Here is a 57,671-nt window from a genome sequence, read left to right on the forward strand (position 1 = left end):
GGGGCTGACCAATGCACGGTCAGCCCCGCATCTCTAATATAAGATGTGTATTCCACTTGAATCCGTAGGAAAGTGCAGGACGGGTAAGCGTGAAACCCCTGGATAAACGATTGCTGACATACGCGGCAGCGGCCAAGAAATACATCATCTTCATCACTATTTTTGGCACGCTCACGGCAGTCCTCGTACTTGCACAGGCAATCTCGATATCCTCGGCCATCTCCCCCGTTATTTCCGAAGGTAAAACCCTTACGGACGTCTTCCCGTGGGTGATTACGTTGCTGGTAATCGTGACCGTGCGAGCCGGCCTGGTCTATCTTCTAAACTCACGTGCACACCGCGCAGCAAATGATGCCATTATTGAACTTCGCGAGCAGGTGCTTGACCACGTCACCAAGCTCGGCCCCCGCTGGCTAGCCCGCAAAGGCACCGACACAATCACGCTCATAACCCGCGGCCTAGATGACCTAGGACCATACTTCGTGTCCTATCTACCGCAGCTACTCATGACAATGACGGTCACTCCCGTGGCTTTAGCCGTCATGCTTTACTACGACTTCCTCTCTGCCCTCATCGCGGTACTCACCATCCCTCTTATCCCTATCTTCATGATCCTGGTCGGCAAACTCACCCAGGAGTATTCCGACCAGAAACTGAAGACCATGGAGCGGCTTGGGTCCCAGCTTCTTGACCTCATCGCCGGCCTCGCCACCCTAAAAGCCCTCGGTCGCGAGAAAGCGCCTAACAAACACGTGCATCAGCTGGGACAAACCCACGCGAAAACCTCCATGCAAACCCTTCGCGTCGCATTCCTCTCTGGCGCAATCTTGGAGTTCATCGCCACCCTGTCCGTCGCACTTGTTGCCGTTGAGGTTGGCATGCGCCTGGTTTACGGCAACATTTCTCTATACGCCGGATTGATCGTAATCATGCTTGCCCCCGAGGTGTACCTACCCCTGCGTGAAGTTGGAAAGCAGTTCCATAACTCGGCAGACGGTGTAGCCGCCGCCAACGCCGCCTTCGAGATTCTCGAAGAGCCCGTCCAAACCGACGGTAGCATCAAGGCACCAAATCTAGCCCAGGACCTCGTTCAGATTGAAGATCTCCACGTCGCCGCACGCGGCGCATGGGCTCCCGCCGGACTTAACGCATCCATCCAAAGAGGGAAGATCACTGCCCTCGTAGGCCCGTCAGGCGCCGGCAAAACCACGACCGTTATGGTTCTTCTAGGGTTGCTCAAACCAACTCGCGGACGCGTGTTAGTGGGCGGAATTGACCTAGCCGAAATCGATCCGTCTTCCTGGTGGCGGCAACACACGTGGGTTCCCCAAGCACCCGCCATACTGCCGGGAACTATCAGAGAAAACATATCCTTCGGCCTTGACGTCTCACAAGACAAACTTGAAGAAGCAGCGCGCGCAACGGGTTTTCTTGAAGTCGTGGAAAAACTCCCGGCCAAATGGGACACCCCGGTTGGGCAAGGAGGCATCGGACTATCGGTTGGGCAACGCCAACGCCTTGCCCTCACTCGCGCCCTTCTTGAACAAACTCCCTGGGTAATACTCGACGAGCCAACCGCGCACCTGGACGCCCTCACCGAATCACAGGTCCTCGACACAATGATTCGCCTTCGCGACATGGGACGAACCGTTATCGTCATCGCGCACCGCAAAGCCGTAGTTGATGCAGCCGACTCCATCGTACAAATCGAATCACGCCCCGCCACCGAACAGGAGATTCTGGACTACCCACAGCTTGCGGAAAAGACTATTGAACAGTTCTTCCTTACCGAACAGCCCCGACTGTTGGAGGAAACCCGATGAGACTCTTCATTACCAAGCCAGAACGCGCCGCACTCAAGCGACTCATGCCCATGCTGCAGGTAAACAAGGCGCAATTTGCCCTCGCTGTACTACTCGGTGCACTCGGACTTGGCGCCACCATCGGCCTGGGAGCCACATCTGCGTGGCTCATCGCTCGCGCTTCACAAATGCCACCCGTCCTCTTCCTCACCGTGGCCACTGTAGGGGTACGCTTCTTTGGCGTATCCAAGGCAGTTTTGCGCTACGTACAACGCCTCGCTTCACATACCGTTGCAATCTATGGCATCGCAGACCTTCGCGAAAATGTCTACCGCACACTTTCCACGCGCAAAACCGATGCCATCACCAAACTGAAACGAGGTGACCTCTTAGAGCGCACCGGAGCCGACGTGGACGCCTTGGGAGACCTGCTTGTAAAGTCGGTACTCCCCGCTTGGATCGCGGCAGTAGCAGGCATCGGTACCGTGATAGGCATTGCGTTCCTGTCACTTCCCGTAGCGCTAGTGTTAGCTGTCTGCCTACTCCTATCAGGTGTAGTTGGTCCCCTCCTCACCGCCCGGTCCGCCAGAATCGCGCAGCTTGCCGAAGAAAAGGCCCGAACCGAATTAGCCAGTGAGGCCCTGACCCTCACCGACCACTACGCTGAACTTGCCGTATCCGGAAAAATGCAAGGCGTTCGCGACGCCATTCGCAAAACCCAAAACGACCTCACCGTGGCCAAAGATCAGGCTGCGCGTCCCGCAGCATTTGCTGCCGCCATCGACGCAATAGCCATGGGCCTCGCCGTGGCCGGAGCTATAGCGCTTGGTATCCCAGAAGTGCACGCCGGTCTCGTCTCCGTCGTTGCACTCGCCGTGCTTGTACTCACGCCGCTATCGTCCTTTGAAGGAACCGCCGAGCTTAGCCCTGCAGCCGTTCAACTTATCCGCTCCGCACGCGCGGCTACCCGCATCGACGAAATCCTCAACACCGACGAGACGCCAAGCCGAGCGGACATTCCGAAAGCAGAAGGCCCAGTGTTGAAGGCGGAAAATCTCTCCGTAGGATGGCCGGGCGGCCCGATTGTTGCAACCGACATAAACCTCGAGCTAAAACCCGGCTCTCGCCTGGCGCTCGTAGGCCCGTCGGGCATTGGGAAATCCACTATTTTATTCACTCTGGCAGGCATGCTTGAACCAAAGGCTGGACGCGTAACCTTAAATGGCGTGGACATCTACGGTGCCGACCGCGCAGAAGTGGGCAAGCGAGTCTCCCTAACCGCTGAGGACGCGCACATCTTCGCAACCTCAGTACTGGAAAACCTACGCGTGGCTAACCCCTCGTTGACCGAAGATGACGCGATCGCGCTCCTAGACCGCTCGGGCCTACACGAATGGAGGACCAATCTACCAGAAGGACTGGAAACCATCCTCGGCTCTGGCGGCACCACCGTTTCTGGAGGTGAAAGGCGACGCCTGCTACTTGCGCGGGCCCTTGCCGCACCAGCTCCCCTCCTGCTTATTGATGAGCCGGGCGAACACGTTGACAACCGGACTGCCGACAGACTCATCCGCGACCTTTTGACCGTAGATGGGGAAAGCCAAGACCTGGGCGTTTTGGTAGTGACACACCGTCTAACTCCTCTAGATCACGCCCAGCAGGCAATGGTTATCTCCGCAAATGAAGGAGAGCCAGTGACCATAACCGCACGCGGCACCCACGCCGAGCTCGTCGCGGGCAACAACGCTTACCGCTGGGCACTTGCGCGCGAAGGCAGTCTGGAAATCTCCAACTAGGACAAGTCGCCATGTTTGATCTTTTCCAAGCGGATTCCCCCGGGGCGGTGGTGAGCGCAAACTCATCCCTTAAAGCCGACCCCGAGCTCAAAGCCACACTCGGAGCACTCGTTCACGAAGTATGCGACCTCACGCAATCTCCCCAGGGACTGTTCGTTATCCAAGACGTGTGGGGAGCTCCCTCACTTCTCATTTCAAATAACGACCGGTTCGAGAACATGGACGTCCCCGCAAAAACCTTTTTGCGACTCATAGCCGCGAACATTCACCCGAACTCCCCCGTTGTTCTCAACGAGATCAGCCCACAAGTTCTCCAGACCGGCATCACTTTTGACATTAAGAGAGCCGTTGGCGTGCCCGTACTACAGCGCGGGCAACTGCTTGGCCGCCTCGTGGTTTTTGACAAATCTGAACCGTACACCGAGTACGACCTGCGCATCGCCACACACTTTGCAAAAATGATCAGCCTTGAAGCAGAAGTTTCTGAACTTTCCAGGCGCGTAAGTCAAGACGAACAGTGGATCGAAACCAGCCAAGGAGTAACTCAAGCCCTCTTCGATGCGACAGACGATGAGGGGCTAGAACCCGTAGTTGGCGCTATCCAAAACGGGTTGCAAGTAGACACCGTATTGATCATCCTCCCATCAGTTGCGGGCACTTGGGCGTGCGAATTTGCCAGTGGATATATGGCCGAGGAGCTGCTGGGCGCCGTCTTCCCAGAAGGAGGGCGCGCCCTCTTTGTGATCTCGGAGAAGGCGGGCATGATCGTTGAGTCGTTCGACTCTGCTCTCAACGTTAAGCTCGCTCCCCTGCGACACTTCGGCCCCGCCCTATACGCACCCCTCATGAACCGCAATGAAGCAGTTGGCGTGCTCATGCTACTTCGCAAAAAAGGCGCTATCCCCTTTGATATGCCCGACCTTCGCTTCGCCGAAAGTGTTGCACTACAAGGGGCATTCGGCCTAGAAGTATTCGAGGCGCGACACATCATCGAAATGACCGCGCTTGCTAACGAGCGTGAACGCATCAGCGCTGACCTGCATGACTTCGCTATTCAGGAGCTTTTTGCCGCCGGCATTCAAATAACTGCCGCTAAGAACGAACTTGAGAAAATCAATGCGCCAGATGACGCCAAACAATACCTAGATGGAGCCCTCGACGCCATCGACAACTCCGTTGTACAGGTTCGGTCAATCGTGCAAAACCTCAAGGATGATGTTGAAGGAACAAACGTCTTTGAGCGAATCTGCCAGGTGACTTCGGCGGCAAGAAGATCGCTCGGCTTCGCCCCCTCTTGCCTTCTGAATATCGACGGCCGCGCGGTAACTGACGTGCAAGATCCAGTCGTAGAACAGGCCCTATCCCTATTCGGCGATGAGCTAGCCAGCGATATTACCGCCTTCGTTCGCGAAGGCCTCTCCAACGTCGCCAGACACGCGCAAGCAGATGTAGTGACCGTTAATATCGACCTAAAAACTCAAGGTGAACCGCAGATCGATATTGAAATCGAGGACGACGGGATTGGGATCGATCCGAACAGGACCCGCAACTCGGGACTCGCCAATCTAGACAAGCGCGTGAAAAAACACGGGGGCACCATGAGCATCGATAAACGCAGCGACAAGGGCACCACCCTAAAATGCGAATTACCGATCGCGTAACGCTGCTGCTCGGCTTCGGTGCTGACAGTGCCTGGAGCTACGACTGACTACGCCACGGAGCTGACTGCTGCCCCGCTGCCCATGCCATCACTTGAGTGCGCCTCTTCAGTCCCATCTTCGAAAGAAGTGACGTGATGTGGTTCTTCACCGTCTTTTCAGAGATTCCTAGTGTCTCAGCGATCTCAGCATTAGACATGCCCTTTGATATGAGTCCCACGATTCGTCGCTCTGCGGGCGTCAAAGCGGCCATCACATCATCCTGGCCGCCTGCCCTACGGGTGATTGTCTTCTCGTCCAACAACACCTTGCCACCATGTACAAGACGGATAACGCGACTTACTTCCGCGCCGTGGACAGTCTTAAGAATGAATGCCTTGGCTCCGGCCTTACATGACTCCGCAAGCGCGTCATCGTCATCAAAGGAAGTAAGAACTATACATTTCGTATCGGGAAGCGATTTCCGCACGTGATTCATGATGTCTATACCCGTGCCATCAGGTAGCTGCAAATCGACCAACATCACATCGGGAGTAGTCAAGTCTGCCCGGGTTATGGCATCCTGCACACTACCGGCTTCCGCAACTACCTCAAATCCTTCGGTACGGCCGACGAGTTCTATAATGCCGTAGCGGACAATCTCATGGTCATCCACAACCATTACGCGAATATTTGAATCAGTACTGGAATTCTTCATAGCCACTGAATGATTATATGCGAAACCCGAGAGCTTCTCAGCGTAGGTTATCCTTCGGACACCCCTCGGTTACGCCGTCCAGAGCGAGGCTGACACACAGGGCAATAATGATGTGAGCGGCCACTAATAGTGACCTTAGCGATCGGTGTACCGCAGTTAATGCAAGCCTGCCCAACGCGTCCATAAACCGCTAAATAGCGGGCGAAATAACCCGGCTCCCCAACCGTATTCACATACAGTTCATCGAAAGAGGTGCCTCCCGCCTCAATCGACCTGCGCATAACAGCCCGGGCTGCCTCTAAAATCTGATGAACCTCGTAGACACGGACGTTCTTACCCATTCGCTGGCCGTGCACGCCAGCTAAAAACAGAGCCTCGTCCGCATAAATATTACCTATGCCAGACACTATCTCTTGATGCAAAAGCAGGTTTTTAACCGCGCTTCTTGACGCGCGGATCTTTTGCACTACCTGGTCAAGATCAAACGCTGGATCCAGTGGGTCACGCGCAATGTGCGCCGCGGACTGCGGAATCGCATCCAAAGTGGCGCCTTGACCAGCGACAGCTCCGTCCAAAGTAGGAACGCAATCACACACCTCAATTCGCCCGAAGGTGCGCTGATCTACAAACGAAAGCACCTGGCCATTGCTCAAAACGATTCTGGCGTGCTCATGGCGAAAACGTGGACGGTCACCATCACTCAGCCGAAGCTGCCCTGACATGCCCAGGTGAAACACGAGTCCACGGCCACTATCTAACTCCGCCCACAAAAACTTGCCTCGGCGCGCCAGAGCCTCCACTCGTCTGCCTCGGATAGCATCTTCTAGCGCCGCGGGCCCGCCCGGCTGGTTACGCGCCGTACGCTCACCCCAAACGGTTACGCCCGTAGCCGTCTGCCCCACGATATGGGGAGCTAAACCCATGCGGATAGTCTCTACCTCGGGAAGTTCAGGCATTGTTCACTCCAGCTATTCTGCGCTTTTCGGGTCGTCCTCACGCAAGTGGAAATAAGCTGCCTTTGCGGCGCTCGAGTTCGCGGTTTTCTTCGACGTGCCTTCCCCCTCGCCCATCACAACGCCGCCAATCGAAACGGTCGCGCTGAAAATACGCGCATGATCTGGGCCACGGCTCGTCGTTTCATACATTGGCTCGCCAAGGCCCGCCTGCGCCGTGTACTCCTGGAGCGTGGTCTTGTAATCAGACGAACGGCCAAGCTCAACCGCATCCTCCAAGAAGGGACGCAAATGTTCCTCAATAACCCTTCGCGTGGGCTCTAGGCCATGCGAAATGTAGGTCGCTCCAATTAAAGCCTCGACCGTGTCACAAAGAATGGAATCACGATCGCGCCCACCTGTTAAGTTCTCGCCCTTTCCAAGCAAAATATAATCTCCCAGGCCGATGCTTCGCCCCACTTTAGCGAGCGTCACCTGCGAAACTATAGCGCCCCTCATCCGCGACAACTGGGCCTCAGTGCACGTGGGGAACTTAATGAAAAGATGCTCCGTCACGATGATCGACAAAACCGAGTCACCAAGAAACTCCAGCCGCTCATTGTGCGGCAAATCGCCCTGCTCATACGCAAACGAACGATGCGTCAAAGCAAGTATTAAAAGTTCAGGATCCAGCTGAATTCGCCAGCGTCCCAAGAGATCTAGAGGATCACCTGCCGGCCCACTGGCGTCTCGTGATTGTTGTTTACTCACTTTTCATCTTGCTCGAGCAACGCCGCAAGCTTAGCGAAACGCGGATCAATCACCTCGTGCATGTGGTCGCTCGGCAAATCCTCCCACTTCTTGCCACACACATCGCAAAGCCCCCTGCAGTCAGGCTTGCACAAAGGCTGGAACGGGAAGCTCGTCACAATCGCATCCCTAAAGATCGGTTCAAGCGCGATCTCGTCGCCTTCCAAAACCTCGAGGTCTTCGACGCCCTCTTCACCATGCTCCTCTCGCATACGCGCGATAGCTTCAGCAGTGAAGAACATTTGCGATACTTCCGTAGTTTCCACGCCCTCAATTGGCTCGAGGCAACGCACGCACTCCGAACGCACCTGCGAATCAGCGCGCCCTTCAAACAGCACGCCTTCAACGAGGGAACGAACCGTAATATCAACGCTCACAACAGAGCCTGGAACCACCTCCATCACAACCGTGCCAAGGTCCTGTGGCGCCACCAGATCAAGGTGAAAGCTACGCTCCTGATTCGGCTCTGCGGGGAGCGTGCGAATATCCAAGATCGCGCCATTAAACTGGCGATCAGCCATCGCTAATCCCTCCAAGAAAAGTATCTACAAATAGCTAGTGCGCCCCTCGCACAGGGCTACGCAGGAAAACATTTTAACGCCCGGCGCGACGGGCCTCTTGACGAGACTCGATTGCATCCTGGCCGGCATGAGTCTGGTGTGCAATACGATCAATCGCAATAGCGAGCGTCTCCAGCGAATCCGCGCAGTACTGATCGGCGTCTTCGGCAAGTTCCATGGCCTTTTGATGCGCAGAGCTAACGATTTCCTCAGCGCGCTCGCGAGCCTGCACAGAGATGTTCTCCTGCGCGATCAACCCCTCGGCCTCCGCGCGAGCCTGCTCGACTATCTGCTGTGCCTGCTCCTTGGCATTTGTAACCAAGCGCTCGGCCTCTGCCGCGGCACGCTCACGAACAGCCTCGGCGTCTTCACGCGAACGCTGCGCCAAATCATCAGCCTTCTTACGAGCGTCCTCAACAATGCCATCAGCCCTGGCATTGGCCTCATTAATAGTGGATTCAGCGGCTGAATCCGCGCGCCCCATAACCGCATCCGCATCTGCAACCACAGCATCCGCCGCAACCAAATCATCGGGCAATGCCTGACGAGCTTGCTCCAACAAGTCAAGCACCTCAGCCTTGTTAACGAGCACCGAAGCACTCATAGGCAGTGCACGCGCAATCTCAACTAGATCCTCAATCTGGTCAAGAGCAGCGATCACCGTGGAAGGGCCGTACACGTCATCAATAGGCTCCCCCGCCTGCGCGCCCTGCAGATCATCCGAGTAAATATCGCTCATGATTTGGCCCCCTTAGCCACGAATCTTAATATCCAATGTTTCTTTCACGCCTGCACTAACCATAGACGAAACATCACCACCGTTAGCCGCAACTTCCTTAACAGTCGTAGAAGAAATGTGAGCAAGCGCCGGGTTAGTAGCGAGCAGAACAGTCTCAATATCGCCTAGCTCGCGGTTAATCGTAGCCTGGGGAAGCTCAAACCCCGCATCAACCGCGGAGCGAAGCCCCTTCACGATCACATCCACGTCATTTTCAACGCACCACTTGGCCAACAGTCCGTCAAGAGCTCTAACCTGCACACCGGGCATCCCCGCCGTGCTTTGTTTAGCAAGCTCCACGCGTTCCTCGATTGAAAACCAGTACTTTTTAGACAGGTTGTCTCCCACTCCAACGATTACTTCGTCAAAGAGGTTCGCGCACCTTTTAACAATGTCGAGGTGACCGTTTGTGAACGGATCAAAGGAGCCTGGAAATACTGCGCGTATCATGCCTCCACGCTACCGGTTTGCCGCGAAAAAGTTAGGAACCACACCATGGTTTCGCCCCATTTCTTGACCGACTCACGCTGGTACGAAGATGGCCACTGCGGTTCGGGGGTGCGGGCTGACAGTTCGACTACTACAAGAGCGTCTTCCTCTAAGAATTTCTCTATATGTTCAAGCACGTTGCGTAGCAGGCCCATATCAATACCGTAAGGAGGGTCTAGGAATGCCAGGCTAAAAGAGTGAATGCTCTCAAACTTCGCTGCGTCAGCTCGAACCACCCGCACATTGGGGAAACCGTTTTTGCTCACGTTGGAGCGCAAAACCTTTAGGGCGCCCGTCGAGTTATCTACCAACGTGGCGCTGGCCGCTCCTCGCGAAAGCGCCTCAAACCCCAGCGCACCCGAACCGGCAAAGAGGTCCAGCACTCTGGCTCCGCGAACCTCTCCCCAACTCTCTAAACGCGAGAATAGAGCCTCTCTTACCCGCTCAGACGTTGGTCGCGTACCGGCTGCAGGCACCTCCAGCCTGCGCCCGCCAAACGTTCCTGAAACAATCCGTGTCATACGTAAAGCCTACGCGATGTCATGAGCGTTCCATCCACTCAGCGGCCCGGTCCATCCGGTTCGCCGACTGCAGCAGCTGCGGGTGGGTGCTTAGGGACATGTCTTCTTCCAACAGCGTTTCCGCGTACTTGCGAGCAGCTTCAATAATCGCCCCGTCGCGCGTGACCCGCAGGGCCTTCAACGAAGTACGCGCACCTGACTGGCTCTCGCCCAGCACGTTACCTTCCCTACGCAGCCTCAAATTTGTCTCCGCTAACGCGAATCCATCCGTAGTGGAAGCAAACGCCTCCAAACGCTTCATCGACTCTGGGGCAAGTCCCGTTCGGTGGTGCGCCATGCAAATCGCTTGCTGACCACCGCGACCAACTCGTCCTCGCAACTGGTGCAACTGAGATAGACCAAACTGTTGCGCATCCAAAATAACCATCATCGAGGCGGCAGAAATATCTACACCTACCTCAATGACCGTTGTTGTTACCAAGATAGGGGTGGTTCCATCATCAAACCGATCGATTGCCTCAGCCTTCTCTTCTGCGCTCATGCGCCCGTGTAGCAACCCAACCTCAATACCCCCTAGCTGGGGAAGACTGGCCAGCATCTCGCGGCTATCGATCACGTTGGCCAACTGCGAATCATCACCATCGGCCGAATCTATTCGAGGAGCCACCACAAACACGCGGCCGCCGGCCACAACTTCTTCTTTGGCTCTCTCCCACATACGCTTGTTCCAAGCGTCATTCGCCGCATCAACGAGGAAAGTTTGAACCTCTTTACGGCCCTTCGGTAGCTCGCGAATAGTGATCGCGTCCAAATCCCCAAAAACCGTCATTGCGATTGTGCGCGGAATAGGCGTAGCCGTCATGGTTAACATGTGCGGAACTATTTGGCCGCCTTCACGAAGTCGATCGCGTTGAGCAACACCGAAGCGATGCTGTTCATCCACCACCACAAGCCCCAGATTAGAAAACTGGAGCGAATCCTGAATCAGCGCATGCGTACCCACGAATATCGCCGGCTGGCCCGAAGATGCGAGTACAGATACATCGCCACGATGTTTGGACTTAGACGAACCCGTAAGGAGCTCCACCGGGACGGGCAGCATTCTTGAAAGTGACACCGCATGCTGAGCTGCAAGCACTTCCGTGGGAGCCAGTAGGGCAGCCTGATACCCCGCATCCACCGCAGCCGTCATTGCGAGTCCAGCCACCACTGTCTTACCCGCACCAACATCGGCCTGCAGTAACTTTTGCATGGGATGCTCACCCGCCATATCTGACAGGATTTGCCCCAAGACCTCTTCCTGGCCGGCCGTCAAGGTGAACGGCAACGCAGCCTTTGCAGTAGCAAATGCTTCCCCCGCTTCTATGCGAGGCGCCGTAGCATCTTTACTGCGGGCACGACGGCGAAGCAAAGCCGTTTGCAAAGTGAGGGCTTCGGCCCATCTAACGGTTAGTTTGGCACGCGCAATTTCCTCATCAGATTGTGGATCATGTAACTGCCTCAGCGCCTCAACGTACGTCATGAGGTCGCGATCTTCGCGCAGTTTTGGCGGAATTGGATCGAGGACATTACCGGGCTTCAACATCGCCGCAATAATCTTCGCGGACTTAGACGTAAGCCAGCTTGGACACTTCGAGTTAGCCGAGTAAATCGGGATCGGACGATCCGCGCGATCCTTCGCATCACCCTGCTCAAACCGCTCAAAATCAGGATGGGTCAACTGCAGGCGACCGCGATAGGAAGATACCTTTCCCGCAAATAAATGCGACGACCCGGGAGTAAGCATCCTCTCATGCACCGACAGCGCGCCCGGATGGCGGGCAAAAAAAGTTGCTTTGATACTCTTGTAGCCGTCCGTAAGTTCAACTGATAGACGCACTCCCCCATTGCGGTTGCGCACCAGCTGCGCAGACTCCACCTGCGCGAGCAACGTCACGTCCTCTCCCTCATGAATCGCTGCGAGAGGAGTTAGCTTGCCCCAATGCCCGTAGCGCCGCGGGAAGAACATGAGCAAATCTGACGCCGTCTCCAGCCCTAGGGAGGCAATCTTCTTAGCCGTGCGCGGCCCGAGCAGACGATCCAACGGCGAATCAAGTAACTGCGGCTTGCTAGGAACGGAAGCACTCATCGATTTACCAACACCACCTGGGTGCGATTATCACGCGCATACTCCACGTACTGCGTGGCTCCGCGATCATCAAGCGCCATCTCAATCGAATGTCGCAGAAGCATGTCCGGTTCAGGCGCGATCATCACAACTCGTTCCAGCCCGTAACCAACCAATTGCTTAAGAGAGAATGACACCGTTTGCGGGTCCGCTTCCTCTAGGACCGCAACGCGTGCCTTCGCAGCCCTCGCCGCCGACTCGAGCAGATCGCGAGTGATCTTGGCCGTTCGATCCCCCACCTGCGGCATGAATATGGGCGCTGCCTTCCCCGCAAGTACGCTTACCGCCACGTCAGAATAAGGCGGCGTATCACTCACCACAAAAACTTCGGCAGATTTTAGAGCAAGCCTTTTCGCGCGCATCGCAACCTCAGCGGCGTCCTCATCACCTGCCACCACAAGGCTTACCCGGGAGGGAGCTGACAGCATGAGCTCAGAAATCAAAACCGCGTCCTGACGAATCGGATTCAAAATCACGTGCGCTCCAGTAGAGGCAACCTCCTCCAAGAAATGCTCATTACGCAACAGAGCAATTACGAGCACAGTTTCGGGGCGCTGCCACGTGGGGCGAGAAAGATACAAAACGCCCGACTCTTCTTCTTGCACGGCCAGTTCGTCATATCCAATCAACTCCCCATAGCGGGCATCCTTAACTACGATATGGCGCGTCCACCCAACCTTGGGTAAAACCGCGGCGGGGTCGGATGCGTCAATGTGGAAACGCCACGTACCCATTCCAAGCTGATCCGCGCTACCCTGCATCGAATACCGATAGCCCCGCTCATCCAGACTCGCCCGGAACTCCGCAAGGTCCTCCGCCATGCAATCTACGTGAAAATCAACGGAGAACTGCGCCCCCTCATGCGGAGCCTCGCTACTTTTTGAGATCTTCGTCGACTGCGCGAGCGAACGCATCATGTCACGCGCTACCTCAAGTGGAGCAAGAGAGTTCTCGTAGACCGAATGCAGCGCCGAAATCATCACTGCGAACACGCACGCACCCGGGTTTATCCACCCGCTAGTAGCCTCTATTAGCGCATCCTGGACCACCATCGATGCGCGGCCAACCATCATGTGCGCCGCGTCAATCGGATCCGGCGTATCCAACGCCACCGCTCGTGCCGCCGTAGCCATCTCCATTAGCTCTGGGGCAGGCGTTGAAAAAGCATCCTCCAGCGCGTTTGGAAGAGACGCGAGGAATGCGCGCATATCAATCGGTCTTACCTCGTTTGCCGAGGTAGCCGATGACAATGCCGCAATAATGCTCGTTATCAGTATGCCCACATGGCCCGCGGACCCCGCCCGTGCATACACCGTTAGTGCCTGTAAGAACGTGGACGCCGAATCTACCTCTTCGCCAGAGCGTTGCATTAACCGTTTTACCGCGGCGAACGAACGAGCCGCGTTAGCTCCCGTATCAAAATCTGACCCGCCCAAAGCATTCAAGTCATCCAAGAATGGGGCGAGCGCATCAAGCGCCTCGCCGCAACGGTCGATAAACTGAACAATGTCTTCCCCGCTCAGTGCGGAACGATACTGGCTGGTCATAGACAAATGGTCTCATAAGACACGGACTAAATGAGGGAGTCTAACTGCCAGCAAAGCCCATACTGTGGTCCACTAGACACAAAAACACGCCCCGATAGTTGGCAAAGGAGCCTTCATTTCGATAGTCTAAACAGGTTGCCTGAGGTGCGCGTACCCGTGTGCCCCAGCAGTGTTCAGAAATGAACAGTTGTATGAGACTTTACTAGGAATCGGAGATAAACCGTGGCTTCTAAGTGCGACGTGTGTGGCAAGGGACCCGGCTTCGGCAAGAGCGTTTCGCACTCCCACGTGCGAACCAACCGTCGTTGGAACCCCAACATTCAGCGTGTGCGTGCAGTCGTTAATGGCACCCCTAAGCGCCTCAACGTATGCACCACCTGCATCAAGAGCGAGCGCGTTACCCGCGCTATCTAAGCTACCGCTCTTACTGTGTTCGCCCTCGAAAGAGGGCGAATTTTTTATACCGCCAGGCCCTGCCCATCTTGAATTCCTTAATAAGACGGGAACATCTTAGCTGTTGACGCAACGGGCTAGTTTGTTATCCTGGCGAATGATGATCCCAAGATTAGGAGGATATTTGGCGCACTAATCGGTCATTTCGCGCGTGCTCCCTCGCGTATTCTCTATGGGAATTAAGGATTATTTATGTCTGACCAGAACTCTAATTCGATGGTCTCCCCTTCCACGTCTATTTCTGAAGCGCGCAAACAAGACCGAAATGTTCGCGCCGACACGTCATTTTTTGGCCATCCTCGTGGATTGGCAGCACTTTTCAATCTGGAGCTGTGGGAACGTTTCTCATATTTAGGTTTCCAAGCTATCTTGGCTCTCTACTTCGCCGACGCTATAGCCTCAGGAGGACTAGGCTACGATCAGCAAACCGCATCTTCTGTGGTAGCAGCATACGGTGCTCTAGTTTATTTGTTGGCCCTCGTCGGTGCTTGGATAGCGGACCGAGTTGTCGGTACGTATCGCTCCGTTCTATGGGGTTCCGTCCTTATTGCCAGCGGACACATTTTTATGGGAATCCCCCGAGAGTTCTCAACCTGGGTCGGTTTAGCTCTAATTATTCTCGGTACGGGTCTATTGAAGCCAAATGTCTCGACAATGGTCGGAGAGCTATACGAGCAAGGCGATAGACGGCGCGACGCAGGGTTTTCAATCTATTATTCCGGAATCAACATCGGCGCTTTCTTGGGCCCGCTCGTTGCTGGTTTTCTTGGTCAAACCTACCACTGGCACCTTGGATTCGCAGCGGCCGCAGTGGGGATGATTATCGGAATATTTTTCTTTATCCGCGGACGTTCCTCGTTTGCTGGGAAGGAAAGATCACAACGAATCCAAAACTCCTTCGAATTTGATGCAAATTTTTGGAAAACTACCGCGGCTGCTACAACAGCAATTGTAATTGGCCTCGTTTTTTTCTTCGCCACCGATGCCACTTTGGGAACGCTGGTGAACCTGGTAACCGGAGTTTCTGCGTTAGTTCCTTTTGTTTTTATTATCTGGATGGGACGTTCGGATTCTGTTACCCCTACGGAAAAACGCAATCTTTTGCCTTTTTCCCTGTTGCTTATCGCCCTTGTGGCATACAACCTCACGTACTTCCAGACAGGCAATACTTTGAATTTCCTGGCCCTGGAACAAACCTCAAACACGATCGGAGGTTTTTCCTACCCATCCACCTGGTACATATCTTTAACTGCGATCGTCGAGATCATAATGGGACCTGTTCTTGCTTGTATCTGGGTAAAACTTGGCAAACGGCAACCTCATGTGGCTTCGAAAGTTGGCATGGGTACGATGCTGGGTGGTGTTGCATTTCTAATGGTCACACTCGGTCAAACCTTAACCCCGCGTGGCGCCCTTATGTCGAGCATTTGGATGGTCTCTTGCTACGTTTTCCTCGGGCTTGGAGATTTGATCTTGCAGACCTCCGGGATGTCCGCAACCACGAAGCTCGCACCGCGCGCATTTGCCTCTCAAACTATGGCACTTTGGTTTGCCGCAATGGCACTAGCGCAGGGTATCCAGGCACAAATCGTTAAATTCTTTACATACGAAAATGCAGCATTTTATTTCGGTATTCAAGGAATCATCATCGTAGTTTACGCAATACTACTTATGGCTCTAACACCGTGGATGCGTAAACGTATGAAGCACGTTGTCTAGGAGGCGACTCAAACATGAAATACATTGAGCAGTTCCCCTTTGAACACGAAGTGATAGAAGAGTGGATCCCTTTATCTGATGGAACAAAACTTTGGATGAAGCGTTGGATGCCACAGACCAATCATCCAGTACCTGCCATTTTGGAATATCTACCATACAGGGCCGGAGACTGGACAGCCCCACGCGATTACGAACGGCACCCTTTCTACGCCGGGCATGGCTATGCTTCGATCCGAGTCGATATTCGAGGCCACGGCAACTCCGAAGGCGTACCGGGAGACGAGTACAGCCCTCAAGAACACGCCGACGGCGTTGAAGTGATCAACTGGATCGCACAACAGGATTGGTGCACAGGCAATGTGGGAATGTTCGGCATTTCCTGGGGCGGCTTCAACTCGCTTCAGCTGGCTGCACTGCACCCAGAACCGTTGAAAGCAATTGTCACCACCTGCTCGACAGACGATCGGTACGACAACGACGTGCACTACCTTGGTGGGTCGATGCTGGGTGTTGACATGCACGCATGGGCTGCCACTATGTTGGCCTTCGAGTCACGCCCCTTAGACAAACGTGTTTGGGGTGAAAAGTGGCGAGAGAAGTGGGAGTATCGACTAAACCGAATGGAGCCATACATCGACACGTGGCTGAGTCACCAAAGAAGAGACTCCTATTGGGAGCACGGCTCCGTATGCGAAGACTACTCCCAAATAAATGCTGCTGTTATGGCTGTAGGTGGCTGGTACGACCCGTATCGCGACACTGTATTGCGTCTTTGCGAACACCTTTCAGCGCTTGACAAAAATGTTAAAGGACTACTCGGGCCTTGGTCTCACCAGTATCCCGATCGTGATCTACGTCCCGGACCACATATAGATTTTCTAAATGAGACCCTGCGCTGGTGGGACCACTGGTTAAAAGAAAAGTCCAATGATGTGGTTAATGAGCCGTTGTTGCGTACTTGGATAACAGATCCGATTCCACCTCGTTCCGTCTACGATGAAATGCCCGGACGTTGGGTTGCTGAAACCAGTTGGCCGTCCCCAAACATCGTGCCAACCACTCTCAACTTCGAAAAAGGCTGTATAAACACGGTAAAAACTAATGCTGGTCATGTTCTCGTTGATTCTCCTCATGATACGGGACAAGCTGCAGGAAGGTATTTCCCCTTTGGAAATGCAGCTGATCTACCTGTAGACCAGCGAGCTGATGATGGCAGATCGGTAACGGTCGACTTCGAAGTAACTGAATCGTTCGAGATCTTGGGAAATGCGAAGTTAAAAATGCGTGTGAAAACCCAAGCTAGCGGCGGGCAACTCTACGCGCGTTTGAACGACGTCTCACCCGCGGGTGAATCAACGCTGGTAACTCGTGGAGCACTTAACCTTAGCTCCCGCGAAGGTCGTGACAAGGCAGTTCCAATGCCCACGGATGAATGGGTGGACGTGGAGTTCGCGATGACTGGAATTGGATATCACTTTGCGGCTGGCCACGTCCTGCGCATTGCAATCTCTAACGCGTACTGGCCGTGGATCTGGCCACAACCCGATTCGGGTATGATCACCCTCGATCTAACCGGTTCTCATATCGAGCTACCTGTCCGGCCGATCCCCGCTGCTGGTAGTGAACGCGCGAAACTTGATGCCGCTATTCATTTCGACGAGGCAGTGCAACCCGTGCCATTGGACGTGAAATATCCGGAAGCTGGACTGGCCGGATCGCGCAGGCCAGAACGGCTTATCTGCACCGATGTAGTTGCAAAAACTACCCTACTGCAAGTAGATCCCGCATATGGCGGTACCCGCATTTATCCTGACGGGTTGCACTTTGACGAGGACTCAGTAGAACGATATTGGATACAGTGGGATGACCCCACCACGGCGCGTACAGAGTCGCAGTGGCGGATCAAGCTAGAACGCCCAGAACTTGACTGGCAAGCGCGGGTGGAAGCCGATACCCGTATTACTTGTGACGACGCCAATTTCTATACTGAATCAGACGTCAAATGTTACGACGGCGACGAAGAGATTTTCGCAAAAGTTTGGAAGCGTACCATTCCAAGAGAAGCTTCCTAACCCCCTACTGGATTTTAAGTTGAATAACCACCTTAGGTGGTTATTCAACTTAAAACGTGAACGTGAAAACACTGGCACTGGCACTTCTGGAACCGACCACCTTACTTGCTCTGCATGATGATCAGGAGTAATTACATCGTCTTTGCAAGTGATCCCATCCACCAGCCGGATACGACTCGTCATCAAGCGTGACCGTTCCTACTTCCCCGCCGGTCACGTCACCGATAATCCTGAACGGGGGCGGCACGTTTATATCCGACGGGAACGTGGCCAGCAGCGCGTGATCCTCTCCGCGGTTGAACAGTCCTATCTTCTCGACCAGTTCCCAAGTATTAAGTTGCCCCACATCCAGCTGTTTTAAAGCAACATCGAGCCACGGCTGGTGTTCATCGACAATATTTTTCAAAAATGACCTAGACAATCGCATTGAAACTTTCGATGCTTTCGCAATCCGCGAGAGGTCAATACCAAGACCATCTGAAACATCGATCATTGCAGTTGCGCCCGCGTTAGCAGCTATAGGTCCCGCCTGGAGCGGAACCTTAGGAACCCGATAGAACGAGAGCGGATAATGATAGAATCCAAGCGCTTCTGCGCTGCGGAGGGCGGGGTTTACCACATGGTTTTGTAGCAACGCCAATCCAACGCCACTAACCCCAATATCGCCCGCGTAAGCGATTACATCACCCGGCTTTGCTTGTGCGCGCGTCACGAGGCGGTCACAATAACCAAATGCAGTGACCGCCAGCGTGAAATCTCTCCCGCTCGTGATATCTCCTCCGATAACTCCTGCACCAGTTTTCGCTACCTCACTACCGAAGCCCGAAACAACCTCGAGGATCCAATCCTCATCGCTTCCAGGAGGGATAACCATTGCGACCACGAGGCCCGAGGCGCGGCCTCCGCACGCTGCGATATCGGCGAGATTTTGGACCGCAGCCCGCGCCCCAATCTCACGAGGAGTAGACCAATCACGTCGAAAATGCTGCCCCTCCACGAGCGCGTCCGTTGTAACGAGAAAACTCCCCTCCGGCGCCTCAACCAATGCGCAATCATCACCTGATCCAAGCATTGTTCGCGTCCCTTCGGGGAGCACTTCGCGCATCCGCGCAATCAGCTGTCCTTCGCTACTCATATCCGCACTCTATGGCGCGCCTTTGCAGTGGCAAACAGACAAATCGCGGCGGCTGCTGAGACGTTCAACGACTCGGCGTGCCCGCCCAGCGGAATTGACACGGAATGATCAAAAACCGATTCATCGAGCTGTGCAAAACCGTGCGCCTCGTTACCAAACACCCAGGCCACGGGCGCGGCAAGATCGAGCGATTCCATGCCATCTTGAGCATCAAACAAGTTCACGCTACCGTGTCCATCCGCGGCCACCAAAGACATCTTGCGGGACTTCACCCACTCCGCGACCTCGTCGAAACCAACGTTCACGATCGAGGGCAAATGAAAAACAGAGCCGGCCGAAGCGCGCACAACTTTTGGAGATGAAACGTCAACCGTTCCTGAACATGCGATCACGGCGTCGGCCCCAGCGGCATCCGCCGCTCGAATGATATTACCCGCATTACCCGGATCTTGAGTCTGCCCCATGATCACAACGAAATCCCAATCAACCTTGGGCAGACCATCGGTGCGGAAATCCTTGACCACAGCGGCAACACCCTGCGCCGAAGGGGACATAGCCTTGGCTACCTGCTCCGTCATCGGGTGAACCCAACGGGTTGCCTTTAACGCGTCACGCAGAAGCTGCGGATCGCGCTGCTCCACCTCTTGTGAAATATAGACATCCACCAGGTCTTTGCCGCAAAACCGCACGGCCTCACGCACCGCTTGCGGCCCTTCTACAAGAACTTCACCACTACGCCTACGTGCCGAACGCCCGGCCAATGCTGCAACCTTACGAATGCGATCAGCATTCGGATTGTCCAGCAAAGCCGGGCGTTTGGAACGTGGCTGAAAATCAGCCGACATGCTTAGTTCTTCGGAGCGTTAACGTCTGCCGGAAGAGCGGCCTTCGCGGTCTCGACGAGGGCGGTGAACGCCTTCGGATCCGAAACAGCCAGGTCAGCAAGCATCTTGCGGTCAACCTCTACGCCAGCCAGGTTAAGACCCTGGATGAAGCGGTTGTACGTCATACCGTTCTCACGGACCGCAGCGTTGATGCGCTGAATCCAGAGGCGACGGAAGTCACGCTTGCGAGCGCGACGGTCGCGATAGGAGTACACCATTGAGTGGGTAACCTGCTCCTTAGCCTTACGGTAAAGGCGGGAACGCTGACCGCGGTAGCCGGATGCGCGCTCAAGAGTAGTGCGACGCTTCTTACGAGCGTTTACAGACCTTTTAACTCGTGCCATGAAAGTCTCCTGTTAAATCTAAAACCGCGGGTTACATACCCAGTAGGCGGCGAACGTTCTTCTCATCTGCTTTTGCAACTACCTGGTCGCGCGATAGGCGACGGGTGCGGGTAGAAGGCTTGTGCTCCAGGAGGTGACGCTTACCGGCCCTCTCACGCATAAGCTTTCCGCTTCCCGTAACGCGGAAACGCTTCTTCGCACCGGAGTGCGTCTTCATCTTCGCCATGTTTCTTCCTTTTTCTACTAGTCAAACGCGGGGGCTCTAGCTGCCAGACTTTGCTGATCTCTCAGCTTGGCGATCCCGCTTTGCTTGGCGCTCAGCTTCACGACGGCGACGCTGTTCGCTCTTTGCCTCAGACTTCTTACGAGTTGGTGCGAGAACCATCGTCATGTTGCGACCATCCTGACGCGGTTTAGACTCCACCACGCCAAGTTCAGCAACATCCTCAGCCAAACGCTCAAGCAAACGAATACCCATTTCCGGGCGAGACTGCTCGCGGCCACGGAACATGATCATGACCTTGACCTTGTCACCACCATTGAGAAACCGCTCAACGTGACCCTTCTTGGTCTCGTAATCGTGATCGTCGATCTTTAGGCGGAAACGGATTTCCTTCAAAACCGTGTTTGCCTGGTTTCGACGAGACTCACGTGCCTTTTGCGCAAGTTCGTACTTGTACTTGCCAAAGTCCATCAGCTTCGCAACCGATGGACGCGCATTCGGGGCAACCTCAACTAGGTCAAGGCCCGCCTCTTCAGCTAACCGGAGGGCGTCAGCCACACGCACGACGCCGACCTGTTCTCCTTCAGGTCCCACGAGGCGTACCTCTGGGACTCGGATTCGGTCATTAACACGAGGCTCGTTGATAAGTTGCTCCTTCAATAGTTCCCTGGTGACACGAAGAGGGCCTTCGCGCCGTCAGCACACGAAGACCCCGAAAATAACGGCTGAACCGCCGTAGTATTTACCCGGTTCCGGTGGCCGTAAGGCTTACCCTCGAAGAGGTTGGAACCCAGGTGGGATTACTCCGCTTGCTGTTGGCATTCATTTGAACGCCTACTGGTTGAGACTCTCGCTCAACAATCAACAGTCAGTTTAACAAATTTGCCGCGCTAATAGCGAACTGCCGGTATGGAGTCCGTCACGCCTGCGCCACGACGGTTGGTACTATTTCCACCAGTTCTGCTGCCGGACGCAACCTGGGCGTGGCCGCAATCTGTTGTAAATCACGAGTCAGACTCTCTTTAGATGCACCCTGCAAGATACCAACTGCGAGGCGCAAGGTGGCACCCGCACTGGGTAGCGGCTTTATAAATGCAATGCGTGGTGTAAGGCGGCCGGCAAGCTCTTCGAGCAGCTCGCCATCCTGCCAGGCAGGAAGCCACCTATCCCCGTGTGCCAAAGCTACCGTTGCCGGCCGCGGAATACGTATGTCAGATCGACCCTTGTCAATCACTAGGCGCCCCGAGGTTTGGGCAACCGCCAGCATAGCTACCCGGCGAGCAGGCATGGGTACCGGTCTAGCGTCCGCATCCCACTCGTTCATAGCGTCAGCGCTGGTAAAAGCAACAACAGCAGGCCCCTGCTTCGTTTGCGTAACCGAGACCTCACCTTCCTCACATGCTCCGCCTTCCACTACCGCGGGCACAAGCAGACGCTCATTTTCTAAAGCCTCTACTAGGGCCACCAGGCGGCCCGCCGAATCTTGAAGCGTCAAAGCAGCCGCTGTTTGCGGAAGGGTTTGGCCGGCCTCGCTGGCATCAACCGACTGGTTTAGCCTTGCCTGCAGGCTCTCGAATGAGTGCTTAGGCACTTGCGACCTCCAGGGCCTGTTCCAAGGTGAAGGCGCCGGAATATATGGCTTTACCAACGATCACGCCCTCCACGCCCTCATCTTGAAGGGGCAAAAGCGCGCGAATGTCATCCAGCTTAGACACGCCGCCCGAAGCGATTACCGCCGCATCGGTATGTGCACACACCTGCTTTAAAAGCTCAATGTTAGGTCCAGTGAGCGTCCCGTCCTTGGCAACGTCAGTAACCACGTAGCGCTCGCAACCAGCACGGTCCAAAAGTTCAATCATCTCGAACAGGTCACCGCCCTGCTTGGTCCACCCGCGAGTTGCAAGAGTAGTACCGCGAACGTCCAAACCCACCGCGATGCGATCGCCATACTCGCCAATAACGCGCTTGGTCCACTCGGTGTTTTCGATAGCTGCGGTGCCGAGATTCACGCGTCTTGCTCCGGCCTGAAGCGCCCGGTTAAGTGACTCATCGTCACGAATACCGCCCGAAAGCTCAATGTTAATATCCACACTTCCGGCGATTTCGTGCGCGAGTTCCGCATTAGACCCGCGGCCAAACGCGGCATCCAAATCAACCATGTGGATCCACTGCGCGCCTTTAGCCGCAAAATCGGCGGCAATCTGTGCTGGCTCACCGTAGAACGTCTCGGTTCCAGCTTCACCTTGATGCAGGCGCACAGCGCGACCGTCTACAATATCGATGGCAGGTAGAACAATCATTTTGCTTCCTAAACTCGTTTGGGAAAACCAAAGCCGCGCCCTTTCGGAACCGGACGTTCCGTAGCATGCACCGCGTCCGGGTAATCTTGCGGGCGAGCCCTACCAAGTAGCAGGTCTTCAGCGCGGATATCGATCGAGTTGATCAATAGGCCAGCAGGGATCGCATCCTCCGGCTTGCCGTTCACATAACGCCTGGCATACACCGATCCGGAAACCAACGAATCTTCCTCCGCGAGCGTAGATACCACAGCTACCGCCCCGAACTTCGAAAGCTTTGAAATAACCTTTGCGAAGCGGTCAACCTCTTCGGGCATGGGGCGTTCTTCACCCAGTAGGCTCTCGAACTCCTCTTCCTCATCATCCGGGTCCAATTCTAGGTAGAGGACGATTTGGTGATCGATTGGCACAATCCACCTGGCGATCTTGTACATGCCGAGCATGCGAGCAACTGCGGAGGCTGGACGCAGGGGCGCGAAGATAAGGCCGATACGTTGCGCGCCTTCCTCCAGGTGCAGACTTTCATCAACCGGCTCGTCCGGATCCGCCTGCTCTACCTGATCATCTTGCCGCGCAGTCGTGTCTGGCTCTGAGGCGCCTTCGTTCGCATCCGGCTCTTCCATACCGGCAATAATGCGTTCGAATTCCTCATCAATATTGCGCTCGCTCACAGTGCGCCCTTTGTGGACGGAATGCCAGAAGCTCGCGGATCCATTTCAACAGCTGCGCGCAATGCCCTCGCCAACGCCTTAAACTGCGCTTCAACAATGTGGTGCGGGTCGCGACCGCGAATCAAGTCCACATGCAGACAGATGCCCGCGTTATATGCCAGGGACTCAAAAACATGCCGGGTCATTGCACCTGTAAAGTGACCGCCAATCAGGTGGTAAACCTGCTCGTGGGGTTCCCCCTCATGCACCACGTACGGGCGGCCCGCAAGGTCTACCACTGCCCGGGCAAGCGCCTCATCGAGTGGTACCGTCGCATCTCCATAACGCCGAATCCCGCTCTTGTCGCCCAGCGCTTGCTTCAGTGCCTGACCGATGCAAATAGCCGTGTCTTCAACCGTGTGGTGAACATCTACCTCAACGTCACCATTTGCCTCAATCGTCAGGTCTATTAGCGAATGCTTACCAAGCGCAGTCAGCATGTGGTCGTAAAAGGGAACGCCCGTATTGATCTGGGTTTTGCCAGTGCCATCCAGGTTCAACTCAACTCGAATCGTGGACTCAAACGTTGAACGCTCCACGACGGCCGTACGCGGATTCGACATTCTCACAAGATCTCCTCTAACGCCGCTCGAAAACGAGCGTCTTCTTCATCAGTACCTACACTAACCCGAAGATACCCTTCCGGGCCCACAACACGAATCAGAACGCCTCGCTCCAAAAGTTGTTCAAAAATGCGCTCGCGATCCGCAAACTTACCAAACAGGACGAAGTTCGCATCAGAATCGGCGACCTCCAGCCCCTTGCCGCGCAACCAGATTACGAGGTCATCACGTGTAGTACGCATGTGCGCCACCTGACTCATCAGCTCTTTCGAGTGTGAAAGTGCCGCGAGCGCCACCGCCTGCGTGGTAGCAGAGAGGTGGTACGGAAGGCGAACCCGCATAACGTGGTTAACTATTTCGCGCGAGGCTGCGAAGTAACCCAGACGCAATCCGGCCATTCCAAATGCTTTCGACATGGTGCGGCTGACAACGACGTGCGGATACTCATCCAGGAGAGTCAGCGCAGAGGGGGTGCCTTCGCGACGAAACTCGGCGTAGGCCTCGTCGATCACCAAAACCGTGTCGGTTTGGGCTCCCCCTATCACGGGACCACTTCCACGGGTTGCTTCGGCAACCAGGCGTACCTCTTCTAAAGTTAGAGCCGTACCCGTCGGGTTATTTGGAGAGGCCAGGACCAACACGGAAGGTTTCGTGCGCGCAATCTGTGCCTCAACCTGTTCGAGATCAAGTTTGAAACCAGCGCCGCGCGTGCCAGCAACCCAGTTTGTACCCGTGTCGCGAGCGTACTCGTGATACATCGAATAGGTAGGGGCAAAAGATAACAGCGTTCTGCCCTGGCCCCCATAGGCCTGCAAAAGGTGCAGCATGACCTCGTTGGAACCGTTCGCAGCCCAAATACGTTCCTTCTCAACCATTACACCCGCTTCCTCATACAGATAGTTAGCTAGTGCGGCGCGAAGTTCCATGAAGTCGCGATCAGGATAGCGATTCATAGTAGGCAGAATCTTAGCTACTCGCTCCAAAATGGAGGCGATCACCGCCAGCGAAGGCGAATACGGATTCTCGTTTACATTTAAGCGCACTGGAACTTCGAGTTGCGGTGCGCCATAGGGCTGTACACTGGCTAGCTCTTCACGCAGAGGTAAAGTCATGGCGTTTACTCCTTCGTTGCAAAGCGTTCGATGGCAGCCTCGCCGTGCGCGGGCAAGTCCTCACTATTGGCGAGCGCAACCAGCGGGTCGGTTAGACCTCGAAGTGCCTGCTCGTTGTACTCAATCTGCTGCACCGATTTCAAGAAAGCATGCACGTTCAATCCCGACGCGAACCGCGCTGTACCGCCGGTAGGTAGAACGTGGTTGGAACCGGCAATGTAATCACCCAGCGGAACCGGCGAGTACGGGCCCACAAAAATGGCGCCCGCATTACGGATCTGCTTGGAATCCTTAAGAGCGTTTTCCGTTTGGATCTCCAAGTGCTCTGCACCAAACGCATTTGCCACAAAAATCGAGTGTGCAACATCCTTGGTGAGTACTATCGCGGACTGGGGACCGCCCAGTGCTGTCTCAATACGCTGTGCGTGCTTCGTCTGTGGAACCATCCGCGCCAGCTCTGCTTGGACCGCCTGCGCGTGCGCCACCGAATCCGTAATCAAAACCGAAGCAGCTGCCGGATCGTGTTCGGCCTGCGAAATCAGATCGCGCGCCACGAAGCGCGGATTCGCCGCCTCGTCGGCAATAATAGCGATCTCTGTCGTACCAGCCTCCGCATCAATACCAACCACCGACTTCACCGCGCGTTTTGCAGCGGCAACAAAAATGTTGCCCGGCCCCGTAACTACATCGACCGGCTCCAAAACACTGTCATCAACCTCGTCGCTGAATCCATACGCGAACGCTGCTATCGCCTGCGCCCCGCCCATGGCATAGACCTCATCGATGCCCAAAAGCTCGCAAGCCGCCAAAATCGTTGGGTGAGGTAGACCGTCGAACTCCCTTTGCGCCGGGCTTGCAATCGCGATCGAATCGACTCCCGCAACCTTTGCGGCAACAACGTTCATGACCACCGAGGATGGGTAAACAGCCAAGCCGCCCGGCACGTACAGGCCGACTCGTCGCACCGGAATCCAGCGCTGCCGCACAAAGCCTCCCGGCACTACCTCAACCACGCGCTCCATGGGGAGCTGCGCCTCATGCCCAATCTGATTGTTGCGAATCGAGATTTCCAAACCCGCGCGAACCTTTGAATCAAGCCCCGCTAACGCATCTTGCAAAGCCGACCTCGGCACGCGAATATGAGTAGGTTCCACTCCATCAAACTGAGCGGTCCACCTGCGAACAGCTTTCGCCCCGTGAGCGCGTACATCCTCAATAATCGGCCTCACTTTTTCTAAAGCGCCTTCAACATCGAGAGAAGCGCGCGGCAGTCTTTCAGAAAGCTCGCTGGCGCTAAGCGAAATCTCACGCAGGTCAAGTATGTTCATCATGCCTTCTACTTTAGGGTTTTTACGCCCCGAATGCGCCGGCGGACAAAAACGTGGAACGCACTTGCGGGCCTTACCTGGCATAATGACCTCATGAGTATGAGGCCGCGTCATGCAAAAGACACACCCGAAATCAACTACTGGTGGGTACTCGTCTTTGCCGTAACTTTCACCGCGCTGTGCTGGATCCTTTATACACCCGCAGACGGCTCTGCCTCCGGAATCCTAACGACCTTGCTAAACCGCGTCAGCGAACTCCTGCCCGCACTGAACCTCACCGACTCAGCCGGATTAGACAAGATTGTTCATTCGAGCGCATTCGCCATGGTCACTGCCGCAGCGCTACTGACCGGATGGCGTAGAGACATTGTCATTGGACTCAGCATTATCCACGCAGGCCTGTCCGAAATCATCCAGGCCTACTTCATCCGCGGGAGGACCGGGCAGGCCCTAGACATCGTGGCAGACGTGGCAGGCATCCTCATCGCGTGGCTAATAGTGGCGCTACTAGTTAAGAAAGAGGAAACACATGAATGAGCGCGAAATCCGAGTCCGCGGCGAAATTCGCCTAGGCCAGCTGCTAAAACTAGCCGGATTAGTGGAAAACGGCGGAGAAGCGCGCGTGGTCATACAGGAAGGCTACGTTAGCGTAGACGGTGAAATAAACACTCGCCGCGGTGCCCGCCTCAAGGACGGTCAAGTCGTATCCATCGACTACGGCGGTGAAATCGAATCAGTCATTGTCCGCGCCGAAAGCGAATAGCCCAGCAACCTGGTGGTGGCTCCCAAAGCCGCCACCATTTTCTATTAGCGCAACACTCCCGCCCCAAGGGCCGCCTTCAAATCCGCAAAAAAAGACGTATTCGAATCGACGTTGAAAGACGGGTCAAACTGCACCAATGTGGGCTTCTCCCCCGGCCTCAAAATCCTTAGTTGCACCGGACACGGCCCCGGATAGCCTGAAATAATACTCTTCAAATCGGTCAGTACCGGCTCCGTGCACCTGTGAACCGGAAGCTCCAAAACCACGGGCGCATTACCGTCCTCACCCAAATCAAGCACGGTCATCGACATGCCATTAATCGTGCGCTCGCGGTCGCGTTCTTTCACCCGTCCCTCCACCTGCACTACAAGATCGGTAGCGAGGATGTGCGGGATCGACTCGTATGAGCGAGGGAAGAACAAGACGTCGATTGATCCGGATAGGTCCTCAACCGTGACTATCGCCCACAGCTCACCCTTGCGGGTAGTCTTTACATCAACTTTTGTAACGAGGCCGGCAACCTTCACATTTTGGTTATCCATGCTGCCTTCGCCGTGGACGATGCCACCAATAGTCATGTCCTGGTATCGAGCAAGCGCGCGGTGAATACCCGAGAGCGGATGGTCCGAGACGTACAGGCCGAGCATGTCGCGCTCATACTGGAGCTTCTCTCGCTTGGACCACTGCGGAATGTCGGGGATCTCCACCTGGAGAACTGACGCGCTTTCACCGCCCATCGCACCGAAGAGGTCGAACTGGCCGATGGACTCGTTGCGCTTCAGTTTAACGGCCGAGTCTACTGCCTCCTCGTGCACTGCCACAACTGCCCTGCGGTTTTCCTCCAGAGTGTCGAACGCACCCGCCTTGATGAGGGACTCGATAGTGCGCTTGTTACACACCCGAACCGGAACCTTGTCCAAGAAGTCAGCGAAAGACGTGTACGCGCCCTTCTCATCACGCGCTTCCTCAATGCCGTCCACCACGTTCGCACCCACGTTACGGATTGCGGCAAGACCAAAACGAATATCACTATCAGCCGGGGTGAAGTTCGCAGCCGACTCATTAACGTCCGGCGGCAAAACCGTAATTCCCATGCGGCGGCACTCAGAAAGATACAGCGCGAGCTTATCCTTCTTATCCCTATTCGAAGTGAGGAGGGCAGCCATGTACTCGGTGGGATAGTTAGCTTTCAGCCAAGCCGTCCAGTAAGACACAAGACCGTATGCGGCCGAGTGAGACTTGTTGAACGCGTAGTTCGAAAACGGAACGAGAATGTCCCACAGGGTCTTCACCGCGTCCTCGGAATATCCGCGTTCAATCATGCCCTGATGGAACGGACCATATTCCTTATCGAGGATTTCCTTCTTCTTCTTGCCCATCGCGCGGCGCAACAAATCTGCTTGTCCAAGCGAGTAGCCGGCAACGCGCTGGGCAATAGCCATAACCTGCTCTTGGTAAACGATGAGGCCATAGGTAGTGCCCAGAATATCCTCAAGAGGCTCCGCCAGCTCGGGGTGAATAGGCACGATCTGTGCGCGCCCATTCTTACGGTCCGCGTACTTATTATGCGAGTCCGCACCCATCGGACCGGGACGGTACAGGGCACCCACAGCTGAAATATCTTCGAAGTTATCCGGATGCATACGCTTAAGTAGCTTTTGCATACCGTCACCATCAAGCTGGAATACACCTAGCGTTTCACCGCGTGAAAGTAGCTCGTACGTCTTTTCATCATCGAGGCCAATATGGTTTAAGTCGGGGCGCTCCTTGCCATTCTTCTCAATATTGTCGAGCGCATCCGAGATCACCGTGAGGTTGGTGAGCCCCAAGAAGTCCATCTTTAGCAGGCCCAGAGTCTCACACGTTGGGTAATCAAACTGGGTGATTATAGCCCCGTCCTGTGGACGCTTCATTAGTGGAATGATCTGTTGCAAAGACTCCGAGGACATGATCACCGCGCAGGCGTGCACGCCCCACTGGCGAGTCAGGCCCTCAATGCCTTTGGCAAGCTGAACCACCTCGTGGGTTTCGGCATTCTCCTGGTGGAATCGGCGGAACTCGGCGGCCTCCTCGTACCGGGGATCTTCCGGGTTGAAAATACCATTTACCGAAATATCCTTACCCATGACCGATGGCGGCAGCGCCTTGGTCAACTGGTCGCCCAAGTTAAACGGCTTGTCCAAAATACGCGCCGAGTCTTTCAGCGCCTGCTTGGTTTTAATCTTGCCGTAGGTAATAACCTGCGCCACGCGATCCGAACCATACTTCTCAGTCACGTAGTCGATGACCTCACCGCGCCTACGCTCATCAAAATCGACGTCGAAGTCAGGCATTGACACACGTTCAGGATTCAAGAAGCGCTCGAACAGGAGGCCGTGGTTCAGCGGGTTCAGATCGGTGATCTGCATCGCGTATGCCACCATCGAGCCTGCACCGGAACCACGACCGGGCCCTACCCTAATGCCTTGTTCTTTTGCCCAGCGAATGAAGTCTGAAACGACGAGGAAGTAACCGGGAAAGCCCATTTGAGTGATGATGCCGACCTCGTACTCGGCCTGTTTGCGAACGTCTTCAGGAACACCGCCCGGGAAGCGGTAGTTCAGGCCCCGTTCAACTTCCTTTACAAACCATGAGGTCTCGTCTTCTCCCGCAGGAACCGGGAACCGGGGCATGTAGTTAGCGCCTTCGCCAACCGTGGTGAAATGAACGTCGCAACGCTCTGCGATTTCCAACGTAGCATCGCATGCGTCAAGTGCATCTTGCCAGTCCCGACGCATCGATTCGGATGAGCGAATGTAGTAGCCCGAGCCGTCAAATCGGAAGCGGTCTGGATCTGCCAACTTCGAACCGGAGTTAATACAAAGCAGCGCATCTTGAATATCGCGATCATCAGCCGTCACGTAGTGCGCGTCATTGGTGACGATCTTCGGGGCCTTCAGATGCTCGGCGAGGCGGAATAAGTCGGTGCGAACACGGCGTTCAATCTCAATGCCGTGATCCATCAACTCGATGTAGAAGTTGTCTTTACCGAAGATATCCTGCAGACGACCAGCTGCGGCAACCGCCTCGTCCCACTGTCCTAGACGAAGACGCACCTGCACCTCGGACGAAGGGCAACCCGAGAATGCGATTAGGCCAGAGTGGTGGCGTTCCAACAGTTCCATGTCGGCGCGCGGCCACTTACCCATCTGGCCATCAAGCGAAGCACCAGATCCAAGGCGGAAAAGGTTATGCATTCCCTCCGTGGTTTCAGAAATGAGGGTCAGGTGTGTGTAGGCGCCGCGAGCGGAAACATCATCATCCTTTTGTGACTCGTCTCCCCAACGCACACGCGTTTGGTCAAAACGTGACGTGCCCGGCGTCATGTACGCCTCGAGGCCGATAATTGGTTTTACGCCATGCTTCTTCGCCGCCGCGTAAAACTCGTACGCTCCAAACAGATAGCCGTGGTCCGTGATTGCGATTGCGGGCTGACCAAGCCTTGCAGCCTCCTTAACCATGGGAACAATTTTGGAAGCCCCATCGAGCATCGAATACTCGGTGTGATTATGAAGGTGAGCAAACTGTGGAACGGACATAGGGTCAGTCTATGCTAGCTAAACTCTCGAAGAAACTTCAGGACGGGTTGCGAAGTTGCTCTAGGACCTGTTCCAGATCCGGTGGGTAAGGTGCGGTAACACTCATTCTTACCGCAGTGCGCGGGTGCGTAAATTTCAGTTCCACCGCGTGTAACCACTGCCGTTCCAACCCCAGCTCTTGGGCCTTACGCTCATCCGCACCATAAAACGTGTCGCCAATCAAGGGAGTATTAATTGACGAAAAATGGACACGGATCTGGTGGGTACGTCCCGTCTCCAGCTCCACCTTTACCAACGTTGCACCCGGTAAATACTCCAGCACTTCAAAATGGGTAATCGCTCGGCGGCCCGAAGCCACAATGCCCATCCGCCATTCCTTTGACGGATGGCGTGCAATCGGAGCATCAATCGTTCCTTTAGCCGGTTCCAAATGTCCAGTAACGAGGGCATGGTAGATCTTGTCCACCGTGCGCTCTTTAAATGCGTGCTTCAGCTTGGTATAGGCAAGCTCTGACTTAGCCACCACCATCGCGCCAGAGGTGCCCACATCCAGGCGATGCACAATGCCCTGGCGCTCCGGCGGACCCGAAGTAGAAATACGATAGCCCGCGGCCTCCAGGTTTCCAATCACCGTGGGCCCATCCCAGCCCGGACCCGTGTGCGCGGCGACCCCCACCGGTTTGTTTACAACAACTACGTCCTCGTCATCGTAAAGAACATCCATGCCCACCACCGGCGCAGGAGCCTTCTCCTGCACCTGCATATTGACCGAAATCATTTGGCCAAATTCCAGCCGCTGGCCTTTCTTAGCAGCAACCGAATCGACCTCGATCTCTCCTGCTTCAATCATCTTGCCAACAGCGGAACGCGATAGTCCCAGCATTCGGGAGAGCGAAACATCGATTCGCTCCCCCACAAGGCCGTCCGGAACAGGCAAGAAGCGTGTTTCACTCACTGCCTCTCACCACCGAGATCACGGTTGAACGGCACTTCAAGAACTGCCAGCAAGAACATTGAAGCTGCCGCAACCACGATGTAAATATCGGCAACGTTACCTACAAACCAGCCGTTCCAATTCAGGAAATCAACCACGTGTCCCATTCCAAACGAAGGCGGCTGAATCAGGCGGTCAATCAAGTTTCCAATTGCCCCACCAAAAAGAAGAGCCATCGATAGCAACCACGGCGATGAAGAAACCTTGCGAACGTAGTACAAAATCACCACGATTATCGCAATAGCTATGACCGTGAAAACCCACGTAGCGTTATCCAGCAAAGAAAAAGCGGCGCCAGGATTGTGGACGAGTTGAAAACTAATGAACGAACCAATAAAAGGGTCAATCTGATCGGTGGACAGGTTATTCAAAGCCCAGACCTTGCTCACCTGATCCGTACCCACCGCTAGAATGGCAACCACGTAAAAGATGATGCGGGTCTTAAAACTTTGTGTCACCTGTTGCATTCGATAACCCCCAAATAATAAGACAAAGCGGGGGCGACGCACGTCGCCTCCGCTTTGTCGGAACAGTTAAAACTAGTTGGCAACTTCCGAGAGGAAGCTCTGTAGCTGTTCACGCAGACGAGTGCGGTACTCAGCCTCAAAGCTCTTCAATTCGTTGATCTTGCCCTCTAGCATGCCGCGATCAACGTCAAGCTGGTTGAGGATCGAGTCGCGCTTATCTTCAGCCTCCGCCACGATCTTGCTTCCCTCTTCGCGAGCCTCAGCAATAATGCGCTCGCCTTCCTCACGACCATCGCGCACGTACTCATCGTGAACGCGCTGGGCCAGAGCCAACATCGAGGTTGCATCTTCCGGCGTGGAGGTCGGAGCTGCAGCCGTCACGGGGGCGGGAGCTGGTACCGGCTCCGGTTCGGGCTCCGGCTCGGGCTTGACTTCCTCCACTGGCTCAGCAACAACTGGCGCGGGCGCGGAGCCCGACTCAGAACCCTCAAGCTCTTCAACGCGAAGCTGCGCTGCTTCAAGCTTTTGCTTTAGCTCCGTATTCTCAACCTGGAGAGCGTAGATGGTTTCAACTACTTCGTCGAGAAACTCATCAACCTCGACCTGGTCGTATCCCTCACGGAACTTCACCGACTGGAAAGTCTTATTCAAGACATCCTCTGTCGAAAGCAGTGCCATTTCTTCACCTCTATATCTAAATGGGATTTGTACAGCGCTAGCCTCCAGACAATAATTTTGTCCACAGCACGCGCAGTCAAACTTTTTCTATCTCATAGACTACAGAATTTCATTGTAAGTGTGCACCTACATGAGCAATCTCGCAATTTCTCCCAAAATTACTACACCCGCAAACAGGACAATAAATCCCACGTCGAGAGAGATCTCGCCAAGCCGCAATGGAGGAATGAAACGGCGCAAAAAACGCAACGGTGGATCCGTAAGGGCGTAAATAACGTTCAGGAGCACAAGGAGCACACCGCGTGGCTGCCACTGCGGGCTGAAGAACTGAACCCAGTCAAAAACCAGCCTAATGAGTAGCACCAGCGTGTAAATCGAGACTAATAACGATAGCGCCTGTCCGATGTACCAAGACAAGTGTTAAAACCTACCTTTAGAAACCCAAGCCCGACTTGTTTGCGAACAACGGCTCGTTTGCGAACGCGTGCTTTTGCTGACCTTCCTCAACCTTCACAGATTCTGGCGTGAGGAGTATTACTCCCTCCACTACCTGCTCCATAGATCCTCCCAGCGCGAAAGCAAGACCAGCGGTGAAATCGACGATTCGCCGGCCTTCCGCATCATTCACCTTCGAAAGGTTGATAATCACGGGAACGCCATCACGTATCGCGTGGCCAATGCCCTCAGCGTCCGCGTAGGAGGCGGGAGTCAAAGAAACAATACGGTTGATGTCCAGGCTTGCACTTCTGGAAGAAACGATCTCAGGGCGAGGTAGCGGGGTTACTGACTCCGGCTCCGAAAAAGTCGGTTGCGACAAATCAGAATCGTCAAACACCTGATCCTCATCCTCGTCGTATCCGCGCCAGCCAAAGCGTTCCATTGCGCGGTTCAGTGCATCACCCATGTCATTCCTCCCAAGGCAACAAAAGTTTGAGCTGCTCTTAAAGTAATCGAGTTGCCGCAAAATATACGGTTTTGAGGCGGCGTGTCACATCCCCACGCGCTTTTCATGCCCGATACTCAACAGTCGCTGTGACAGGCCCCGTCGCGCGGCTAGTCGAGGACCACCCAACCCACCTGTCTGCCGCATTTTGGATTGCGCCTATACGAGTTCAAATCATCAGATTCGAGCGTGCATGCATCGTCAATTTTGACATCTCCCACATGCTCCAAGTCGCGTAAAACTGCTGCACGAACGTCGAGTGCCCGAGTGCCCCATCTAGACTGCGTAGCAATTTCCGGCCGTATGGACACCGTCTGGGCAAACACTTCCTCGCCCACCTCATAACACACCCCGCAAATACTCGGGCCCACCACGGCCTTTATATTGCGGGGCGAGCAGCCCATGCTAGTCATCTGCGAGACAGTCTTTGCAACGATGAAAGCCTTCGCACCTGCTCGCCCCGCGTGTACCGCAGCTACCACGCCTGCGGCCTTGTCGAACAGCAGCACAGGAACACAATCTGCTACCTGCACTGCCAGTGCGACACGGTCCCTAGTTATCACTGCATCAGCAGTGACCGAATTGTCCAGGCCGGATTCCTCCTGCCCTACCACACACACGATGTCGGAGTGAATCTGGTTCATCCACACCACCGGCGCGCCAATCGAATCTGCAAGTGCCTGTCTGTCGGCCAGCACAACGCTACGCGGCGCACCCGTATTCAAACCATAGTTGGGACTCGAAAGAGCCCGCCCTACTTGAGTCGGGTTCGTCACGGCCCTCGTAAAGCCAAAACGAACCCGACCGGAGGAGCTATTCATTAACGCAAGAAGTCCGGAAGATCTAGCTGATCCTTCGAATCGTCCTCATCAAAAATGCGGGGAACTTCGAAGCGGTCCGAAGATGGCTCTTCTACCGGCTCGCTACGCCGCGGCGTTGCCGAAGGGAAGTTCGATTCACGCGTCGGCGGCTTCACCTCCGCGCGGTGCGCTGGCTGAGCCGGCTGGGCCGACTGCGCCGTGGGCAAAGAACCGAGTGGCCGCTCATAAGCGGGTTTTTCTACCGGCTCCGATGCTTGCACAGTGCGAGTCGGAATTGCCGGCGCAGGCTGCGCCGATGCCTCCTCCTCGTCAAAACCAGCGGCGATAACGGTAACGCGCATCTCGTCGCCAAGCGAGTCGTCAATAACGGTACCGAAAATGATGTTGGCTTCCTCGTGGAGAGACTCACCGATGAGCGAGACAGCAGCATTGATCTCGGCAAGACCCATGTCAGAGGCACCCTGCACGTTGATCAGAGCGCCGTGTGCACCATCAATACGGGTTTCGAGGAGCGGGGACGAAATCGCAGCCTCAGCTGCACGCAATGCGCGATCTTCGCCCTGCGCCGTACCGATACCCATAAGAGCGGTGCCCGCACCTCGCATAATCGTATTCACATCGCGGAAGTCTACGTTCATGTCACCCGCAACCTTGATGATGTCAGTAATGCCCTGCACGCCGGAACGGAGCACATCGTCGGCAATGCGGAATGCGTCAAGGTACGAAACATTCTTGTCGGCAATCTGGAGCAGACGATCATTTGGAATGATGATCAGAGCATCAACTTCCTTACGCAGATCCTCAATGCCCTGCTGTGCAACCTGGCCGCGACGAGGCCCCTCAAAAGCAAACGGGCGAGTAACAATACCCACGGTCAAAGCGTCGAGCGAACGCGCAACACGTGCCACAATCGGAGCCGCACCCGTACCCGTTCCACCGCCCTCACCGGCGGTAACGAAAACCATGTCGGAGCCCTCAAGTGCCTCCCTGATGGTATCTTCGTTCTCTTCAGCCGCCTTTCGGCCAACCATTGGATCAGAGCCGGCTCCAAGGCCGCGCGTTAGCTCATCTCCCAGGTCAATCTTGACTTCTGCGTCAGACTGCAAAAGTGCCTGCGCATCCGTGTTCATCGTGATGAATTCAGCGCCCTTAACACCGGCGCTAATCATGCGGTTAACGGCGTTACAACCGCCGCCGCCTACGCCCACGACCTTAATAACGGATTGGTAGTGTGCCTCGTTCACTCGTGATCCCCTTACGTCTGTCTCGCCTGGCCTAAACCTTAAGTTGAAGGTTTAAGTTTTGGCTCATCGTTGCACGCAGAAGATAAACGCGTTTCACGTCGGTTTCAAACACTGTTATGGGCGTGTCGCAACCTATTTTCCCGGCCGCACTAAACCCTTGAATTTTCACCTTTAATGGTCCGACACTTACCGACCGATAAGCCCCGCTTAAGATCCTTGCAATGCGGGATTAGAACTACGAAGTTACCGGGCGAGCGGGAGTAGACACGTCGTACACCTGGGCGGGACGCTGGTCCAGCAATAGCTTGAGCACCTGCGCCTTCAGCTGCGAGTCACTCTCATCGCCCCACTTGATGATGCGCCCATCCAAGGTGCGCATCTCTACGCTCGTCGGGTACGCGGTATACACCGTGATCTGCTGGGAAAGTTCTGCAGGTAGTTCATCCTTCACCGTAGCCACCCGCGCAACAGCCGCCGCCCGTTGCTCCTGCGACTCGATCTTTACCTCCACGATCGGCAAGCTCTCCGGCACGTCTGACGAGGAGCGCAACACCACGCCCTCGCGATCAATCACGTTGTATCCCTCATCGCTTTTCTCAGCAGCCATGGGTGTGCGCACCGTTATTTTCACGTTGAGTCCGTCCGGCCATGCGCGGGTGATTTCGGCTGCATCCACCTGAGCGATGCTCTCCACCTCACTTCGCGCGGCATTCATCGAAATGCGTGGGAGCGGCACATCCACAAAACCCGCAAGTTTCTCTTCAACGACCTCGGCGGTCACATCTTCATTCAGACCCGAAATCTTGATTTTCGAGGCTGTTAGCGCAAAGAACGGCGAGAAGAAAACTGCCCATACTACGACGGTTACCAGCAAAACCGCTGCGAATGCAATGCCCACGCGGGTGAGGATGGCACTACGGCGAGCGCGTTTCATTTCCGCGCGACGCACATTCAAACTGATTGTGTTTTTCTGGGAACCAAAAACCTCTGTGGCGCGCCGCGACGTGAAGTACTTTTGCAAGCTAGAGCTACGCGAAGGTTTGGATTTGTGTACCGAAGGATCGAACGTATCTTCTTCTGGTGCACCCGAAGATACTTGGTTCGACTTTTTTGCACGAGTAAAGCGCGTAAGGCTTAGACGCGATGAGGACTTCGGTTCTTCTGGCGCGCCTTCTGAAGACTTTTGATTAAAACCCTCAACCGGCTTTGACATAGAGGGATTGGACCTTCCAAGGCGCTCAGCATCGACCCCTCGGTCCGCGTGTTCCTCGGACCGAGGCGTGTTTGGCAGCCCTGGACGTTTCACTTACTGGCGCCCCAGCGGTTTAAAATGACCTCACCCATCGATGTGATGCTACCGGCTCCCATGGTGATAACTAAATCGCCCTCACGCGCTTCGTTCGCGATCGCTTGCGCAGCCTCACGCATGTCCGGAATGTAGTGGGCCCCGGGAACCTGGTTAGAGATAAGCTGCGATGTTACGCCCTCCACAGGATCTTCGCGCGCCCCAAAAATATCGGTAATATACAGCCGATCAGCCAGTTGGAAAGCTTTAGCAAACTCGGTCGCAAAAGTCTTGGTACGTGAATACAAGTGCGGCTGGAACAGTACGAGCACACGTCCGCCACCCGACTCCACGCGGGCTTGCCGCAGCGCTGCCGCAACCTCGGACGGATGGTGCGCATAATCATCCACCAGGACCTTACCCTGCGCTTTTCCGCGCAGTTCGAAGCGTCTCCCCGTGCCTTTGAACGAGTGCAAGGCGGTTGCCATACGCTCCATAGGAACGCCCAGCTCAATACCCACTAGCAGTGCGCCCGTAGCGTTCTCCAAGTTGTGCGCCCCGCCCACGTTCAACGACAATTGCGTTTCTTGTCCATCGAAGCAAACAGTTGCGCTCGCATGTGCAGGGGCCAACTTTGCCGCGGAAACCACTGCGTGCTTTCGCCCACGCCAAAGCCCCTCGTCTTCAGTTAGCCCGCCATAAGACCATACGCGCCCGCCCAGTTCCTCATACGCCCTACCGAGCCTTGCCGCCCCATCGTCATCGCTACACACAACCAGAAGGCCACCCGGCACTATCTTTTGCGCGAACTTCAAGAAAGTTTGTTCAAACTCTTCACGTGAACCGTAGTTATCCAAATGATCCGGTTCAACATTCGTTACCAGCGCCACCCTGGGGCTGTAATTCAAGAAGGACTTATCGGATTCATCGGCCTCCGCTACAAACACCGAGGAGGCACCCAGGTGTGCGCCCGTGTCGAAACCTGTTACGACACCTCCCACCGCAAACGAAGGGTCCATGCCCGCCTGGGACAGGGCCGCCGCGAGCATTCCCGATGAAGTCGTCTTGCCATGAGCGCCGGCAACAGCAACAAAATCCATTCCCTTAGCCGCCAACGCAAGCGCCTGGGAACGATGGAGCACCTCCTGGCCGCGCTCGCGCGCAATCGCCAACTCAGGATTTGACTCGCGCACCGCCGTGGAGATCACCACGCGGGCGTCAGCCGGCACGTGAGCAGCGTCGTGCCCCACAAAAACCTCAATCCCAAGCGAACGCAAATGATCGAGATTCTTCGAATCCTTCGCATCTGATCCGCACACGACCTCACCCTTAGCGTGAAGCAGCTCCGCAACCACGGACATACCTGCCCCGCCAATACCGATCAGATAGAAACTCATTTGACCTGCCCCCTGCATAGGACCGATTCAACCAAATCTGCCACGCGATAGGCGGCGTCCACGTGACCGAGCTTCGCGGACTCCTTGGCCATATCCTCCAAACGCTGAGAAGAATCAAGCAGAGGTACCACAAAGGAGCGGACAATCTTTTCTGAAAAATCACTGTCGTCGAACAGCATTGCCCCACCCTTGCGCACCTGCTCTAGTGCGTTCAGCTTCTGCTCGCCATTTCCAATCGGAAGCGGAACATAAACGGCCGGCAGTCCCAAGGCCGTGAGCTCGGCAACCATACCTGCACCCGCCCTGCCAATAACCAGGTCCGCGGCCGCGAAGTACGTCTCCATATCCATCGCGTATTCGCGCAGGGTCCAAGTACCCGCAAAACCGCTCGCCGCGACTTCGTCGGCAATTCCTTCCGATTTTCCCTTGCCCGTCAAATGCAAAACCTGATGATCTGGCCCAAATGCCGAGGCCGCCTGCACCATCACCTGATTCAAATGTAGGGCTCCAAGAGAGCCGCCCGTGATCAGCACAGTTGGTCTACTCGGATCGAGTCCAAGCTGCGCACAAGCCTGCTCGCGCCGCCTTGCCCTGCCCTCTTGACTAGCTCGATCCTCGGCAAGCTGCCTAATAGCAGGGCGTAGGGGAAGTCCCGTAACTTCCGTTATCCCCCGGCGAGCTTTCAAACTAGTTTGCGAAAATGTCAGAGCAAGTGCCGCCGCAAAACGGGCTCCCAGCTTATTTGCTAAACCTGCGCGAGCGTTTTGCTCGTGGATCACCACGGGGATTCCTTGCGCTCGAGCCGCCAAATACGCAGGCGCTGAAACGTAACCGCCAAAACCAACTACGGCCTCGACTCCCCCACTCTTGATCAAACGCTCAACGTCGCGCACCGTCTTTGCTAAGTCCGGCGCAAATGTCAAGGCCGCCTTGTTTGGGCGACGCGGTGCCGCAACCTTCTTAATGGTGTGAAGCGTAATACCAGCTTGTGGCACTAGGTCCATTTCGAGGCCCGAAGCCGTTCCCAGAGCCTGCACTTCGATATCGCGATCACGCAAAACCGAAGCCACAGCCAGCAATGGATTCACGTGCCCCGCGGATCCACCTCCCGCTAAAAGGACTCTTGCACCCGCGTTAACCGAAGTCATCTCTACACCTACTTTTTCGAAGGCCTGCGAAATAGCGTACGCAAACCAAACGCCTTTTCCATACCCGAATCTTTTCGAGCAAAACTCAATACTATTCCCAGGCCAGCACAAGTGGCCACAAACGCCGAACCGCCCGTTGAAATCAGAGGTAGCGGAACACCAATCACGGGCAAAACCGCCACCACTGCACCCATGTTAATGATTGCCTGCGCCCCGATCCACATGGTTACACCGCCCGACACAATGCGCGAAAAATCATCGGAGTGGTACAGCGACAGGCGCGTGAGGCCATAGATCAGCACTGCAAACGTGACAACAACGAACACCGTGCCAATCAAGCCAAGTTCTTCACCCAAAATCGCAAAGATAAAGTCCGTGTGGGCCTCGGCCAGATAGTTCCATTTCTCTTTCGAAGCACCGGGCCCTACACCGGTTAGACCGCCCGATCCTAGAGCCCACAACGCGTGGTCAATCTGTTCGGGTGCCGCGGGATTAGGAGGCTGCCTAAACCCCGGTATAACGGAAATAACGCGTTGCAAGCGCGACTGGTTCTGAAACACTGCAAATGCGGCAACCGGGATAAAAGCGAGTACCGCAATACCAAACCACTTACCGGGTACACGTGCAGCAGCTAGAGCTCCCGCGGCCAGTGCCACCACGACTAGAGCTGTACCGAGGTCATGACCCGCCATAATGCCACCCAGGCCAACCGCGAGGGGCAAACCCACATTTACCGCGATGTGCGTAAAATTCGTGCGATCCAGATTCAGCCTGATAATGACCCAGCCAATAAACAGTGCCATCCCGACCTTTAACGCTTCTGATGGCTGGATTAGAATGGATATGCCGGGGATCATGATCCAGTTAGTGTTACCACCGGATTCTACGCCCCAAGGAGTGGCAACCGAGAACTGCAGTATTAAGGTCGCTATAAACACCCAGGGAGCAGCACGATACCAAAACCGGTTTGGTAGCCTCATAGCCACGACCAGGGTGAATACCCCAAACGCCATGATTAGAAGATTGCGAAGGTAGGCAGTATATGGATTCTCTCCCTGCGATATGACACGCACGGTTGAGGCAGAAAACACCATCACGAAACCTATCGCGATCAGGCAAATGACCGGCACCAAAATCAGGTAATACGTGGTGACCGGAGAAGGCTCAGCGTGGCTTCCCGTTCCAAATTGGAGCTTCGGGATGCTTCTGGCGCGGGTCTTCAGCTTTTCAATCACCGGGCAGCTCCTGCGGGATTTGCCACGCCTCGTCCAAACGTGCAACGGCCTCGCGGAACACGTCACCGCGTTCGGCGTAGCTATTGAATTGGTCCCACGACGCAGCGGCAGGAGCTAATACAACCGTGTCTCCAGGCCGCGACAAAGCCACGGCCTCATTGACCACGGAATACATCCAATCTTCATGCCCATCCACAATCACGTGCGGAATTTGCGGCGCAACGTCAGTAAGCGCACTCGTGATTGGCGTAGGGTCAGCACCTATCACCACCACGCCGCGCAATGCCGGCGCAACAGCCTTCACCAGGGAGTGGAAGTCCTGGCCCTTAGCGTCCCCTCCGGCGATCCAAATGACTGTTCCCGGGGCGAAACCTGACAGGGACGCGGCAGCCGCATGCGCATTAGTAGCCTTCGAATCATCAATCCAAATCATGTCGGCAACCTCGCCAATCACTTGACGCCGGTGCCCGGCCGGATGGAATGCACGCAGCCCCGCAACCACAGCACTAGAATCAATGTCCTTCTTGGAATACGCGCCGTAGGCTCGAGCAAGCGCGATTGCGGCCAAAGTGTCTTTGATGATCGCAGCAGAAGGGGATGGACCCGCGAAGTGAGCCACGTCGGCGAGCGTGGCAAGAGCCGCTGCCTGCGTATGCCGGTTAGCTACAAAAGCACGGTCAACGATGAGCACCTCATCCTCATCTTGGGCAAGGCCAACCTGGGACACCGCCGGAACGTCAAGAGCGTAGCCAATTGCTCGTGCCCCTTCGGTCACATCAGCCTGCATCACCATGTTCTCGACAACCAAATCTGCCGCATCATACACACATGCCACGCGCGTGTTCTCATACACTCGCGCCTTCGCCTTCGCGTACTCCTCAACCGTTCCATGCCAATCCAGATGATCAGCATCCACGTTCAGGCAGACAGACGCTACGGGCTCTACTGATTGCGTGGAATATAGCTGGAAGCTAGAAAGCTCAACAGCCAGCACGTCCACGTCCTCTTTCATCACAACGCTGACGATCGGCATGCCAACGTTGCCAACCACGCGTACGCGCTCAGAATCCGCCTCTAAAATCGCGCCTAAAAGACCAACCGTGGTGGTCTTGCCGTTAGTGCCAGTCACGGTGAGCCAAGCGATGTCTTTACCGAGGTGTTGCTGGATCTGCCAGGCGAGCTCAACCTCGCTCCACACCGGTAAGTTCAGATTCCGCGCCGCTTGAAACACGGGAGAATGCGGGGCAACTCCTGGAGACACCACCACTAGGCCGAAATCATCCGCAAGAGCGCTAGCCTGCTCTACCTCACCACCAATAACGAACTGCTGGTTACCCGATTCAAACGACGCAAACCCTTCGGGCGCCTTCAAGTCGAAGCCAACCGCCCGCACCCCAAGCTGGCCTAAAGCGTCCATAACCGCGCGGCCCGTAGTTCCCAGGCCGATTACCGCGACTTTAGATTCAAGCCAGCTCACAGCCGCGCCACCCATTCCGCGTAGAACAGCGACAGCCCAAGCACGGCAAACAAGCCTGCAATAATCCAGAATCGAATTACGATCGTGATTTCTTTCCAACCCAAAAGTTCAAAATGGTGGTGAAGCGGCGCCATTCGGAACACGCGCTTGCCCGTCATCTTGAATACGCCAATCTGGATCACGTCAGACATCACGATAATCATGAATAGTCCGCCAATAATGATCGCCAGAAACTCCGTTTGGGTAAGAATCGACATTCCCGCAAACGCGCCACCCAGAGCGAGCGAGCCAGTGTCACCCATAAAAATCTGTGCCGGGGCTGCATTCCACCAGAGGAATCCAAACGCCGCGCCCACTATCGCCGCGGAAGCTACCGCGAGCCCCAGAGAATCCCTCACCTCATAACACAAGGCGGCGTTCGCAACCGTTACCGCACAGGATTGGTAGTACTGCCATATCGCGATCACGGTATACGCGCCAAAAACAAACATCGATGAGCCCGTTGCCAGGCCATCAAGACCATCCGTTAAGTTCACTGCATTAGACCAAGCGGCCACGAGGAAATTCGCCCACAAAATAAACAGGATCACGCCTAGCGCCGTACCGGCGAAAGCTAAGTTTGCCCAATCCAGATCGCGCACGACCGAAATCTTCATCGAGGCGGGAGTATTGCCCCTGGCATCAGGGAAGCTAAGCGCTAATCCGGCAAAAACCGTGCCAACGGCCAATTGTCCCAGGATCTTTGCCGCCGGATTCAAACCAAGTGAACGGTGTCTCTTAATCTTGATGAAATCATCCAAAAAGCCAACGACGCCAAGTCCAACAAACAAAAACATGAGCAGGATAGAAGATAGGTCGGGAAACCGCCCAATCGAAATATGCCCTACCAGCCAGCCAATCAACGAAGCAGCAATTATCACGACACCGCCCATAGTCGGCGTGCCGCGCTTCGTAAAGTGCTGAGTTGGCCCGTCTTGACGGATGAACTGCCCGTACTCTTTACGAATCAGCAGCTTAATAAAAGCTTTGGTGCCGAACAGCGCGATGACCAACGATACGGCCGTCGCAACGACAATGGCTACCACGTTTAAGCCCTCCGGTCCTAACTACGCTAAAAACTCGTCGGCGATTTTCCAGACCCCCGAACCATTCGATCCCTTCAAGAATACGAAGTCTCCCGCTTGAACCAAATCGCGCAACTTAGCTCCCGCCTCTTCCGCACTCTCAAAGTGATAAATGTCGGCCTTTCCAACAAGCGGCTCGCCAATTGGTTGAGCACCATCACCAACCGTGATCAGCACATCCACGCGGGCCTCATCAGCCAGGCGCCCTACCTCCCGGTGCAGAGACGTTGAACTCTTCCCCAGCTCAAGCATCACGCCAAGCACAGCGATGCGCCGCGCCCCATTTTCTCCCAGCTTTCCAAGCACCTCCAGGCCCGCCTTCATCGAATCCGGATTCGCATTATACGAATCGTCGATTATCGTAATGCCGCGTGTGTGCGTGACACTCATACGGTGCGGGCTCTGCGCGCGTAGCGAATTGAGCGTCTCGACGATCTTTTGTGGATCCAAACCAAGAGTTAGGCAAACGCTGATGGCCGCGAGCGCGTTGGATACCTGATGACGGCCCACAAGGCCGAGCTTTACCTTCTTCAGAACGTCTCCCGCCTCAAGATCGAAGGTAGCGCAAGACGAGTCATCGAGCTTTACGTTAACGGCGCGCACTTCCGCGTCAGACTTACCTGCAGCAGAAAAGAACAAGACCGCGCCCTTGGCTAGCGACTGCATATCGCGAACATTTGGATCGTCGCGATTCAAAATTGCTGTGCCGCCCTTGGCTAGACCCTCAACAAGCTCCGCCTTGGCGTGTGCCAATGCCGGAACCGAGCCGAAGCCACCCAGGTGCGCCTTGCCCACCGCAAGCTCAACTGCAATATCTGGAGAGGCAATCTTCGCAAGGTACTGCAAATGTCCCGGCCCGGAAGCCCCCATCTCCAATACCAAATAACGCGTGTTCTCATCCGCTCGAAGAACTGTCAACGGCATGCCAACCTCGTTATTAAACGAAGAAACCGGCGCAACAGTGGGCGCGAACGCGCGCAAAATTCCCGCCGTTAGATCCTTGGTGGTGGTCTTGCCTACAGAGCCGGTGATCCCCACAACGTCGATATCGCCCGCTTCGCGAAGCTTCTTCAGATGGGCCTGCGCCAGCAACCCCAGCGCCTTCGTTGCATCTTTCACCACGATCTTGGTCAGATTCTGCGGCCCCGCGTCCTCTCGCGTCACAATCGCCGCAACAGCGCCACGTTCAACCGCCGAATCAAGGTAATCATGACCATCGGCGTGCTCACCGACACGCGCAATGTACAACGATTCCGGGGTCACCTCACGTGAATCCGTGTACACGCCACCGGAAACGACCGTGTTATCACCAACCAGTCGACCGTCGACGACTTTCGCAATCTCGTCTGCTGAGTACCTCATTCGCCTCTCCATCTAAACGCCGCGACACGTCCTTGTATCAGTATTACTGAAAATCTTCCCACGTTTTGCTGATCATTCGTAACTTTGGCAACGCGGTTGTTACCGGCTCGCCAGCTCCCAGCGACGAAGTGCGTGAAGAACGCTTCGAAAGAGCGGCTCGCGCCTCCACCCGATCGTCCAATACGTGGGGTTTTTCACCAATCATCTGGATCGTCTCATGTCCGCGGCCCGCGATCAGCACCGTGTCGTCCGGGCTTGCTGCCAGCACGGCCTCGTAAATCGCACTCTTACGGTCATCACTTTCCCACGCGGCACGGGCCCGACCTGGTGCGCCTTCAAACCCAGCGGCAACCTCAGCGCGAATCTGCGCCGGGTCTTCTCCGTAGATGTCGTCATCAGTGAGCACCACAAAATCAGCTGAGGCCAGCGCCACCGCGCCCATTTCCGGCCGCTTACCGCGATCTCGCTCTCCCGTTGCACCAAACAAAATCCACAACGCCCCCGGCGTTACCGGGTCTAGAGCCGCGCACGCGCTCGCAATGGCATCGGCTGTGTGAGCGAAGTCCACGATAACGAGTGGCGCGTACGGTGAGCGTTCCGCCACTACCTCCATACGCCCGGGGACCCCCGGCGTGCGAGCAAGCTCCTCGCACACCCTGGCAGTCTCAAAACCTAAACTGACCAAGATAGCCAGGGCCGTCAGCTCATTTTGCACGTTAATCATTCCCGGCAGTGGGCAATGCAGACGCACATTAGTCTTACCTTCGCAGATCGTCACATCCGTTCCCGCATCCACCTGGTTAAGCGAGTGTGAAATGACGTGCCAATCAGCCTCGGAATTGGTTGAAACCGTCACCGTGGGTATGCGCACCATTTGCGCCAGCTGTTCTCCCCACTCGTCATCTACACAAATCACTGCTCGCTTCGAAAGACAACCGTCAAACAGGCTAGCTTTCGCCTCGAAGTAGCTCTCCATCGTTTTATGGAAATCCAAATGATCGCGCTGCAGATTCAAGAATGCGCAAACGTCAAACTTCATCCCCGCCACGCGGTGCAGACTCAATGCGTGGCTAGAGACCTCCATGACCACGTTCTTTGCGCCGCGCTCTAATGCCCAGGCCAAAACACGATGCAAAACGGGTGCTTCGAGAGACGTGCGTGCAGAAGAAACATGCGTGTCACCGAGGCTCACCCCCACCGTCCCGATCAGCAGAGTGGGTCCTGACATCTGCGAAAGCACGTGATGCACAAAGTGTGCAGTTGTGGTCTTACCGTTCGTTCCAGTAATTCCAATAACGCTCATGGACGCGCCGGGATTGCCATAAACGTGGGCCGCCGCCAACCCTGCGATTGCCCGCGGATCTGCTACCTCCAGCAGCACAAAACCCTCTGCGCCCTCGAGCATAGAGACCCCTGCGGCGTCTGTTACAACTGCGACGACACCCCCCTCAACAGCTTTAGGAGCGAACTCTGCGCCATGACGTTTGAAGCCAGGAATCGCAACGAATAGGTCTCCTGGCTGCACATCCGCCGAATCGAGCGTTACCCCGGTAATCAGCGGATCGGAATCCGCACGGCGGATTGTAGCTCCCAGCGCACTCGCAAGATGCTGCGCGCTGATTCCCCTTACCGAGCTAGGACGTAAATCTTTTAGTTCACTCATAGCAGTCCTAAGGCTTCATCGGGTAAAGCACGGCCTCTTCAGACGAGCCTGGAATACCCAGATTTTGCACCGACTCTGTAACAATTGATTTGAACAACGGGCCCGCAGACTGAGCAGCAAGGATTCCGTACTTTGGCAGGTACAAGATAACCGAAACCGCAATAACCGGCTTATCGGCGGGAACGACACCTGCAACTGTCGTGGCCGTACCAATCGTCAGCCCATTCTCGAAAACCTCGGCAGTACCCGTCTTCGCAGCTATGCGATAACCCTCAACGTTAAACGTATAGCCCGTGCCCTCTTCATCGGCCGTCGTTGATTCAAGCATCGTCAAAACCGTCTTAGCCGTATCTGCGTCGAGCGCCCGTTCTGGTTCGCGCTGCGGAGCGGCCTCGTAAGTACCGTCCGGACTAGTCCACCCTTCAATCAGGCGGGCTGGCTGATACACACCCCCGTTAGCAAAGGCAGCCATCATTCCAACCTGCTGTAGCTGGGTTACCGCGTAACCTTGCCCAAACATAGTGGTGTAGCGCTGACGCCCATCCCACTGTGACGGCTCTACCAAAATACCGGGAGTCTCCCCCGGCAGGCCGATATCAATCGCCTCACCAAGGTGCATTGCTTTCATAAGCTTATAGCGGTCATCGTCAGTAACCATCGAGCCGACCCGCACGGTAGCGGTGTTAGAAGATTCTGCCAGGACTCCCGTCGCGGTGAGCGTGTAGTCGGGATGCTCGTGTGAGTCCTGAAACTCTTGTCCATCTGGCGTTGTGTACTTGTACTGCGTTAGTACCGGAGTGACGGGGGTAATTTTTGCTTCGTCGAGGGCCGTGGCAAATGTCATAATCTTACCGATAGAGCCGGGTTCTACGGAGTATTGCACGCTCTTAACCGGCTGTGGCTGGTTGGTAATTGGTTTGTTTCCTGATTCGGCCATGGCCAAGATCTTGCCCGTCGAGATCTCTTGAACAATGGCACTTCCCCACTGCGCCGAGTAGGTTTCCACGGCCTTATTTACAATTTCCTCAGTGGAGTGTTGTAGATCCAAACGTAGCGTTGTGTGCACAGTCGCGCCTTGAACAGCGGGTTCCGAGATCGTTTTGCCACCCGGAATGACCTCACCGTAGGGGCCGTATTCTTGGACCATGCGACCAGGCTGACCCGTTAGCTTAGCGTCCTGCGTGAGTTCAAGACCCGACGAGCCCTTTCCTTCGGCATCGATGGTTCCAATAATCGAGGCTGCGACCGTGTCGTTTGGGTACACGCGCTTGTAGGAAGGCTCCCACTCGATGCCGTAAATCTGTAGTGCACGTACCTTCCGCCAGGTCTCAACGTCAACGTCTTTCTTCAGATAGTGGTACGTGGAGTTGCCAATCAGTTGGCCTCCCACCTCGGCCTCGTCCATCTGCAAAACCGGAGCAAGTTTTTGCGCAACAAAAACGGGGCCCGCCCCAATTTGGGTTCGGTTACCCTCTTCGTCGATGTCCCACACTTTGGTGTTGGCGATATTCACCTGGTTTACCGCAATGTGGTAGGTCTCAACTGTGGTTGCAAACGTGCTTCCGTTAGCATCTACAATGTCTCCGCGCCGCGGATCAATCGTTGCCGCATGCATTCGCACCGACCTACCCTGCTCGGCAAGATCAGCTCCTTGAATTATCTGCACATTAATCAGCTGCAGCATAATCGCAACGAAAAAGAAGATAGCGATGCCGAAAAATACACGTGTCGCCGTTTGCGAGCCGGCCTGCGATTTACTCACCTGGCCTCCTAACTAACGAACGGCTGCGATTCCGCCCTCTACACTACCTTCACTCAGTTTAATGAAACCCGCCTGACCTGCAGGGACCATGCCCTGCGCGTCCGCTGCCTTCTGCAACGCTGCCGGAGATGAGGCCACCTGCAACTTCTGTCGTAGTGTTTGCGTCTCTTCAGTCAGCCGAACAAGCTCCGCACGCGAGTCGCGAATCTCGTAGGCGGTTTGCGCCATTTGGGTAGTGATAAACAGGTTCACAGCAAGTACCGCGATCAACACCAACGCAACTATAGCAATCACGGGGAAAGCAGCTCGCGGACCAGCCTCGGACGCGATAACGCGAAGAGGAGGACGTGATTGCTCGCGCCTTGGCTGAGCCGGCCGCGTTCTTAGAGCGCTCGACGTCATTGGGAGCTCCTTTTATCTTGCTTGTTGTAGGGAGTGTTAAGTTGGACCGCGCGCAAGCGCACCGATTTAGCCCGCGGATTCACCGCAACTTCAGCCTCCGACGCTTGAATCGCCTTCCTCGTAAGAAGTTCCAAAGGAGCTTGCGGCTGTTCACTAGGCCGGATCGGTACCCCCTTTGGCATTTGCAGGGGTGTAGAGCCTTCTTTGAATAGGTGCTTAACGATGCGATCCTCGAGAGATTGGTACGACTCCACCGCCAAGCGACCCCCAACGCGCAAAGTCGACAGCGCGGAGGGCAACGCCCGTTCCAAAATCGTGAGTTCATCATTTACAGCTATTCGAAGGGCCTGGAACGTCCGCTTCGCGGGGTGTCCACCCGAGCGCCGCGTTGCCGCCGGAATCGTTTCACGAACCAGCTCCGCTAGTTGCAAAGAGTCCGTAAGCGGCTGCTCCTCGCGTGTCAAGACAATGCGTCGCGCGATCCTGCTGGCAAACCTCTCTTCGCCATAAACTCGCAGGATTCGAGCTAGCTCAGCTTCACTAGCAGATGCGAGCAAATCCGCAGCACTCATTCCGCCGGTTTGATCCATGCGCATATCTAGGAGTGCCCGGCGTGAATACGAGAAACCCCGTTCATCGTCATCGAGCTGAAGGGATGAGACACCCAGATCCATGAACACCGCATCAACCGCTGATAGACCAGCCTGCGCAATGACGCTTTCAATCTGATCATAAGTGGCGAGAAACGGAGTAAAACGAGATCCGAACTGCGCAAGGCGCGCACTGGCCAGCTCAATCGCACGCGGATCTCGGTCAATACCGATAACCGAAGCATTTGGGAAGGCCTTAAGAACCGCCTCGGTATGGCCACCCATACCGAGAGTCCCGTCTACCAGCACACCACCATTGGCCAAAACTGGATCCAGCAATTCAAGAACGTTGGATACGAGAACGGGATCGTGTAGCTCACTGATTGCTTCAGGCGAAAGCTCCACGATGCCCCCTCTCATTACGAACTAGTTCAGCCAGGACTACCACCGCGTCCGCCGCCGGGGAAGTGACTTCGGATTCTCGGTTGGAGATCAGGATGAACTAAAACATTCCCGGAATAATTTCGTCGGCAGTAGACGAGAAGACCTCTTCTTGATTCTCGAGGTACATTGCCCACTGCTCGGCGTCCCAAATCTCCACCCGCGCGCCAGCTCCTATGACAGCTAGATCGCGAGTAAGACCCGCATAGGTGCGAAGGTTCTGCGGGATCGTGATTCGCCCCTGCTTGTCCGGCAACTCGTCTGAAGCGCCCGAGAGCATCACGCGAACGTAATCGCGTGCCTGCTTTGAGCTCAGCGGAGCCTGCCGTAGCTGGTCGAACATGCCTTCAAACTCGGACTTTGGAAACGCGTACAGGCACCTGTCCTGACCTCGCGTTAGCACCAATCCTTCCAAAAGCTGTTCACGAAACTTCGCGGGCAAGATCACGCGCCCCTTCGGATCTAGCTTTGGCTCATACGTACCTAGGAACACGTTTCACCTCCCCGTCGCTAACCACACCTATTCGGTTATCACCACTTTACCCCACTTCAAACCCCATTGGAACAACATAAACGCGATTTTCAAATGTTGAACATAAATAAGGCCTGCTAAATAGCCAAAAATTAAGTGTGGAGTGAGGTGGAGGGATTTTTTGTGTTTTGCGTCAAGCTTCAGAACCAGGCGGAGCACCCTGGGCGCGAAAATGGGCTGAGAGGAAATTCTCTCAGCCCAAACAGGATGCGTGGCGGGAAGTGGAGCTACAGCCAGCCGCGGTCCCGAGCTATCCTCGACGCCTCGTAACGGTTGTCTGCCCCAACCTTTGCTATCGCCGACGAAATGTGGTTTCGCACCGTTCCTTGGCTTAAGCCCAACGCCTCGGCTACATGTTTGATCGACCCGCCCGCAAGGGCGGCTCGTAACACGTCTGCCTCCCGCTCCGATAGCGGAGAACGCGGCGTAAACAAGGACTCTTCCGCGAGCGCAGGGTCGATCACTCGCAGACCGCGATGGACGCGCCGCACCGCTTCAGCTAGCTGCGACGATGGCGTGTCTTTGACGATAAATCCGAGGGCCCCGGCTTCAAGAGCTCGCTGTAAGTATCCGGGGCGACCGAACGTAGTGACTATTAGAACCCGCGCAGGCAGGTGAAGTTGCGATACTTTCTCGGCAACTTCAAGACCGGTTAAAGATTCCTCCCCCATTTCAATATCCAGCAGCAGCACGTCCGCTTCCTTGCGGCGCGCAATGTCAAGCGCCTCATTACCCGTTGCAACGTCCGCCACAACCTCAATGTCAGCTTCGAGAGCCAGCAGAGCGGCAAGCGCTCCGCGCACCAGATGCTGGTCGTCTGCGATTACGACACGGATTGCTTCCATCGCTAGTTCCTCCCCGCCATGCGAACCTCAACCGTTGTGCCCTCATCACCCGTTATAGCGACGCTTCCCCCGGCCTCTTCGACTCTACGCTTCATACTGGAAAGACCGGATCCACCTGCGCCGACTTGCTGAAATCCACGCCCGTTATCACTAACGGTTATGGATGTGGGCGTGACGTTAATGGTGCAGGAAGATGCGCCCGAGTGACGCACCACGTTGGTTACGGCTTCACGAAGCACCCACCCAAAGAGATAGGAGTTCACGCCGGCGACGCGAGCTGACTCTTCTGGAGCCGGAGACTGGACTGCGATGCCTGCAGTTTGCAAAGCCCTTCTTGCAGCTTTCATCTCACCGGCAAAGTCTGGCATTCGGGTGCGAGTTACTGCAGCGCGCACTTCTGCGAGGGCAACTCTTGACAGGCCCGCGATCTCATCCAGGCTCTCTTTTACTACTGCGGTGTTCTCCGGCTGGCGTTCAGCTACCTTCGCCGCAACATCTGCTTTCAAGGAGAGGAGCGTGAGGGTTTGCCCCAGCAGGTCATGCAAGTCGGCTGCTATCTCTTCACGTTCGTGAGCTATCGCAACCTCGGCGGCGAGGGCATCTTGACGCTCAACCTTATCCGACAAAAGCGCGATTGGGAGCATCAGGATTGGCGAAAGCAGTGCGTGGCCTAACCACACCATCAAGATCGTTTTACTTGGCGCAAAAAGCAGCGCGAAGATGGTGCACGCCGCCACCAATATTGCTGCCAGCCAAAGCCGCACTGGCCCACGTAGTGTGAATACCGTGATAGCAAACATGTAGGGAAAAAACACGTAGCTGAACAGAGGGCTCACAAAAATACTGAACCCGACTATGGGGATGCACAGCACCGCCCACCAAAAAGCCACCCGCTTGCCAACTGCGCCCTCCGGCCAGCTAGCCAGATACCCGTTGGCAATGGGATACATCAGCGCGAACATTATGAGGAAGACGAATCCAAACGTGCGCTGCAGGTTCGGCATGTCATCCGTGGCTAGCGAGACGATTGAGAAAACTAAGAAGATTAGCCAGACGGAAGCAAAAGCACTGTCAGTCCAGCTGAACTTCGCTGCGGGCTTCATTTTCATTGCCTCTCCAAGGTCCTCCTGCGAAGTAGCGCCGTTGCCAAGGCGAACACGGCCGCCCACACCAATATGTTAACTATCCCTACCCACAGATCATGCTGTACAAACCACGGATCTTGAGAAATGCTCTGCGCCCCATCGGTTAGCCAGTAACGCGACAGTGCAGATGGACCGTACATGGGTGTGAACATGCCGATCTTCAACATCGTGGCCGATATCGGGGCAAACATATTGCCAAAAAACGCTAACGGAACTAAAGCAGCAGCCGCGATCGAGACAGCTGTTGGAGAACGCAACGCGTATGCGACTGCCGAACCATAGAACGTGAATGGAATGGATGACAGGCACGTAAACAAGAAGCTAGTAGCCCAAGCCTTTGCGCTCATTTCAGATCCCGTCAAGAACCCGGTGAGGAACACTGCGGCAACCGGAAGTACGATACTCACCAAGGCGGGCACGATAAGCCCTGCTATCCTCTTCCCTCGAGTAAGTGGGGTGAGGGCGAGCTGGCGCGACCATCCGGTGTTCGATTCCACCACCACGCTGCCAATCTGCCCAACCGCTCCGGTTATTCCACCGTAAACAGCCATTGAGATCATCACGTAAGCCGCCAGATTTCCATGCTCGAGCCGCACATCCATGTCTGCCAAGGTAGCGCCAAAAACCAGGTAGAGAACAATGGGTAAGCCGATGCCAAATGCTAATAGCGACCAATCTGAAAGCAGCCTCTTTACGTTGTAAAACATGTACGCAGCTGGGCGCGAAGCTACCAAGTTTGCGCTCATTTTCCACTCCTTTCCGTCAGCTCAAAGAACGTGTCTTCAAGCGAAGCTGAACTAATGCGAAGATTCGTTGCCCCAGCATCTAGCAAGCGCCGTGCAACAGCGTCTGAAAGACCCGTTGAGATAGACACCTTCTGTCCCTCCGGGTGAGCACTTAGCACCTCCGGCCATGCCCGCACCTGCTCCAAAGTCAAGGCGCCATCAATAAGGGCTTCCACCGTGGTGCCGGCAACCAGACCGCGCACCTCATCAACGGTTCCGTCAGCTACGACCTCGCCCTCATTCATAAAGATGACGCGCTTAGCAAAATGTTCCGCTTCTTCGAGGTAGTGCGTAGCGAAGATGATTGTGCGTCCGCACTTAGCCTGTGACTCCATGGTGGTCCAGAAGTCGCGCCGGGCACGAGGATCCATGCCAGCCGTAGGCTCATCAAGGATTAGGAGGTCGGGCGCGCCCAGCAAGGCCAACGCAAAGCGGATGCGCTGCATTTCGCCGCCTGAACATTTCCCCACCTTCCGGCTAGCAATCTCGGAAAGGTTAGCCTCTTGCAGCACCTGCTCTACCGGAACGTGCTTCGGGAACGCCGCTGCGACCTCACTAACCGTGTCACGCACAGAAACGTTTGGTAAAAGACCACCCGTTTGCATGACGACTCCCACCAGGGATTTCGCAATGGCTTCGCTTGCGGTAAGGCCAAAAAGGCTAGTACTTCCGCTATCCGGCTTGGAAAGTCCAAGAACAGTGTCTATCAGTGTTGTTTTGCCAGCCCCGTTTGGTCCAAGAATCGCAACTATGTCACCACGTTCAATCTCGAACGACACGCCTTTTAGTGCCTGCACGGATTTGAACGATTTGGCAACTGAAGCAACCGAGACCGCGGGAGCATTCGTTTTTGTTTCCATACTCCAACTACACCAGGGATTGGCTTCTTGGCCCCCTGCCTGTAGTCACAATTTTGGCATTACAAAAGTCACCGAGCGGGCGTGACAATCAAATCTTTTAGGGCGGCGCTGGCCCGCCGTAACTGGGTTAAGTCGGGGACCTCGAACACGTAGGCAGTGGCGGTTGGACAGCCCCGGGCGACGATGAGGTCACTGCCCTCACCGAGTGCGATCAGCGCAGCCGCGTACGGGATGGTCGGCGCGTGACCTACCACCATCACAGGGCCGGTTAACGCAGGTATGGATCGCAACAGATCATATTCATCCGCGTAGTAAAGCTCGTTCAGTTGCAGAAGCTGCGCGCCACTCTCGCGCGCAACCTCCTGCGCGGTTTGTAAAGCCCGAACCGCCGGCGAATGCAGAATCACGCCATTGGCGATTAAATCTTTTACTCTACGGGCAAGTTGTCGGGCCTGTTCTTGGCCAGCCCTGGTCAACGGGCGCAACTCATCACGCACACCTGCGTGACGCGCCTGCGCGTGACGGACAAGAATCAGCGTTTGCCCCATGCCTCAACTCTAAGAGATCGCGCACTGGTTTTGTAGGGCGAATCGAGGACCTTGCGGGCAAACTATAGTATTGGGGCGTGAGCGAAAAGTATTTCCACGTCTGTTCAGCCCGCCAGTGCACCGAAGTAGCTCGCTGGGCGGTTATCTGGTCTAACCCAAAGATCCATGCTGCGCGCGAAAAAACCTGGCTGGCGTGCGAGAGACACCGCGATTTCCTCACCGATTTTGTCAGCTTACGGTCTTTCCCCCATCGTGTTGTTCCTATCAGCGAGGTTGAAGCGGCCACCGCACCAGCCCCCAAGCCCGTAGACCCTCGCTCACTCACCGAAGAAGAGCGCGCAAGCCTAAACGATGACCACCAGCTTTAAGTGAGAGTCACGAGCTCCAAGTAAGAGTCATCCCACAGGTCCTCATCCCCGTCGGGTAGCAGAAGCACGCGATCTGGCTCCAGCGCTTTCACCGCACCCGGATCGTGCGTTACGAGCACCACAGCGCCCTCGTATGTTTTCAACGAATAGAGGATTTCCCCTCGTGAGGCTGGGTCGAGGTTGTTAGTTGGCTCGTCAAGCAGCAGAACGTTAGCGGCTGATACCACTAGCGTGGCCAGAGCGAGCCGGGTCTGCTCCCCACCTGACAACACAGCCGTAGGCTTATCCACGTCCTCACCAGAAAACAGAAACTGGCCAAGGACATTGCGAACCCGGGTGTCGTCGAATGCGGGTGCGGCCGCAACCATCGTCTCCAGCACGGTTTTGTTTGGATCTAGCGTCTCGTGTTCCTGCGCATAGTAACCGAGCTTCAATCCATAACCGGCTTCAACCTCGCCAGTATCGGGGCTGAGAGCTCCAGCCAGGATCCGAAGAAGCGTAGTTTTACCCGCACCATTCAGCCCAAGTACTACCACTTTCGAGCCTCGGTCAATGGCCAAATCAACGCCTGTAAAGACTTCGAGCGATCCATAGGTTTTCGAAAGCGAAGAGGCACGCAACGGCACCTTTCCGCACGCAGCAGGCTCTGGAAAACGCAGACGCGCAACCTTCTCTACGTGTCGCACCGGCTCGACGCTGGCCTCGAGTTCTTCCGCGCGGCGAAGCATCTGCTGGGCAGCGACCGCCTTGGTTGCTTTCGCCCTCATCTTCTCGCCTTGCGCGCGTAGCGCCTCCGCCTTCTTTAAAGCTGTTGCCCGCTGACGCCTGCGCCGCCGCTCGTCTTCTTCTCGCTGCTTCAAATACAGATCCCAGCCCATGTTGTACTGGTCTACAACCGCGCGGTCCGCGTCCAGGTGCATCACATGGTTCACGGTCTCGCGGATCAGCGCCACATCGTGAGAGATGATTATCATCCCACCCGGATACGTCTTCAAGAAGTCGCGAAGCCAGATTAGGGAATCATGGTCGAGGTGGTTCGTAGGCTCATCAAGGAGCAGAACTTCAGCCTCGGAAAATAGGACGCGCGCGAGTTCAACGCGGCGACGCTGACCACCTGAGAGGGTCCCGAGGGGGCGCGAGAGCTGATCCTCGCTCAAACCGAGAGAGGACGCAATCTGGGAAGCCTGCGCTTTGGCGGCATACCCGCCCTGATTGGTAAACTCTTGATCTAGGCGCACATAGCGCTCCATAGCTTTCTGCTGGCGCGGCCCCTCCAATGTGCTCATCTGTATTTGCGCCTTCTCAATTTTCGCAAGCAGCTGATCAATGCCTCGCACCGATAAAATTCGGTCCAGCCCCTTCTGCTGCGGGTCCGCTACACGCGAGTCCTGCGGCAAATATGCGAGGCTGCCACGACGCACCACGGTGCCATCAAACTCGGCTTCACCCCGATCCGGTTCGCCGGCCAGCATGCGCATGGTTGTAGTTTTGCCGGCCCCGTTGCGGCCCACCAAACCGATCCGCATTCCCTTATCAACATGGAAGCTGGCGCCCTGCAAAAGGGTGCGCGGGCCAATCCGCACAGTAAGGTTCGAAACATTAATCACAATGACCAGTGTAAATGGGTAACGAATAGAGTCTAAACCGGCCTTGTAGTATGTTTACCGCGTGACTTTAAACAGTGTGAAAACCCGTGAGCCGCGCGTTTATGACATCGTCGCGATCTCATTCGTTGCCCTGCTAATCCTTTCGAATATTGCAGCAACCAAACTTATCGGAATCCATATCGGCCCCGCACTTTTAGTGTTCGATGGCGGTGCCGTACTGTTCCCCCTCACTTACATTCTTGGTGACGTGCTGTCGGAAGTCTACGGATTTTCCCGTGCGCGCCGAGCCATACTCGCCGGCTTCGCGTTCTCTATCCTTGCCGCTCTAACCTTCCTCGTTGTAGGTGCGGCACCAGCCGGTCCAGGCTATGACAACCAGGAAGCTTTTGTTGCAGTACTGGGCTTTGTTCCGCGTATTGTGGCTGCATCTGTACTCGGATATTTGGCCGGTCAGCTACTGAATTCGTGGGTTCTAGTACGTATCAAGGCAAAGTGGGGGGAACGCCACCTGTGGGCGCGCCTGATCGGTTCCACTCTGGTTGGAGAGTTCGCGGACACCCTTATTTTCTGCACGGTTGCGTTCTACGGCGTGATTACGGGCGCGGAATTTTTGAACTATCTGTTTGTCGGCTACGTGTATAAAGTCGGGGTTGAGGTGATTCTTTTGCCCGTGACCTACCGAGTGATCGGTTGGATCAAGCGCATAGAAAGCTACGAGGAGTCCCATGTCTAACGCGCCAATCACGCAGGCACACCGCGAGCGCATCGAGGCTTCGCGCGGCTTCAAAGTTGCGGCGTGGTTGGATGAAGTCGAGGTGGAAACCGGCGACGGCCCGCGTCCTCTCGGGCGCGTTGGCACGCTTCAAACGGCGCACGGCACCATCGAGACTCCCGCCTTTATCCCGGTGGGCACCCTTGCCAACGTAAAGGGTGTGCTTCCCGAAATGATGAAGGAGCTTGGCGCACAAGCCCTACTTGCAAACGCTTACCACCTTTACCTGCAACCGGGC

At 55.5% G+C, this 57,671-nt stretch carries 57 protein-coding genes (1 of these 57 running past the window's edge); 11 read left to right on the forward strand and 46 right to left on the reverse strand.

The window, feature by feature from the left end:
- The first annotated feature begins 110 nt into the window (after positions 1 to 110).
- The 3 genes from cydD to HMPREF1628_RS07160 are packed head-to-tail and all read left to right on the forward strand — an operon-like array spanning position 111 to position 5,259.
- Positions 111 to 1,823 carry a thiol reductant ABC exporter subunit CydD gene (gene cydD, locus HMPREF1628_RS07150; protein ID WP_232219415.1) on the forward strand — a complete coding sequence of 571 codons (1,713 nt, stop codon included), beginning with the start codon at positions 111 to 113 and terminating at the stop codon, positions 1,821 to 1,823.
- Positions 1,820 to 3,598: a thiol reductant ABC exporter subunit CydC gene (gene cydC / locus HMPREF1628_RS07155; RefSeq protein ID WP_034510274.1), complete on the forward strand. Its 1,779-nt coding sequence runs from the start codon at positions 1,820 to 1,822 to the stop codon at positions 3,596 to 3,598. The genes cydD and cydC overlap by 4 nt, the downstream gene beginning before the upstream one ends.
- A gap of 11 nt (positions 3,599 to 3,609) precedes the next feature.
- Positions 3,610 to 5,259, forward strand: a complete 1,650-nt coding sequence (locus tag HMPREF1628_RS07160; RefSeq protein WP_052038978.1) for a sensor histidine kinase — start codon at positions 3,610 to 3,612, stop codon at positions 5,257 to 5,259.
- 37 nt (positions 5,260 to 5,296) lie between these two features.
- On the opposite strand, the gene HMPREF1628_RS07165 is transcribed toward HMPREF1628_RS07160, so the two are convergent.
- From HMPREF1628_RS07165 to HMPREF1628_RS07205, 9 genes are all read right to left on the reverse strand, one after another.
- Entirely contained in the window at positions 5,297 to 5,953 is a 657-nt protein-coding gene (locus HMPREF1628_RS07165) for a response regulator (RefSeq protein ID WP_232219417.1), read from the reverse strand.
- A 47-nt stretch (positions 5,954 to 6,000) separates the two neighbouring features.
- Positions 6,001 to 6,909, reverse strand: a complete 909-nt coding sequence (gene mutM, locus HMPREF1628_RS07170) for a bifunctional DNA-formamidopyrimidine glycosylase/DNA-(apurinic or apyrimidinic site) lyase (RefSeq protein WP_034510282.1) — start codon at positions 6,907 to 6,909, stop codon at positions 6,001 to 6,003.
- Between the two features lie 12 nt (positions 6,910 to 6,921).
- On the reverse strand, positions 6,922 to 7,656 hold the full coding sequence (rnc, locus tag HMPREF1628_RS07175) for a ribonuclease III (protein ID WP_034510287.1): 735 nt from the start codon (positions 7,654 to 7,656) through the stop codon (positions 6,922 to 6,924).
- Positions 7,653 to 8,216, reverse strand: coding sequence for a YceD family protein (locus HMPREF1628_RS07180; RefSeq protein WP_052038979.1), 564 nt, complete (start codon positions 8,214 to 8,216; stop codon positions 7,653 to 7,655). The genes rnc and HMPREF1628_RS07180 overlap by 4 nt, the downstream gene beginning before the upstream one ends.
- Before the next feature lie 73 nt (positions 8,217 to 8,289).
- Complete coding sequence (locus HMPREF1628_RS07185; RefSeq protein ID WP_034510290.1) at positions 8,290 to 8,994, reverse strand: hypothetical protein; 705 nt, start codon at positions 8,992 to 8,994, stop codon at positions 8,290 to 8,292.
- Positions 8,995 to 9,006: 12 nt separating this feature from the next.
- A complete protein-coding gene (coaD, locus tag HMPREF1628_RS07190; RefSeq protein ID WP_034510294.1) occupies positions 9,007 to 9,483 on the reverse strand; it encodes a pantetheine-phosphate adenylyltransferase in 477 nt (158 codons plus the stop codon).
- A complete protein-coding gene (rsmD, locus tag HMPREF1628_RS07195; protein WP_034510296.1) occupies positions 9,480 to 10,043 on the reverse strand; it encodes a 16S rRNA (guanine(966)-N(2))-methyltransferase RsmD in 564 nt (187 codons plus the stop codon). Before rsmD ends, coaD begins: the two co-directional genes overlap by 4 nt.
- A gap of 19 nt (positions 10,044 to 10,062) precedes the next feature.
- Positions 10,063 to 12,171, reverse strand: coding sequence for an ATP-dependent DNA helicase RecG (locus tag HMPREF1628_RS07200; protein WP_034510298.1), 2,109 nt, complete (start codon positions 12,169 to 12,171; stop codon positions 10,063 to 10,065).
- Complete coding sequence (locus HMPREF1628_RS07205; RefSeq protein WP_034510300.1) at positions 12,168 to 13,757, reverse strand: hypothetical protein; 1,590 nt, start codon at positions 13,755 to 13,757, stop codon at positions 12,168 to 12,170. The genes HMPREF1628_RS07200 and HMPREF1628_RS07205 overlap by 4 nt, the downstream gene beginning before the upstream one ends.
- Before the next feature lie 222 nt (positions 13,758 to 13,979).
- Between HMPREF1628_RS07205 and rpmB the strand changes: the two genes are divergently transcribed.
- The 3 genes from rpmB to HMPREF1628_RS07215 all read left to right on the forward strand — a co-directional run bounded on the left by rpmB (position 13,980) and on the right by HMPREF1628_RS07215 (position 18,001).
- The gene (rpmB, locus tag HMPREF1628_RS08905; protein WP_072341093.1) at positions 13,980 to 14,171 is read left to right on the forward strand and encodes a 50S ribosomal protein L28; all 192 of its coding nucleotides are present in this window, start codon (positions 13,980 to 13,982) and stop codon (positions 14,169 to 14,171) included.
- Between the two features lie 231 nt (positions 14,172 to 14,402).
- Complete coding sequence (locus tag HMPREF1628_RS07210; RefSeq protein WP_052038980.1) at positions 14,403 to 15,929, forward strand: peptide MFS transporter; 1,527 nt, start codon at positions 14,403 to 14,405, stop codon at positions 15,927 to 15,929.
- Positions 15,930 to 15,943: 14 nt separating this feature from the next.
- Positions 15,944 to 18,001, forward strand: coding sequence for a CocE/NonD family hydrolase (locus HMPREF1628_RS07215; protein WP_034510302.1), 2,058 nt, complete (start codon positions 15,944 to 15,946; stop codon positions 17,999 to 18,001).
- Positions 18,002 to 18,122: 121 nt separating this feature from the next.
- Here the strand turns inward: HMPREF1628_RS07215 and thiL are convergent, their stop codons facing one another.
- From thiL to hisD, 11 genes are all read right to left on the reverse strand, one after another.
- Positions 18,123 to 19,136 carry a thiamine-phosphate kinase gene (gene thiL, locus HMPREF1628_RS07220; RefSeq protein ID WP_034510305.1) on the reverse strand — a complete coding sequence of 338 codons (1,014 nt, stop codon included), beginning with the start codon at positions 19,134 to 19,136 and terminating at the stop codon, positions 18,123 to 18,125.
- On the reverse strand, positions 19,133 to 19,981 hold the full coding sequence (locus HMPREF1628_RS07225) for a TrmH family RNA methyltransferase (protein ID WP_034510306.1): 849 nt from the start codon (positions 19,979 to 19,981) through the stop codon (positions 19,133 to 19,135). The genes thiL and HMPREF1628_RS07225 overlap by 4 nt, the downstream gene beginning before the upstream one ends.
- A 2-nt stretch (positions 19,982 to 19,983) precedes the next feature.
- The gene (gene rplT, locus HMPREF1628_RS07230; RefSeq protein WP_034510308.1) at positions 19,984 to 20,364 is read right to left on the reverse strand and encodes a 50S ribosomal protein L20; all 381 of its coding nucleotides are present in this window, start codon (positions 20,362 to 20,364) and stop codon (positions 19,984 to 19,986) included.
- A 31-nt stretch (positions 20,365 to 20,395) separates the two neighbouring features.
- Positions 20,396 to 20,590 carry a 50S ribosomal protein L35 gene (rpmI, locus tag HMPREF1628_RS07235; RefSeq protein ID WP_034510310.1) on the reverse strand — a complete coding sequence of 65 codons (195 nt, stop codon included), beginning with the start codon at positions 20,588 to 20,590 and terminating at the stop codon, positions 20,396 to 20,398.
- Between the two features lie 36 nt (positions 20,591 to 20,626).
- Entirely contained in the window at positions 20,627 to 21,247 is a 621-nt protein-coding gene (gene infC / locus HMPREF1628_RS07240; protein WP_034510313.1) for a translation initiation factor IF-3, read from the reverse strand.
- Positions 21,248 to 21,506: 259 nt separating this feature from the next.
- Positions 21,507 to 22,178: an SseB family protein gene (locus HMPREF1628_RS08725; protein WP_052038981.1), complete on the reverse strand. Its 672-nt coding sequence runs from the start codon at positions 22,176 to 22,178 to the stop codon at positions 21,507 to 21,509.
- Complete coding sequence (priA, locus tag HMPREF1628_RS07250) at positions 22,171 to 22,887, reverse strand: bifunctional 1-(5-phosphoribosyl)-5-((5-phosphoribosylamino)methylideneamino)imidazole-4-carboxamide isomerase/phosphoribosylanthranilate isomerase PriA (protein WP_034510315.1); 717 nt, start codon at positions 22,885 to 22,887, stop codon at positions 22,171 to 22,173. The genes HMPREF1628_RS08725 and priA overlap by 8 nt, the downstream gene beginning before the upstream one ends.
- Positions 22,888 to 22,895: 8 nt before the next feature.
- Positions 22,896 to 23,555 (reverse strand): hypothetical protein, encoded by a 660-nt coding sequence (locus HMPREF1628_RS07255; protein ID WP_034510316.1) that lies wholly within the window; start codon positions 23,553 to 23,555, stop codon positions 22,896 to 22,898.
- Positions 23,552 to 24,157 carry an imidazoleglycerol-phosphate dehydratase HisB gene (gene hisB, locus HMPREF1628_RS07260; protein WP_034510317.1) on the reverse strand — a complete coding sequence of 202 codons (606 nt, stop codon included), beginning with the start codon at positions 24,155 to 24,157 and terminating at the stop codon, positions 23,552 to 23,554. The genes HMPREF1628_RS07255 and hisB overlap by 4 nt, the downstream gene beginning before the upstream one ends.
- Before the next feature lie 2 nt (positions 24,158 to 24,159).
- Positions 24,160 to 25,269, reverse strand: a complete 1,110-nt coding sequence (locus HMPREF1628_RS07265) for a histidinol-phosphate transaminase (RefSeq protein WP_034510318.1) — start codon at positions 25,267 to 25,269, stop codon at positions 24,160 to 24,162.
- 5 nt (positions 25,270 to 25,274) lie between these two features.
- Complete coding sequence (gene hisD / locus HMPREF1628_RS07270; RefSeq protein WP_034510434.1) at positions 25,275 to 26,600, reverse strand: histidinol dehydrogenase; 1,326 nt, start codon at positions 26,598 to 26,600, stop codon at positions 25,275 to 25,277.
- A 90-nt stretch (positions 26,601 to 26,690) separates the two neighbouring features.
- Between hisD and HMPREF1628_RS07275 the strand changes: the two genes are divergently transcribed.
- Entirely contained in the window at positions 26,691 to 27,134 is a 444-nt protein-coding gene (locus HMPREF1628_RS07275) for a VanZ family protein (protein ID WP_034510319.1), read from the forward strand.
- A complete protein-coding gene (locus tag HMPREF1628_RS07280) occupies positions 27,127 to 27,360 on the forward strand; it encodes an RNA-binding S4 domain-containing protein (RefSeq protein ID WP_034510320.1) in 234 nt (77 codons plus the stop codon). Before HMPREF1628_RS07275 ends, HMPREF1628_RS07280 begins: the two co-directional genes overlap by 8 nt.
- A gap of 44 nt (positions 27,361 to 27,404) precedes the next feature.
- Here HMPREF1628_RS07280 and dnaE read toward each other — a convergent pair whose 3' ends face one another.
- The 25 genes from dnaE to HMPREF1628_RS07405 all read right to left on the reverse strand — a co-directional run bounded on the left by dnaE (position 27,405) and on the right by HMPREF1628_RS07405 (position 54,686).
- Positions 27,405 to 30,938, reverse strand: coding sequence for a DNA polymerase III subunit alpha (gene dnaE, locus HMPREF1628_RS07285; RefSeq protein WP_034510321.1), 3,534 nt, complete (start codon positions 30,936 to 30,938; stop codon positions 27,405 to 27,407).
- A 37-nt stretch (positions 30,939 to 30,975) separates the two neighbouring features.
- A complete protein-coding gene (locus HMPREF1628_RS07290) occupies positions 30,976 to 31,893 on the reverse strand; it encodes an RluA family pseudouridine synthase (protein ID WP_034510322.1) in 918 nt (305 codons plus the stop codon).
- Positions 31,890 to 32,399, reverse strand: coding sequence for a signal peptidase II (gene lspA / locus HMPREF1628_RS07295; protein WP_052038982.1), 510 nt, complete (start codon positions 32,397 to 32,399; stop codon positions 31,890 to 31,892). Before lspA ends, HMPREF1628_RS07290 begins: the two co-directional genes overlap by 4 nt.
- 72 nt (positions 32,400 to 32,471) lie before the next feature.
- Positions 32,472 to 33,077: a DivIVA domain-containing protein gene (locus HMPREF1628_RS07300; RefSeq protein ID WP_034510324.1), complete on the reverse strand. Its 606-nt coding sequence runs from the start codon at positions 33,075 to 33,077 to the stop codon at positions 32,472 to 32,474.
- 126 nt (positions 33,078 to 33,203) lie between these two features.
- Positions 33,204 to 33,494, reverse strand: a complete 291-nt coding sequence (locus HMPREF1628_RS07305; protein WP_034500753.1) for a YggT family protein — start codon at positions 33,492 to 33,494, stop codon at positions 33,204 to 33,206.
- A 16-nt stretch (positions 33,495 to 33,510) separates the two neighbouring features.
- Entirely contained in the window at positions 33,511 to 33,981 is a 471-nt protein-coding gene (locus tag HMPREF1628_RS07310; protein ID WP_052038983.1) for a cell division protein SepF, read from the reverse strand.
- Positions 33,982 to 34,130: 149 nt separating this feature from the next.
- On the reverse strand, positions 34,131 to 34,841 hold the full coding sequence (locus tag HMPREF1628_RS07315; RefSeq protein WP_084703319.1) for a polyphenol oxidase family protein: 711 nt from the start codon (positions 34,839 to 34,841) through the stop codon (positions 34,131 to 34,133).
- Entirely contained in the window at positions 34,841 to 36,085 is a 1,245-nt protein-coding gene (gene ftsZ / locus HMPREF1628_RS07320; protein WP_034510326.1) for a cell division protein FtsZ, read from the reverse strand. The genes HMPREF1628_RS07315 and ftsZ overlap by 1 nt, the downstream gene beginning before the upstream one ends.
- 235 nt (positions 36,086 to 36,320) lie before the next feature.
- Positions 36,321 to 37,298 (reverse strand): cell division protein FtsQ/DivIB, encoded by a 978-nt coding sequence (locus tag HMPREF1628_RS07325; protein ID WP_034510329.1) that lies wholly within the window; start codon positions 37,296 to 37,298, stop codon positions 36,321 to 36,323.
- 89 nt (positions 37,299 to 37,387) lie between these two features.
- Positions 37,388 to 38,767, reverse strand: a complete 1,380-nt coding sequence (murC, locus tag HMPREF1628_RS07330; RefSeq protein WP_052038985.1) for a UDP-N-acetylmuramate--L-alanine ligase — start codon at positions 38,765 to 38,767, stop codon at positions 37,388 to 37,390.
- Positions 38,764 to 39,915 carry an undecaprenyldiphospho-muramoylpentapeptide beta-N-acetylglucosaminyltransferase gene (gene murG / locus HMPREF1628_RS07335; RefSeq protein WP_034510337.1) on the reverse strand — a complete coding sequence of 384 codons (1,152 nt, stop codon included), beginning with the start codon at positions 39,913 to 39,915 and terminating at the stop codon, positions 38,764 to 38,766. The genes murC and murG overlap by 4 nt, the downstream gene beginning before the upstream one ends.
- 8 nt (positions 39,916 to 39,923) lie before the next feature.
- Entirely contained in the window at positions 39,924 to 41,150 is a 1,227-nt protein-coding gene (locus HMPREF1628_RS07340) for an FtsW/RodA/SpoVE family cell cycle protein (RefSeq protein WP_034510340.1), read from the reverse strand.
- The gene (gene murD, locus HMPREF1628_RS07345; RefSeq protein WP_034510343.1) at positions 41,143 to 42,642 is read right to left on the reverse strand and encodes a UDP-N-acetylmuramoyl-L-alanine--D-glutamate ligase; all 1,500 of its coding nucleotides are present in this window, start codon (positions 42,640 to 42,642) and stop codon (positions 41,143 to 41,145) included. Before murD ends, HMPREF1628_RS07340 begins: the two co-directional genes overlap by 8 nt.
- Positions 42,624 to 43,712 carry a phospho-N-acetylmuramoyl-pentapeptide-transferase gene (mraY, locus tag HMPREF1628_RS07350; RefSeq protein ID WP_034510347.1) on the reverse strand — a complete coding sequence of 363 codons (1,089 nt, stop codon included), beginning with the start codon at positions 43,710 to 43,712 and terminating at the stop codon, positions 42,624 to 42,626. Before mraY ends, murD begins: the two co-directional genes overlap by 19 nt.
- 21 nt (positions 43,713 to 43,733) lie before the next feature.
- Entirely contained in the window at positions 43,734 to 45,113 is a 1,380-nt protein-coding gene (locus HMPREF1628_RS07355; RefSeq protein WP_034510350.1) for a UDP-N-acetylmuramoyl-tripeptide--D-alanyl-D-alanine ligase, read from the reverse strand.
- 43 nt (positions 45,114 to 45,156) lie between these two features.
- The gene (locus tag HMPREF1628_RS07360; RefSeq protein ID WP_052038986.1) at positions 45,157 to 46,776 is read right to left on the reverse strand and encodes a UDP-N-acetylmuramoyl-L-alanyl-D-glutamate--2,6-diaminopimelate ligase; all 1,620 of its coding nucleotides are present in this window, start codon (positions 46,774 to 46,776) and stop codon (positions 45,157 to 45,159) included.
- 7 nt (positions 46,777 to 46,783) lie between these two features.
- Positions 46,784 to 48,538: a peptidoglycan D,D-transpeptidase FtsI family protein gene (locus HMPREF1628_RS07365; protein ID WP_034510353.1), complete on the reverse strand. Its 1,755-nt coding sequence runs from the start codon at positions 48,536 to 48,538 to the stop codon at positions 46,784 to 46,786.
- Between the two features lie 12 nt (positions 48,539 to 48,550).
- On the reverse strand, positions 48,551 to 48,940 hold the full coding sequence (locus HMPREF1628_RS07370) for a hypothetical protein (RefSeq protein WP_034510357.1): 390 nt from the start codon (positions 48,938 to 48,940) through the stop codon (positions 48,551 to 48,553).
- Complete coding sequence (rsmH, locus tag HMPREF1628_RS07375; protein ID WP_034510358.1) at positions 48,937 to 49,935, reverse strand: 16S rRNA (cytosine(1402)-N(4))-methyltransferase RsmH; 999 nt, start codon at positions 49,933 to 49,935, stop codon at positions 48,937 to 48,939. Before rsmH ends, HMPREF1628_RS07370 begins: the two co-directional genes overlap by 4 nt.
- Positions 49,936 to 50,032: 97 nt before the next feature.
- Complete coding sequence (gene mraZ, locus HMPREF1628_RS07380) at positions 50,033 to 50,464, reverse strand: division/cell wall cluster transcriptional repressor MraZ (protein WP_034510360.1); 432 nt, start codon at positions 50,462 to 50,464, stop codon at positions 50,033 to 50,035.
- 266 nt (positions 50,465 to 50,730) lie between these two features.
- A complete protein-coding gene (locus HMPREF1628_RS07385) occupies positions 50,731 to 51,348 on the reverse strand; it encodes a response regulator transcription factor (protein ID WP_034510362.1) in 618 nt (205 codons plus the stop codon).
- A gap of 2 nt (positions 51,349 to 51,350) precedes the next feature.
- Positions 51,351 to 52,457, reverse strand: a complete 1,107-nt coding sequence (locus HMPREF1628_RS08730) for a sensor histidine kinase (protein ID WP_052038988.1) — start codon at positions 52,455 to 52,457, stop codon at positions 51,351 to 51,353.
- Positions 52,454 to 53,239 carry an ABC transporter permease gene (locus tag HMPREF1628_RS07395; RefSeq protein ID WP_034510364.1) on the reverse strand — a complete coding sequence of 262 codons (786 nt, stop codon included), beginning with the start codon at positions 53,237 to 53,239 and terminating at the stop codon, positions 52,454 to 52,456. The genes HMPREF1628_RS08730 and HMPREF1628_RS07395 overlap by 4 nt, the downstream gene beginning before the upstream one ends.
- On the reverse strand, positions 53,236 to 54,138 hold the full coding sequence (locus tag HMPREF1628_RS07400) for an ABC transporter ATP-binding protein (protein ID WP_034510368.1): 903 nt from the start codon (positions 54,136 to 54,138) through the stop codon (positions 53,236 to 53,238). The genes HMPREF1628_RS07395 and HMPREF1628_RS07400 overlap by 4 nt, the downstream gene beginning before the upstream one ends.
- 68 nt (positions 54,139 to 54,206) lie before the next feature.
- On the reverse strand, positions 54,207 to 54,686 hold the full coding sequence (locus HMPREF1628_RS07405; protein WP_052038989.1) for a SixA phosphatase family protein: 480 nt from the start codon (positions 54,684 to 54,686) through the stop codon (positions 54,207 to 54,209).
- A 77-nt stretch (positions 54,687 to 54,763) separates the two neighbouring features.
- On the opposite strand from HMPREF1628_RS07405, the gene HMPREF1628_RS07410 reads away from it, so the two are divergent.
- Entirely contained in the window at positions 54,764 to 55,054 is a 291-nt protein-coding gene (locus HMPREF1628_RS07410) for a hypothetical protein (RefSeq protein WP_198030423.1), read from the forward strand.
- Here HMPREF1628_RS07410 and HMPREF1628_RS07415 read toward each other — a convergent pair.
- Positions 55,051 to 56,661 (reverse strand): ABC-F family ATP-binding cassette domain-containing protein, encoded by a 1,611-nt coding sequence (locus HMPREF1628_RS07415; RefSeq protein WP_034510371.1) that lies wholly within the window; start codon positions 56,659 to 56,661, stop codon positions 55,051 to 55,053. The two genes, HMPREF1628_RS07410 and HMPREF1628_RS07415, sit on opposite strands and share 4 nt — an antisense overlap.
- A 61-nt stretch (positions 56,662 to 56,722) precedes the next feature.
- On the opposite strand from HMPREF1628_RS07415, the gene HMPREF1628_RS07420 reads away from it, so the two are divergent.
- The gene (locus HMPREF1628_RS07420) at positions 56,723 to 57,394 is read left to right on the forward strand and encodes a queuosine precursor transporter (RefSeq protein ID WP_034510376.1); all 672 of its coding nucleotides are present in this window, start codon (positions 56,723 to 56,725) and stop codon (positions 57,392 to 57,394) included.
- On the forward strand, positions 57,387 to 57,671 hold the start of the coding sequence (tgt, locus tag HMPREF1628_RS07425; protein WP_034510380.1) for a tRNA guanosine(34) transglycosylase Tgt. The gene runs 1,044 nt beyond the window's last position; the window shows 285 of its 1,329 coding nt (coding positions 1-285); it begins with the start codon at positions 57,387 to 57,389; the stop codon falls past the right edge of the window. Before HMPREF1628_RS07420 ends, tgt begins: the two co-directional genes overlap by 8 nt.

Origin of the sequence: Actinomyces sp. S4-C9 (assembly GCF_000758775.1) — a bacterium.
GTDB lineage: Bacteria > Actinomycetota > Actinomycetes > Actinomycetales > Actinomycetaceae > Gleimia > Gleimia europaea.

Coding starts and splice junctions, on each gene's coding strand:
- cydC (WP_034510274.1), top strand. CDS start 1,820: ATGAGACTCTTCATTACCAAGCCAGAACGCGCCGCACTCAAGCGACTC.
- HMPREF1628_RS07160 (WP_052038978.1), top strand. CDS start 3,610: ATGTTTGATCTTTTCCAAGCGGATTCCCCCGGGGCGGTGGTGAGCGCA.
- HMPREF1628_RS07280 (WP_034510320.1), top strand. CDS start 27,127: ATGAATGAGCGCGAAATCCGAGTCCGCGGCGAAATTCGCCTAGGCCAG.
- HMPREF1628_RS07395 (WP_034510364.1), bottom strand. CDS start 53,239: ATGAGCGCAAACTTGGTAGCTTCGCGCCCAGCTGCGTACATGTTTTAC.
- HMPREF1628_RS07405 (WP_052038989.1), bottom strand. CDS start 54,686: ATGGGGCAAACGCTGATTCTTGTCCGTCACGCGCAGGCGCGTCACGCA.
- hisB (WP_034510317.1), bottom strand. CDS start 24,157: ATGTCGAATCCGCGTACGGCCGTCGTGGAGCGTTCAACGTTTGAGTCC.
- HMPREF1628_RS07400 (WP_034510368.1), bottom strand. CDS start 54,138: ATGGAAACAAAAACGAATGCTCCCGCGGTCTCGGTTGCTTCAGTTGCC.
- HMPREF1628_RS07215 (WP_034510302.1), top strand. CDS start 15,944: ATGAAATACATTGAGCAGTTCCCCTTTGAACACGAAGTGATAGAAGAG.
- dnaE (WP_034510321.1), bottom strand. CDS start 30,938: ATGTCCGTTCCACAGTTTGCTCACCTTCATAATCACACCGAGTATTCG.
- murD (WP_034510343.1), bottom strand. CDS start 42,642: ATGGGTGGCGCGGCTGTGAGCTGGCTTGAATCTAAAGTCGCGGTAATC.
- HMPREF1628_RS07185 (WP_034510290.1), bottom strand. CDS start 8,994: ATGAGCGATATTTACTCGGATGATCTGCAGGGCGCGCAGGCGGGGGAG.
- hisD (WP_034510434.1), bottom strand. CDS start 26,600: ATGATGAACATACTTGACCTGCGTGAGATTTCGCTTAGCGCCAGCGAG.
- HMPREF1628_RS07225 (WP_034510306.1), bottom strand. CDS start 19,981: ATGTCGGCTGATTTTCAGCCACGTTCCAAACGCCCGGCTTTGCTGGAC.
- HMPREF1628_RS07200 (WP_034510298.1), bottom strand. CDS start 12,171: ATGAGTGCTTCCGTTCCTAGCAAGCCGCAGTTACTTGATTCGCCGTTG.
- HMPREF1628_RS08730 (WP_052038988.1), bottom strand. CDS start 52,457: ATGAAAATGAAGCCCGCAGCGAAGTTCAGCTGGACTGACAGTGCTTTT.
- thiL (WP_034510305.1), bottom strand. CDS start 19,136: ATGAGTAGCGAAGGACAGCTGATTGCGCGGATGCGCGAAGTGCTCCCC.
- HMPREF1628_RS07180 (WP_052038979.1), bottom strand. CDS start 8,216: ATGGCTGATCGCCAGTTTAATGGCGCGATCTTGGATATTCGCACGCTC.
- HMPREF1628_RS07210 (WP_052038980.1), top strand. CDS start 14,403: ATGTCTGACCAGAACTCTAATTCGATGGTCTCCCCTTCCACGTCTATT.
- priA (WP_034510315.1), bottom strand. CDS start 22,887: ATGATTGTTCTACCTGCCATCGATATTGTAGACGGTCGCGCTGTGCGC.
- murC (WP_052038985.1), bottom strand. CDS start 38,767: ATGAGTTTCTATCTGATCGGTATTGGCGGGGCAGGTATGTCCGTGGTT.
- coaD (WP_034510294.1), bottom strand. CDS start 9,483: ATGATACGCGCAGTATTTCCAGGCTCCTTTGATCCGTTCACAAACGGT.
- HMPREF1628_RS07355 (WP_034510350.1), bottom strand. CDS start 45,113: ATGAGGTACTCAGCAGACGAGATTGCGAAAGTCGTCGACGGTCGACTG.
- mutM (WP_034510282.1), bottom strand. CDS start 6,909: ATGCCTGAACTTCCCGAGGTAGAGACTATCCGCATGGGTTTAGCTCCC.
- rplT (WP_034510308.1), bottom strand. CDS start 20,364: ATGGCACGAGTTAAAAGGTCTGTAAACGCTCGTAAGAAGCGTCGCACT.
- rpmI (WP_034510310.1), bottom strand. CDS start 20,590: ATGGCGAAGATGAAGACGCACTCCGGTGCGAAGAAGCGTTTCCGCGTT.
- lspA (WP_052038982.1), bottom strand. CDS start 32,399: ATGCAACAGGTGACACAAAGTTTTAAGACCCGCATCATCTTTTACGTG.
- rsmD (WP_034510296.1), bottom strand. CDS start 10,043: ATGACACGGATTGTTTCAGGAACGTTTGGCGGGCGCAGGCTGGAGGTG.
- HMPREF1628_RS07205 (WP_034510300.1), bottom strand. CDS start 13,757: ATGACCAGCCAGTATCGTTCCGCACTGAGCGGGGAAGACATTGTTCAG.
- HMPREF1628_RS07300 (WP_034510324.1), bottom strand. CDS start 33,077: ATGGCACTGCTTTCGACAGAGGATGTCTTGAATAAGACTTTCCAGTCG.
- murG (WP_034510337.1), bottom strand. CDS start 39,915: ATGACTTCGGTTAACGCGGGTGCAAGAGTCCTTTTAGCGGGAGGTGGA.
- HMPREF1628_RS07315 (WP_084703319.1), bottom strand. CDS start 34,841: ATGAATAGCTCCTCCGGTCGGGTTCGTTTTGGCTTTACGAGGGCCGTG.
- HMPREF1628_RS07165 (WP_232219417.1), bottom strand. CDS start 5,953: ATGAAGAATTCCAGTACTGATTCAAATATTCGCGTAATGGTTGTGGAT.
- HMPREF1628_RS07370 (WP_034510357.1), bottom strand. CDS start 48,940: ATGACGTCGAGCGCTCTAAGAACGCGGCCGGCTCAGCCAAGGCGCGAG.
- HMPREF1628_RS07275 (WP_034510319.1), top strand. CDS start 26,691: ATGAGTATGAGGCCGCGTCATGCAAAAGACACACCCGAAATCAACTAC.
- HMPREF1628_RS07265 (WP_034510318.1), bottom strand. CDS start 25,269: ATGACTTTACCTCTGCGTGAAGAGCTAGCCAGTGTACAGCCCTATGGC.
- HMPREF1628_RS07385 (WP_034510362.1), bottom strand. CDS start 51,348: ATGGAAGCAATCCGTGTCGTAATCGCAGACGACCAGCATCTGGTGCGC.
- HMPREF1628_RS07360 (WP_052038986.1), bottom strand. CDS start 46,776: ATGAGTGAACTAAAAGATTTACGTCCTAGCTCGGTAAGGGGAATCAGC.
- HMPREF1628_RS07325 (WP_034510329.1), bottom strand. CDS start 37,298: ATGTCAAAGCCGGTTGAGGGTTTTAATCAAAAGTCTTCAGAAGGCGCG.
- HMPREF1628_RS07310 (WP_052038983.1), bottom strand. CDS start 33,981: ATGGGTGATGCACTGAACCGCGCAATGGAACGCTTTGGCTGGCGCGGA.